The sequence below is a fragment of the Kitasatospora sp. NPDC053308 genome, from assembly GCF_055585785.1.
Window position 1 is genome coordinate 56,423 of the sequence record NZ_JBVJJY010000020.1, and the last position, 55,439, is coordinate 111,861.

A 55,439-nucleotide genomic window follows, 5' to 3' on the forward strand; every position below is an offset into this window, starting at 1 on the left:
CTGGAGAACGGCACCGCGATGCTGGCCCGCCGCATCCCGGGCGGCAAGGAGCCGGTCTCCATCGACGCCCTGGCCGCGCTGCTGCCCGGCGTGTTGGAGGAGGACCAGGCGCTGCTGCTGCGCCAGTCCCGCGAGCGCCGCGAGTCCCGCACGGTCGACGTCAAGACCATCGACGAGGCCGTCGAGGCCGCTGCCACCGGCTGGGGCCGGATCTCCTGGGCCGAGCTCGGCCCGGAGGGCGAGGCCAAGCTGGCCGAGCAGGGCGTCACGGTGCGCTGCATCGTCGCGGCCGACGGCTCGGTGCCGGCCTCGGACGACCAGGACGGCAATATCGCGATCGTCGCCCGCGCGTACTGAGATCCGTGCGCACCGACATCCGTTCGCTGTCCGTTCCGCGTCCGGACGATGTCCGCGCGATGTGCGTTACCTGCGGGTAATGACCGTCGGCGGCGACATTTGCCCGGAATGCGGATGGGTAAGAATCCGGTAACTCTTCCGGAGGAGTGCGGTCAGTGGACATCCCTACTGGCCGGTCAACTCCCGGTATTAACGGAATAGCGGTACGGTGTACGGCCCGTGGCCCTGTCAATCGGCGGGACCACGGGCCGTACGTCCTGGGGGCGACAGCCCGCCCCCCGGGCGGAATTCACCAGGCCCGCCGACTCTGCGACGGGCCGAAACCGGCAGGGGGTTGGTCTTGCGTCAGATCCGGAGCGTGCAATTCGCGCGCAGCCTTGCATTCCTGGGAGTTCCCTGTGAATTCCCGGAGGACGGGAACATGCGGAACATCGGCTCGCACTCCATCGTTGGTCTAGCGTGAGCACGACACAGCCCCTCGTTCTCGCGGCCGAACTGGCCGCCGCCTGGAGTGACATCCAGGCCTATCACCAGGACCTCCCCGACCTGGCCTCGCCCGAGGCCCTGATCGGCGAGTCCTCCTCGGCCTGTGGGACGCGACTCGGTTTCGAGCGGCTCCTCCACGAGGCTGCCCATGGTCTGGCCGCGGCCCGGGACATCCGGGACACCTCGCGGGCCGGCCGCTACCACAACCGGCGCTTCCTGATGCTCGCCTCCGAGCTCGGTCTGGCGCACCCGGTCGAACCGCACGCGAGCAGCGGCTTCTCCCAGGTGACCATGCTCAAGGAGACCCAGGAGCGCTACGCCGGCACCATCGAGCGCCTGGACCGCGCCCTCGGCGCGCACCAGGAGGCGGTGGCCGGTGACGGCGTGACCCGCGCCTTCCGCGGCCCGGCCGCCCGGCACGGCTCCTCCGGGGGCGGCGTCCGGGTCAAGGCGGTCTGCGGCTGCGGGCGCAACGTCCGGGTCGTGCCGTCGGTCCTCGCGCAGGCGTCCATCGTCTGCGGCGCGTGCCAGCAGCCGTTCAAGATCGCGTAAGCGGTCGGCGGTCCGGCGGCCTGCTGTGCGGGCAGCGGCCCGGCCGGAGCGAGCGGCGCGACAGGCGTGAACGGGACGACCTGGACGGAGTGCCCCGGAACAGGGAGCCTCTGCACGGGATGCCCCTGCGCAGGACGCCTCTGAACGGGGCGGCCGTACAACCGAAGAGCAGTACGGCGGTGGGTCCGTGGGCTGGACCGGGAGCGGGGGCTCCCGGTCGAGCCCTGATCGCCGCCCGGCCCGGGTGCAGGCGGTTCTCGCCGGTATGGCAGAATGGACAGCTGAGTACTCGGCAGCCGAGCAGGACCCCTCTCTCCTACGGCTGGCGTGTCCCTTGAACGGTCCGCCCCGCAACCCCACGCGATGGCGACCCGCTCACCCACGTCAACACCAGGAGAATCCACTCCCGTGGCAGTCAAGATCAAGCTCAAGCGTCTCGGCAAGATTCGCTCCCCGCACTACCGCATCGTCGTCGCCGACTCGCGCACCAAGCGTGACGGCCGCGCGATCGAGGAGATCGGCATCTACCAGCCGACCTACAACCCCTCGAAGATCGAGGTCGACAGCGACCGCGCCCAGTACTGGCTGTCCGTCGGCGCCCAGCCGACCGAGCCGGTGCTCGCCATCCTGAAGCTGACCGGCGACTGGCAGAAGTTCAAGGGCCTGCCGGCTCCGGCCCCGCTGAAGGTCGCGGAGCCGAAGGTCGAGGACTTCTCGCACCTGTTCGCCAAGGCCGTCGCCGGCTTCGAGGACGCCACCACCGGCGTCGCCATCACCCCGAAGGCCAAGAAGTCGGACAAGGCCGAGGCTGAGGCCGACGCCGCCGCCGAGGCCTGATCGTGATCGAGGACGCCCTGGACCACTTGGTGAAGGGCATCGTCGAGCACCCCGACGAGGTGCAGGTGCGCTCGCGCAACCTGCGTCGGGGCAACACCATCGAGGTGCGGGTGCACCCCGATGACCTCGGCAAGGTGATCGGCCGGGGCGGCCGGACGGCGCGTGCTCTGCGCACCGTGGTCGGCGCCCTCGGCGGTCGCAACGTCCGGGTCGACCTGGTCGACGTGGACAACGTTCGCTGACGCAGCTGCTCGTTCAGCCGTCAGGGCTCGGGCCGACCGGGACGCCATGCGTCCCGGTCGGCCCTTCTCGTTTCCGCGCGTCCCGCCCGCTCGCCCCTCCGGCGCGTACCGGGCACCAACCATCGCAACCGGCCCTTCGCAGCGCGTCGGGCTTCCCGTTTCGGCTCAGGCTCAGGAACTCCAGGAGAACGATCACCGTGCAGCTCGTCGTCGGCCGGATCGGCCGTGCCCACGGCATCAGGGGGGACGTCAGTGTCGAGGTCCGCACCGACGAGCCGGAGCTCCGGCTCGGGCCGGGTGCGGTCGTGCTCACCGACCCCGCGTCGGCCGGGCCGCTGACCGTCGAGTCCGGTCGGGTGCACAGCGGCCGGCTGCTGCTGCGCTTCGTCGGCGTCAAGGACCGCAACGCGGCGGAGGCGCTGCGGGGCACCCTGCTCATCTCCGAGGTCGACCCGGAGGAGCGCCCGGACGACCCGGAGGAGTACTACGACCACCAGCTGATCGGCCTGGACGTCGTGCTGCTCGACGGCACCCTGGTCGGCGAGCTCACCGAGGTCGTCCACCTGCCGTACCAGGACCTGCTCACGGTGAAGAAGGCCGACGGGACGGAGGTGCTGGTGCCCTTCGTCAGCCAGATCGTGCCGACCATCGACCTGGAGAACCAGCGTGCGGTGATCACCCCGCCGGCCGGGCTGATCGACCCGGAGCAGGCCGAGGTCGCCGGAACGTCGTCGGCGGCCGAGGGCTCCGAGAGCTCCGAGGGCTCCGAGAGCTCCGAGGGCTCCGAGGGTTCGGACGGCTCCGAGGGTCCGGAGGAGTCGGAGTGACCTTCGCGGAGAGCGGCGGCGTGCCGGGCGACGCGGTGCAGAGCGGGATGCGGATCGACGTCGTCACGATCTTCCCCGAGTACCTGGAGCCGCTGGACATCTCGCTGGTCGGCAAGGCCCGCGCGCGCGGGCAGCTGGACGTGCACGTCCACGACCTGCGGGAGTGGACCCACGACGTGCACCGCACGGTGGACGACAGTCCGTACGGCGGCGGTCCCGGCATGGTGATGAAGCCCGAGCCGTGGGGCGAGGCGCTGGACGCGGTGGTCGCCGCCGGGCCCGAGGGCGAGCTGCCTACGCTGGTCGTGCCGACCCCGAGCGGGCGCCCGTTCACCCAGGAACTCGCCCAGGAGCTGGCCGGTCGGCCCTGGCTGGCCTTCACCCCCGCGCGGTACGAGGGCATCGACCGCCGGGTGATCGAGGAGGCGGCCACCCGGATGCCGGTGGTCGAGGCCTCGATCGGCGACTACGTGCTGGCCGGCGGCGAGGTCGCGGTGCTGGTGATGGTCGAGGCGATCGCCCGACTGCTCCCCGGGGTGCTGGGCAACGCCGAGTCCCACCGCGACGACTCCTTCGCGCCGGGCGCGATGGCCGACCTGCTGGAGGGCCCGGTCTACACCAAGCCCGCCGAGTGGCGCGGGCGCACCGTGCCGGACGTGCTGCTCAGCGGCAACCACGGCCGGATCGCCCGCTGGCGTCGGGAGCAGGCCTTCGCCCGCACCCTGGCGAACCGGCCCGACCTGATCGAGCGCTGGCAGTACGGCGCCTTCGACAAGAAGGACCGGGAGGCGCTCGGCGTCCTCGGCCTCGCCTGGGACGAGCGGCTCGGCCGATTTCGGTCCGTGGCCGGTGATGTGGAAGAATAGGCCGCTGCTGTCTGTCGCTGGTCCCTTCTGGTAGGGGGCACGTGGACCGGCGCCCCCGCCACGGGGGGATCGTCGTCAGCCGATGCGGCCCGCAGCAGACCCCATTGTGACGATTTTCCGTGGGCGGCCCGTGGCGCCTGCGATGGAGAGCAACATGAGCAACAAGCTCGCTGCTGTCGACGCGGCCTCGCTGCGTAGCGACATTCCGGCCTTCCGCGCCGGTGACACCCTGAAGGTCCACGTCCGGGTCATCGAGGGCAACCGCTCCCGTGTCCAGGTCTTCCAGGGCGTCGTCATCCGCCGCCACGGCGCCGGTATCGGTGAGACCTTCACCGTCCGCAAGGTCAGCTTCAACGTCGGCGTGGAGCGCACCTTCCCGGTGCACACCCCGGTCGTCGAGAAGATCGAGGTCGTGACCCGCGGTGCGGTTCGCCGCGCCAAGCTGTACTACCTGCGTGACCTCCGCGGCAAGGCCGCGAAGATCAAGGAGAAGCGCGACCGCTGATCCACCGGCCCCCGGCCTCGCCGGGGAACCGGATCGCTCTGGGGGGCCGAACGGCCGCACGGTAAGCTCACCCCCCGATGAGCACGCACGAACCACCCGCGGACCGCGACGGCAGTCCCGCACCCACCGGTGCGGACTCGCTGTCGCGGTCCGCGGTCGTTCCCGGGGGAAGCGCGGGGGCGGATTCCCGGGCCGTGCCCGGGGAAGCGACGAACGGGACGGTGGTTGCCGTCGCCGGAGGAGCCGCTGGCGGAGCCGCCGGCGCCGCTGCCGCCGGAGCCGGCCCGGAAGCCGGCGGGGAAGCCGGCGAGGGCTCGGAGCAGGGCTCGGAGCAGAACTCCGACCGGGGCTCCGACCGGGACGGGAAGCCGGTCGTGGAGCCCGTCACGGAGCCGGTCGCGGAGCCGGTCGCGGAGCAGGAGGAGGAACCGGGCCACTCGCGCTCGCACGACCTGCTGCTCTTGGCGGGGATCTGCCTGGTGGCCCTGCTGCTGGTGAACGCCTTCGTGGCGCGCCCGTTCACGGTGCCCTCCGGTTCGATGGAGGACACCCTGCGCCCCGGTGACCGGCTGCTCGCCAACCAGCTGGCATACGCCTTCGGCGGCCACCCCCAGCGGGGCGACGTCGTGGTCTTCGACGGGACGGGCTCCTTCCTCCCCGAGCCGTCGAAGCCGAAGGGCTTCGGGGACCAGGTGCGTGCGCTCGCCCGGGACCTCGGACTGGCCCCGGCCGGGAACACCGTCTACGTCAAGCGCGTGATCGGCGTCGGCGGGGACCGGGTGACCAGCACCGGCCCGGGCGCGCCGATCACCGTCAACGGCGTTCCGGTGGACGAGACCTCCTACCTGTCCCCGGGGGACGACGCGTCGAGCGTGGCCTTCGACGTGGTGGTGCCGACCGGTGAGCTGTGGGTGATGGGCGACCACCGCAGCGCCTCCCGGGACTCCCGCGACCACCTCGGTGAGCCCGGCGGCGGCTTCGTGCCGGAGGAGAAGGTGATCGGGCGCGCGGACTGGGTGGTCTACCCGTTCTCGCGTTGGACCGGCCTGGACCGGCCCGCGGTCTTCGCCGCGACTGCGGGGACGGGTGGTCATGGGGACCAGAGGTAGGGGCCGGATCGCCGAGCGCCCGGTCGACGGGCCGGCCGGCACCGGTCCGCAGAGCGCCGGGCCCGCCACGGCTGCGCCGGTACGCGGCCGGGCCGAGCGCCGCCGCACCGCCCGACGGGCGGCCCGCCGGCGCAAGCGGTCGCTGGTGCGCGAGATCCCGATGATCATCCTGGTGGCCCTGCTGGTGGCGCTGGTGATGAAGACCTTCCTGATCCAGGTGTTCGTGATCCCCTCGGGCTCGATGGAGGAGACCATCCGGATCGGCGACCGGGTGCTCGTGGACAAGTTGACCCCCTGGTTCGGCAGCGAGCCGCAGCGCGGCGACGTGGTGGTGTTCAAGGACCCGGGCGGCTGGCTGGAGAGCGACCGCAAGCCCTCCGGCGACGGTCCGGTGCTGGCCGGGGCCAAGCACGTGCTGACCTTCGTGGGCCTGCTGCCGTCCGACAACGAGCAGGACCTGATCAAGCGGGTGATCGGCGTCGGCGGGGACACCGTCGAGTGCTGTGACGCGCAGGGGCGGCTCAGCGTCAACGGCCAACCGGTGGACGAGACCTACCTCGCGCCCGGCAACCCGCCGTCCCGCCAGCCCTTCAAGGTGAAGGTGCCGCACGGGCGGCTGTGGGTCATGGGCGACCACCGGGACGTCTCCGCCGACTCCCGCTTCCACATGGGCAATCCGGGCCAGGGCACGATCCCGCTGAGCGGCGTGGTCGGTCGCGCGTTCGTGATCGCCTGGCCGCTGGACCGCTTCCATCAACTCGACGTGCCGAGTTCACTCTCCTCTCCCGCGCGGACCCCGCAGGCCGGTGGAACTGCCGCGGAATCCGTGGGCGTTGGGCCGCTTCCTGAAGAACCTCCGCTCGTTATGGGTGTGTTGGGCATCCTTCCGTTCGTCGTTCGTCGTTCGTCGGCCGCGGCGGCCTCCGGATTGAGCGGCGCGGGCCGCCGACCGGCTGGGCCTCGCGTGTGGGACCGCGAGCCGGATGCCTCGGAGTGATAGAGAAGTGCAGGTGCGGCCGGGAGTGGTCCCGGTCGCGCGCCGAGGCTGTGCTGGTGTCAGGGGAGCCCGCGGTGGGCAGCCCTGAGGCGTTCATGGTCCTGGCGAGCGTGGTGCCCGCTGTGCGGCACTCTGAGCGCGGGCGCGCGGGCGTCCGCACAGCAGGGAGGAGACGTTGTGGGGGATTTGGTGATCGGCGCCCGCTCGGGTGCCGGAGAGCCCGAGGGCCCAGGCCGTCGGGCGGCCCGGTCCGCCGAACCGTCGGCGTCCTCGGCCGCGGTCGACGACGCCGCGGCCCAGACCGCCGACGAGCAGGGCGCCGGGGCCGAGGACTCGCCGGAATCCTCGCGCCCGGACTCCGGGCCGGCGGACGGGTCGGAGTCGCAGGCTCCGGCGAAACCGCCCAAGCAGCGCTCGTTCTGGAAGGAACTGCCGATCCTGGTCGGGATCGCGCTGATCCTCGCGCTCGTGATCAAGACCTTCTTCGTCCAGGCGTTCTCCATTCCGTCGGAGTCGATGCAGAACACGCTGCAGGTCGGCGACCGCGTCCTGGTGGACAAGCTGACCCCCTGGTTCGGGGCCGAGCCCGAGCGCGGCGAGGTCGTGGTCTTCCACGACCCGGGCGGCTGGCTGAACGACGAGCCGACCCCGCAGAGCAGCAACTCCTTCGTCCGCGGACTGCAGGACGTGCTCAGCTTCGTCGGCCTGATGCCCTCCGCCAACGAGAAGGACCTGATCAAGCGGGTCATCGCGGTCGGCGGGGACACCGTCGAGTGCGAGGGCGAGGGACCGGTCAAGGTGAACGGCGTCGCGTTGAACGAGCCGTACGTCTACCAGGGCAACACCCCCTGCGGTGACCACCCCTTCGCACCGGTCAAGGTGCCGAAGGGCCGGATCTGGGTGATGGGCGACCACCGCGCCAACTCGCTGGACTCCCGCTTCCACATGGACCAGCCGGGCGGCGGCACCGTGCCGGTGGACAACGTGATCGGACGCGCCTTCGTGGTGGCCTGGCCGATCGACCACTGGTCGACGCTGCCGGTGCCGGACACCTTCGACCAGAAGGGCCTGGCGGCGGCCGCGCCGATGGCGCCCCCCGTGGCCGGTGCGGTGGGAGCCGTCGCCCTGCTCCCGCTGGTGCGCCGGGTGCGGGGCCGGGAGGAGCGCCGGAAGGAGTCCTGAGCTCCACCGGCTTGCCCCCGACCCTTGCGCGGGCCGTGGTACCGACGAGTAATCTGCTCGGACGTGCCACGGCCCGTCGGCGTTCCCGCCGGTGCCTCCGGCGTGCCAGTGTTCTCCGGTCGGCCAGAGGTGGACGGTGTCGATGAGCAGTGTCGTGGACCAGACGGCCGACCGCCCGGCCGCGCCCGCCCCCGAGCGCCGTCGGCCCGGCGCGGTGCTGCAGGGCGTCGCGCTGGCGCTCGGGCTGGTGCTGATGGTCGGCGGCTTCGCCCTGATCGCGGTCGACTACCGGCCGTACAAGATCCCCACCGCCTCGATGCACCCGACGCTGCAGGTCGGGGACACCGTGCTCGCCCGCAAGGTCGCCGGCGGGGCCGTCGGCCGGGGCGACGTGGTGGTCTTCCGGGACCAGGCCTGGGGCGGCGAGCTCATGGTCAAGCGGGTGGTCGCGGTCGGCGGGGACACCGTCGCCAGCAGCGGGGACAACCACCGGCTGACGGTCAACGGACAGCCGGTGGACGAGCCCTACCTGGCGACGCAGGGGCGGCAGGGCGAGTCGTTCGGCGTGACCGTGCCGGCAGGCCGGCTGTTCCTGCTCGGCGACAACCGGGTCGGCTCGCTCGACTCCCGCACCCACCTGGAGGTCGACGGCGGGACCGTGCCGGCCGACGCCGTCGAGGCCAGGGTCGAGGCCACCCTGCAGCCCTTCGGCCGCGCGGGCCTGCTCGACCGGACCACGGCCTTCGACGGCTTCGCCGGGGCGAAGACCTCGCGGCCCGGCCCGCTGGAGCCCGCCGCCTACGCCAGCGTCGGCGGCGCGGCGCTGATCCTGGTGACCACGGCGGTCGGCGGGGTGGCGGGCCTGGCCCGCCGACTGCGCCGGGGGCGGAACTCCTGAACGCGGCCGTCGCGGAGCGGGCCGCTCTGTCGAACATCGCCCCGGACGGCCGCGCCGGGTGGCAGGATCGGTAGCGCCACCGGTGCGAACGGAAGGAGTGGGGAGGGCTGCCATGACCGCACAGCGCCGCAAGGCGGCGCGGATCCTGCTGCTGGACGGGCTGGACCGCATCCTCCTCTTCCTGGGCGCCGACCCGGCCGTCCCCGGGGAGACGTGGTGGTTCACGCCCGGTGGCGGTTTGGAGGCGGGGGAGGACGTGCGCGAGGCCGCCGCGCGGGAGCTCGCGGAGGAGACCGGCTTGCGGGGCGTGGACCTGGGGCCCGTGGTGGCGTACGGCACGGTGTCGTTCTCCTTTCGGGGACAGCGCTACGAGCAGGAGCAGTGGTTCCACCTGGCCCGGACCGCGGAGACGGGCCTGGACCACTCGGCCATGGGCGCGGACGAACACGCCCAGCTGCTCGCGACGCGCTGGTGGACGCTCGAGGAACTGAGGGGCACCGCCGAGACGGTCTATCCGGTCGGCCTCGCCGACTTCCTGGAACGGCTGCTGGTCGAGGGCCCGCCGGTGGATCCGGTACGGCTCTGACCGTGGGTGCGGTGGTCCACAATGGGTGGACGTGACAAGTTGAGGGGACGCCTGGATGAGTGCCGAAGATCTCGAGAAGTACGAGACCGAGATGGAGCTCAAGCTCTACCGGGAGTACCGGGACGTCGTCGGCCTGTTCAAGTACGTGATCGAGACCGAACGACGGTTCTACCTCACCAATGACTACGAGCTGCAGGTGCACTCGGTCCAGGGCGAGGTGTTCTTCGAGGTGTCGATGGCGGATGCGTGGGTCTGGGACATGTACCGGCCGGCCCGGTTCGTCCGCAAGGTCCGGGTGCTGACCTTCAAGGACGTGAACATCGAGGAACTCGCGAAGAGCGACCTGGAGCTGCCCTCGGACGAGTCCGGCTTCGGGAACTGACGTTGGACGACTCCCTCCCGCGTTGTCCAGCCGAATATCGCGGGGCCGGGGCTTCTCACCCTTGCGGGTGACGGAAAACGTCGGTCGACCCGAGTTATCCACAGGGAAACGGAATTTCCGGACCCCGAGGCACGCGGTCGTGCAGCCTCCTCGGCGGAGGTGGTCACCATGCAGCACACCGTCGTGCAGGACCAGGCCGTACCGGACGCGGCCGTGCCCGGGGGCACAACGCGAGGGAGCCCGGAGCGCAGCACCAACAACGGGCTCGGCCGCTACGGCGAGCGGGTCGCCGCCCGCCACCTCGCGGAAGCCGGGCTCCGCATCCTGGACGCCAACTGGCGCTGTGCCGAGGGCGAGCTGGACATCGTCGCCCTCGACGGCGACACGGTCGCGGTCTGCGAGGTGAAGACCCGCTCCGAGCGGGGCTTCCAGCAGCCCACCGAGGCCATCGACCAGACCAAGGCCGCGCGGCTGCGGCGACTGGCCGAGCGCTGGATGGCCGAGCGCTGGCCCGGGCACTTCGCCCGGCTGGCCGGGGTCGACGACGGCGCGGCGCCGACGGACCCGCACTGGCCCCCCGCCCCGCCGGGCGGGGTGCGGATCGACCTGGTCGCCGTGGTCAACCGGGCGCGGGGTGCGGCCGTGGTCGACCACCTGCGGGGGGTGGTCTGACATGGCCTTCGCCCGAACCTGTTCCGTCGCGCTGGTCGGCGTCGACGGGGTGATCGTCGAGGTCCAGGCCGATCTGGAGCCCGGGGTGGCCGCGTTCACCCTGGTCGGCCTGCCCGACAAGGCGCTCACCGAGGCCCGCGACCGGGTCCGCGCCGCCGTGGTCAACAGCGGCGAGGCGTGGCCGCAGCGCAAGCTCACGGTCGGCCTCAGCCCCGCCTCGGTGCCCAAGAGCGGCAGCGGTTTCGACCTCGCGGTGGCCTGCGCCGTGCTGGCCGCCGCCGAACGGCTCGACCCCTCGTCCATCGCCGAACTGCTGATCATCGGCGAGCTGGGGCTGGACGGCCGGGTGCGGCCGGTGCGCGGGGTGCTGCCGTCGGTGCTGGCGGCCGCCGACGCGGGCTACCAGCGGGTCGTGGTCGCCGAGCAGACCGCGCCCGAGGCCTCGCTCGTCCCCGGGGTGACGGTGATCGGCGTCCGCAGCCTGCGCCAGCTGGTCGCGATCCTGACCGGCGCGCCGCCGCCGGAGGAACCGCCCGATCCGATCGGTGGCCGCCCCGATCCGCTGATGGCCGGGCTGATGCTGCCCAGCGCGAGCGTGCGGGGCCTGTCCGACGACAAGGCGGCCCGCCTCGACATGGCCGACGTGGCCGGCCAGTACGAGGCGCGGCGAGCCCTGGAGATCGCCGCCGCCGGCGGACACCACCTCTACCTGAAGGGCCCGCCCGGCGCGGGGAAGACCATGCTGGCGGAGCGGCTGCCCGCGCTGCTCCCGCCGCTGACCCAGAAGGAGGCGCTGGAGGTCACCGCCGTGCACTCGGTGGCGGGCCTGCTGCCGGCCGGGCGTCCGCTGATCGACACCGCGCCCTACTGCGCCCCGCACCACTCGACCACGATGCCCGCGATCGTGGGCGGCGGCAGCGGTCTGCCGAGACCGGGCGCCGTCTCGCTTGCCCACCGGGGCGTGCTGTTCCTGGACGAGGCTCCGGAGTTCCCGGTCCGGGTTCTCGACGCGCTACGCCAGCCGCTGGAGTCGGGCGAGGTGGTGATCGCCCGCTCGGCCGGGTCGCTCCGGCTCCCGGCCCGTTTCCTCCTGTGCCTCGCGGCCAACCCGTGCCCGTGTGGTCGGCACTCCCGGCGGGGAGAGGGCTGCGAGTGCACCCCGGCGATGGTCAGCCGTTACCAGGGCCGGCTGTCCGGGCCGCTGCTCGACCGGGTCGACCTCCAGGTCCAGGTCGCCCCGGTGACGCGGGCCGAGCTCATGGAGCGGGACGCCTCGGCGGAGAGCACCGAGACCGTCGCGGCCCGGGTGCTGGCCGCACGGGAGCGGGCGGCGGCCCGGCTGGCGAACACCCCGTGGCGGACCAACGCGGAGGTCCCCGGCCATGAGTTGCGCACCCGCTGGCAGCTCGCGTCGGGCGCGCTCAACGACGTCGCGCGCCAGTTGGAGCGGGGGGTGCTGACCGCCCGCGGCCTGGACCGGGTGCTCCGGGTCGCCTGGACGGTCGCCGATCTCGCCGGCCGGGACCGGCCGGACCAGCGGGACGTCCGCACCGCCCTGGTCCTGCGCACCGGGGTGGAGCACGGGTTGCCGCTGAGCGAGCGGATCTTCGGTCGGCTCGGGGGGATTCCGGCCCAGCGCAGCGGCCCGCCCGACGGCGGCCGACCGGGGGCCCAGGGTCAGGCTGCGGAGAACACGGAGGACGAGGCATGAACCGGATGCTGCGGCACCCGCAAACCGGGCACCCCCAACCGGAGCACCCGCAAACCGGGCGCCCCGGACCCGAGCACCCGCACCCAGGGCGCTCCGAAGCGGGACTCTCCCGAACGCCGTGCGCGGCGGGCGCCGAGCCCCAGGGCATCGCCACCGGAGCCACCGCCACCGCCACCGCCACCGCCACCGCCGGCGCCGGTGTCGGCGGCGCCGCCGACACCGTAACGTCGCGTGAATCCGAGCGCGTCGCCCGCGCCCTGCTCAGCCGCCTCAGTGAACCCGGGGACGCGGTGGTCGGCCGGTGGCTCGTCCGGCTCCCCGCCGTCGAGGTGGTCGAGGCGATCCGGGCCGGCACCGTCCCCGACCACCCCGGCCTGGACGCCGCCCGGCTGACCGGCTACCAGGCGAGACTCCCGGGGCTGGACGGGGAGACGGACCTGAAACGGGTACGGCACGTCGGCGGCCGGTTCATCATTCCGGGGGACACCGAATGGCCCAGCCAGCTCGACGACCTGGGCGACGGCCGGCCGGTCGGGCTCTGGACGGTCGGTACCGGCTCGCTCCGGCTGCTCGCGCTCCGCTCGGTCGCGATGGTGGGGTCCCGCGCCTGCACGGCCTACGGCGCCCATGTCGCCGGGGAGCTGTCGGCCCAGCTGGCCGAGCGCGGCTGGGTGGTGGTATCCGGCGCCGCCTACGGGATCGACGCGGCCGCCCACCGCGGCGCACTCGCCGTCGGCGGGATGACGGTCGCCGTGCTCGCCTGCGGAGTCGACGTGGCCTACCCCAAGGGCAACGCCGAACTCATCCGGCGGATCGGTGTCCAGGGTCTGCTGGTCAGTGAACTCCCGCCCGGGGAGCACCCGAACCGCTTCCGCTTCGTCCTCCGGAACCGGGTCATCGCCGCGCTCACCCGCGGCACCGTGGTGGTCGAGGCGGCCGTGCGCAGCGGAGCCCTGAGCACGGCCAGGCGGGCGCGGGACCTCAACCGCCACACCATGGGCGTCGCCGGCCCGGTGACCTCGGAACTCTCGGCCGGGGTGCACGCCCTGATCCGCAGCGGCGCCGCCACGCTGGTGACCGACGCGGCCGAGATCACCGAGTTGATCGGGGCGATCGGGGAGGACCTGGCCCCGCAGCGCAGCGGCCCTGTCCTGCCGCGCGACCTGCTGGAGCCCGCGGTGGCCCGGGTGCTGGAGGCCGTACCGGCGACGGCGGAGGGTGCGCCCATCGAACGACTGGCCCGCCAATCGGGCCTCCCGCCGGACGAAGTGCTCCAGCGGCTCTACGAATTGGGCTCGCTCGGCTACGTCGAGCGACACGGCGCGCACTGGCGCGTCCTGCGGAGGAGGTGAGCGCGGGGGCGGAGAACACGCGTGCGCCCAGGGAGGGCTCGTCCGAACGGCCCGGCTGACCTGCAGATGCGGTTCTGCCGCTGGTGCGCCCGGATCCGGTGAGTGAACGCCACCGGATCGGGGGACGACCGAGTGGCGGTAGCGCTTTGCAGTGAGTCGGTCACGCTACGCTCCACATGCCTTCCCTATCAGCACATGACTCGGCAGAACGGCGCAGACCAACGTATGCCCACACACATTCCCGGACACAGAGTGACCGGCGGCGCTCGGTCCTCGGGAGGGCCGCGGACCGAGCGGCGCCCGGCGACCGAGTTCCCGTCCAAGTCGGCGGGGACGATGGGAGGCCTGTCGCGGCAGGGCGGCCGGCCGACGGTGGTGCCCGGCCAGCCCGCGGACGCGGCCCGCGGCGCCGAGGCGGCCCGGTCCGCCGACCCGTCGGTGGACCCGTCCGCGCACCGGAGCGCCGACACGGCCGCCGACCCGCCCCCGGACACGGGACCGACCGGACGGGAGGCCGCGACCCAGGGGCGCAGCGCGCTCGAAGAGCTCTGGCGCTCCTACAAGGAGACCGGTGACCAGCGGCTGCGCGAGCAGCTGATCCTGCACTACTCACCGCTCGTCAAGTACGTGGCGGGCCGCGTCGGGGTCGGCCTGCCCTCCAACGTCGAACAGGCGGACTTCGTCTCCTCCGGGGTCTTCGGGTTGATCGACGCGATCGAGAAGTTCGACATCGGTCGCGCCATCAAGTTCGAGACCTACGCGATCAGCCGCATCCGCGGCGCGATCATCGACGAGCTGCGCGCCCTGGACTGGATCCCGCGCTCGGTGCGGCAGAAGGCGAAGGCGGTCGAGCGGACGTACGCGACGCTGGAAGCCCGGCTGCGCCGGACGCCGAACGATCCCGAGGTCGCCGCCGAGATGGGCATCGCGATCGAGGACCTGCACGCCATCTTCAGTCAGCTGTCGCTCGCCAACGTGGTGGCGCTGGACGAGCTGCTCCACCCGGTGGGGGAGGGCGGCGACCGGCTGAGCCTGGTGGACACCCTGGAGGACCACGGCGCGGACAACCCCGTCGAGGTGGCCGAGGACCGCGAGCTGCGCAGACTGCTGGCCCAAGCGATCAACACCCTCCCCGAGCGGGAGAAGACCGTGGTGACGCTCTACTACTACGAGGGGCTCACCCTCGCCGAGATCGGGCAGGTGCTGGGGGTGACGGAGAGCCGGGTGAGTCAGATCCACACCAAGTCCGTCCTCCAGCTGCGGGCCAAGCTCTCGGACGTCCGGTAGCGCGCCGGTCCGGCGGTGTGCGGGCCCGGCGGTGTGCGGGCCCGGTCGGCCGGACCGCCCCGGGCGGGGGCCACGGGTCCTCCGGTGCGCGGCGCCGTATCGGCCGTCGGGTGGGGCTCCGTAGAGTGGGAGCGTGCCGAAGATCCGAGCGGCCACGGTGGCCGAGCATCGCCAGCTGCAGCGGGCAGCCCTCCTCGACGCTGCCCGCACCCTGCTCACCGAGGGTGGCAAGGAGGCGTTGACCTTCCCCGCGCTCGCGGCGCGCACCGGCCTGGCACGCTCTTCGGTCTACGAGTACTTCCGCTCGCGCGCCGCGGTGGTCGAGGCGCTCTGCGAGGTGGACTTCCCGCTGTGGGCGGCCGAGATCGAGGCCGGGATGGCGAGCTGCGACACGGCCGCCGAGCGGATCGAGGCGTACGTCCGCGGTCAGCTGGCGCTCGCCGCCGACCCGCGCCACCGCGCGGTCGTGGCGATCTCGGCGCTGGAACTCGACGAGGCCGCGCGCGAGCGCATCCGGGCGGCGCACGGCAAGCTGGCCGGCCTGGTCGTCCAGGCGCTGGAGGACCTGGGCCACGAGCAGCCCCGGCTCGCCGCGGCGCTGTTGCAGGGGGTCGTGGAGGCGGCCGTCCGCCGGGCCGAGCAGGTGGCGGGAGGCCGCGCCGGCTGTCTGACCGAGAGTTCCTGGGAGATCGCGGACACCGCCGTCGCCCTCGCGTTGCACGGCCTCAGCCGGGCGTGACCGGCAGCTCGTCCGCCAACGCCTGCCCGACCACCGTCTGCCCGACCACCGCCCACCCGACCGTCGCCCGCCCCGCCCCTGCAGGCCCGGACCCCGTCCGTACCCGCCCGGACCCCGTCGGCTCCGACCCCGCCGGCTCCACCCCCGTGGGGCCGGCGCCCGCCGGTTCCGGGCCCACCGGCAGCAGCCGTGCGGCGCCCGCGCCGAGCAGCGCCAGCGGGTCTAGGTAGCGGCCTGCGCGCAGCAGTCCCCAGTGCAGGCAGTCGCGTGCGGGGCAGTGCCGCCCGTCCGGGGCGAGCCGCCCGATCGCCTGCCCGGCGGCCACCGGGGTGCCGACCGGGAGGGTGCCGACGACGGGCAGGTAGGTGGTCCGGAGCGGGGGAGACCCCGAACCCGGGTGGGAGACCGTCACCACCGGACGCCCCGCCACCTGCCCGGAGAACACGACCACCCCGGCGGCGGCCGCCCGCACCTCCGCCCCGGGCACGGCGGCGAGGTCCACTCCCCGGTGTCCGGCGGCCCAGGGCTTCGACGGCGGGTCGAATCTCCCCAGGACCCCGCCGGCCCCGCCCACCGGCCAGGCCCTCGCAGCACCCGAGCCGCCGGAGCCACCGGAGCCACCGGAGCCGTCGGAGCCACCCGAGGCACCCGCAGCGCCCGAGGCACCCGCAGCGCCCGAGGCACCCGGGGCACCCGCAGCGCCCGCGGCCCCCGCAGGCACCGAGGCCCCGGTGGCGCCCGGCGCCCCGGGCACCCCCGCCACCGCCATCACCACCCCCACCGCGACCGCCTTCCGGACACCGACGAACCACGCGCGACCACCCATGCGGGAAGGCTCGCCGCTCGGACCGCCCCCGCACCACCCACATCCGGATGCCTGTGGACAAACCGCCCCCGGACCGATAGCTATCCCCCGGACGGGTGTACGGATGCCGCCATCCGGTGTACAAGGGGCATGCCGGCGGCGGCCAGCGGGCAGGCAGCCGACCAGCACCCGAGCGCCGGCCGGGGCCGCCATCGCGCCACGCCGGCCCGCCCGTCCGGGCCCTTCCCGGGTTCTTCCCGGTTCCTCGGCGACCCCGCGGCCGCTCGTGAAGTCGCCCGCCACTCGGCGCTTCCCGTACACTTCACACGCGACCCGGTCCGCCGGGTCGACTTCGCACGCCCCGCCACCGGCGGTCGGACGCGGTTCTCCCGCGGCCCCGCCAGGTGCGAGTGCCGCTCGGTCCGCCGAGCCCGACCGGCCCCCGGGCCGAGCGGGCGGAAGCGGCTCGGCACGTTCGGGGCGTCAGGCGTGGCTGTCACCTGGCCGCCACGGACAAACCGAGACTGACCCGGCCGTGGGCGATCGCTCCGAGGAGCTGCCCCCGCCGGGCCGTAACACCTGAGGAGCACGGCAATGGCCGTCGTCACGATGCGGGAGCTGCTGGAGAGCGGCGTCCACTTCGGTCACCAGACCCGCCGCTGGAACCCGAAGATGAAGCGCTTCATCATCACCGAGCGCAACGGCATCTACATCATCGACCTCCTGCAGTCGCTGAACTACATCGACCGCGCCTTCGAGTTCATCAAGGAGACCGTTGCCCACGGCGGCAGCGTCCTCTTCGTCGGCACGAAGAAGCAGGCCCAGGAGGCCATCGCCGAGCAGGCCACCCGCGTGGGCATGCCCTACGTGAACCAGCGCTGGCTCGGCGGCATGCTGACCAACTTCTCGACCGTCTACAAGCGCCTGCAGCGCCTCAAGGAGCTCGGCGAGCTGGACTTCTCGGACGTGGCCGGCTCCGGCCTCACCAAGAAGGAGCTCCTGGTCCTCCAGCGCGAGCACGACAAGCTGGAGAAGACCCTCGGCGGTATCCGCGACATGCAGCGCGTTCCCAGCGCCGTCTGGATCGTGGACACCAAGAAGGAGCACATCGCGGTCGGCGAGGCCCGGAAGCTCAACATCCCGGTCGTCGCCATCCTCGACACCAACTGTGACCCGGACGAGGTCGACTACAAGATCCCGGGCAACGACGACGCCATCCGCTCCGTCACCCTGCTGACCCGCGTGATCGCCGACGCCGTGGCCGAGGGCCTGAAGGCCCGCGCCGGTGTCGCCAAGGGCGACGCCAAGGCCGAGCCGGGTGCCGACCAGCCGCTGGCCGACTGGGAGAAGGACATCCTCGAGGGCGAGAAGAAGGCCGAGGAGGCCCCCGCCGCCGCCGAGGCCCCGGCCGCCGAGGCTCCGGCCGAGCAGGCCTGACGTACCAAGGGTGAGGGGCACCCGCCGGTACGAAGCCGGCAGGTGCCCCTCTCTCCCGCGCCGGGACCGAACCACCGGTCCCGGCGCAACTCCACGCAGACACGCGAGACGCGAGAAGAGATTCACACCATGGCGAACTTCACCGCCGCGGACGTCAAGAAGCTCCGTGAGCTCACCGGCGCCGGCATGATGGACTGCAAGAAGGCCCTGGACGAGGCCGAGGGCAACGTCGAGAAGGCCGTCGAGCTCCTGCGCATCAAGGGCCAGAAGGGCGTTGCCAAGCGCGAGGGCCGCGACGCCTCCAACGGCGCCGTTGCCGCTCTGATCGCCGAGGACAAGAAGTCCGGCGTCCTGGTCGAGCTGAACTGCGAGACCGACTTCGTCGCCAAGGGTGACAACTTCGTCAAGGTCGCCGACGCGATCGCCGCCCACGTCGCCAAGAGCGCCCCGGCCGACCTGGACGCCGCCCTGGCCTCCGAGATCGAGCCCGGCAAGACCGTCCAGCAGTTCGTGGACGAGGCCAACGCGACCCTGGGCGAGAAGATCGTCTTCCGTCGCTTCGCGCAGTTCGACGGTGACGGCTTCGTCGCGGTCTACCTGCACAAGACCAGCCCCGACCTGCCGCCGGCCGTCGGCGTCCTGGTCGAGCTGGACAAGGAGAACGCCGAGGTCGCCAAGGACGTCGCGCAGCACATCGCCGCGTTCGCTCCGAAGTACCTGTCCCGCGAGGAGATCCCGGCCGAGGAGCTCGACAACGAGCGCCGCGTCGCCGAGGCCACCGCGCGCGAGGAGGGCAAGCCGGAGGCCGCCCTGCCGAAGATCGTCGAGGGCCGCGTCACCGGCTTCGTGAAGGAGAACTCCGTCCTGGAGCAGGCCTTCGCGAAGGACAACAAGAAGACCGTTGCCAAGGTCCTCGAGGAGAACGGCGTCGCCCTCAAGCGCTTCGCCCGCTTCCGCGTCGGCGCCTGAGCGACGTTCCACCTGGTCCCCGGCCCCCTTACGCTGGGAACCGCCCCCGCCCGCTGACCGGGGCGGGAGGAACGCCGAACGGGCTCACCCAGCGCCAACCGTCCACGGGCGGGCTCGCGTCGGCACCATGAACGACGAGGAGGCCATTGCCGTGCAGGACACCGAACCGGTTCCCGCGGCAGTGGCCTCCTCGCGTGTACGCGCAGGCGGGGCATCCGCACACCCGCGCCTGTGACCAGTAGGTGCAAAAAGGAGAAGTCCATGCAGGAGACGCAGGAGACCGCGCAGGACCCCAGGGACGGCTCGCGCCGCCGGGTGCTGCTGAAGCTGTCCGGTGAAGCCTTCGCCGGTGGCGGCGGGCTCGGCGTCGACCCGGACGTCGTGCACGCGATCGCCCGCGAGATCGCCACGGTCGTCCGCGCCGGTACCGAGGTCGCGGTGGTCATCGGCGGCGGCAACTTCTTCCGGGGCGCCGAGCTGCAGGTTCGCGGCATGGACCGGGCCCGCTCCGACTACATGGGCATGCTCGGCACCGTGATGAACTGCCTGGCGCTGCAGGACTTCCTGGTCAAGGAGGGCATCGAGACCCGGGTCCAGACCGCCATCACCATGGGCCAGGTCGCCGAGCCGTACCTGCCGCTGCGGGCCGTCCGGCACCTGGAGAAGGGCCGCGTGGTGATCTTCGGCGCGGGTATGGGCATGCCGTACTTCTCCACCGACACCACGGCCGTCCAGCGCGCGCTGGAGATCCACGCCGACGTCCTGCTCATGGGCAAGAACGGCGTGGACGGCGTCTACGACTCCGACCCGCGCACCAACCCGGACGCGGTGAAGTTCGACGCGCTGGAGTACTCCGAGGTCATCGCGCGCGACCTCAAGGTGGCCGACCTCACCGCGATCACGCTGTGCAAGGACAACAACCTCCCGATGCTGGTGTTCGAACTGCTGGCGGAGGGCAATATCGCGCGTGCGGTGAAGAGTGAGAAGATCGGCACACTCATCAGCCAGGATTCTGTCCGGGCCTGAGCAGCAGCCAGCCGTACGGAACGGCGCGGGCGCCGCGACCGGCCACCGCGCCGACACCGGTCGGAACAACCGCAGATGAACCGGACAGGGAGACCACAGTGATCGAAGAGACCCTCCTCGAGGCCGAGGAGAAGATGGAGAAGGCCGTCAGCGTCGCCAAGGACGACCTCGCGGCGATCCGCACCGGCCGCGCGCACCCGGCGATGTTCGCCAAGATCGTCGCGGAGTACTACGGCGCCATCACGCCGATCAACCAGCTGGCCTCGTTCTCGGTGCCGGAGCCGCGGATGGCGGTCGTCTCGCCGTTCGACAAGACCGCGCTGAAGGCCATCGAGCAGGCGATCCGCGACTCCGACCTGGGCGTCAACCCGTCCAACGACGGTTCGATCATCCGCGTGGTGCTGCCGGAGCTCACCGAGGAGCGCCGCCGGGAGTTCATCAAGATCGCCCGCACCAAGGGCGAGGACGCCAAGGTCTCGATCCGTTCGGTGCGCCGCAAGGCCAAGGACGCCATCGACAAGCTGGTCAAGGACGGCGAGGTCGGCGAGGACGACGGCCGCCGCGCCGAGAAGGAGCTCGACGACACCACGGCCAAGTACGTGGCCCACGTCGACGAGCTGCTGAAGCACAAGGAAGCCGAGCTGCTCGAGGTCTGATGAACGACGCCCCTGACGCCCCTGGCTACTGGGGCCCGTCCGACCAGCAGTTCCAGCCCTACCGCCCGGCGCCGCAGCCTCAGGCACCCCGTACCCCGGCCCACCCGGCGCCGGGGTACGGCGAGCAGGCGCCGGCCCAGGGACACCCCGGCCACCCGGGAGCGCCGGGCGGCGCTCCCGCGGAGCCGGGCCTCCGTTCGGATCACTCGCAGCAGCCTCCGGTGTACTGGGGCGGCGACGCGGAGGAGACTCAGGTCATGCCTCCCGTACCGGCCGACCCCGGCCCGCCTCCCGGTGCGCCGGTCGGCACCGGACCGGCCGATCCCGCTGCGGGCCCCGGCCGCCAGGCCGGCCGGCTGAGCGGCCCGCTGTTCCGGGACGAGCAACCCGAGACCGCACCGCCCGGCGTGACGGAGACGGTCGTGCTGCGCGCGATATCCGACGACGCCTCCCCCGCCCCCGGCCACGGCACCCCGCCGTACCCGGGGGCACCGGTGCATCCCGCGCCGCCGCCCAGCCACCCGGCGGCCGGGCACCCCCACTTCGTGCCGTTGTCCCACCCAGGGCAGGAGACACCCGTGGCCGCCCAGCCCGACCCGCAGCCGCAGCCGCGCAAGCAGCGCGGTGGCCGTAACCTCCAGGCCGCCATAGGCGTGGGGGTCGGTCTCGGCGCGGTGATCGTCGCCTCGCTGTTCGTGGTGAAGGCGCTGTTCCTGGTCGTCGTGATGGCCGCGGTGGCGGTCGGCGTCTGGGAGCTGACCAGCCGGCTCGCCGAGCGCAAGCAGATCAAGGCACCGCTGGTCCCGCTGGTCGTCGGCGGCATCGCCATGGTCGCCACCGGCTACTGGTCCGGGATCCAGTGGGCCGCGGCCTCGCTCGCGCTGACCGGGCTGGCGGTGATGGTCTGGCGGATGGCCGAGCCGCCGGAGAACTACCTGCGGGACATAACGGCGGGGGTGTTCACCGCCTTCTACGTGCCGTTCCTGGCCACCTTCGTGGCGATGATGCTGGCGGCCGACGACGGCCCGCAGCGGATCGTGCTCTTCCTGATCGTCACCATCTGCAGCGACACCGGCGCCTACGCCGTGGGCTACAAGTTCGGCAAGACCAAGCTGGCCCCGACGATCAGCCCCGGCAAGACCCGCGAGGGCCTGGCCGGCGGCATCGCGCTGTCGATGCTGGCGGGCGCGCTGCTGATGCAGCTGATCATCGACGACGGCAGCTGGTGGCAGGGCCTGATCCTGGGCGGCTGCGCGGCGGTCACCGCGACCCTGGGCGACCTGGGCGAGTCGATGATCAAGCGCGACCTCGGGATCAAGGACATGGGCACCCTGCTGCCCGGCCACGGCGGCATCATGGACCGCCTGGACTCGCTGCTGCCGACCGCCCCGGTGGTCTGGCTGCTGCTGGCGGCCTTCGTCGGCAGCTGATCCGCGCGTACGAGCGCAGGGCCCCGGACGCCTGGCGTCCGGGGCCCCGTGCTTCCCGAGGCCGGGAACGACTTCCCGCCCAGCGGAACGACTCCCGCGTGGCCTCGGGCGGACCCGTGTGGCTCCGTGCGCGGGCGGGGCGGACTCCCGGCGTCTGCGACACTGGAACAACCATGCCTAAGCCCGGAGAACATTGACGGGCGTAAAGACGAAAGGCCCCCTACCAGCGGTTTTCCCGCCGGTAGGGGGCCTTTCTGCACGCCTTGGGCCGTCCCTGGGCCGTCAGGCGGTCGAGTCGCCAGGCAGGAACAGCTTGTCGACGGCCTTCCGCGCGCGATCCTGGCTGTTCGGCATGAGGTGGGCATAGACCCGGAGTGTCAGGGCCGGGTCGGCGTGGCCGAGGTAGTCGCTGACGGCCCGGATGCTCTCCCCCGCGTCGAGAAGCACCGACGCGTAGAAGTGCCGCAGGGCGTGCATGCCGTGCTCGCGCGCCGAGGCGTAGGGCTCACCGGGACGCGGGGTCGGGATGAGGCCGGCCGCGGCGATGGCGGGCTTCCACTCCTGGAGGTTGAAGTTGCTCCGCCAGACCGGCCCGTCTGCAGTGTTGCTGAACAACAGCCGGAAGGTGACCTTCGGACCGTCCGGGGTCTTCCACGGGAGCGTGATCGGGACGGGCTTGCACCTGTCCATATGGGCGCGGACGGCGGCAGCCACGGAGCGGGGGAGCGGCACGTCACGCTCCTTGTTGCACTTCGGGGGAGCGAATACGGCCTTCCCCCGAATCTGCTTCACCTGGCGGAGCACCCGTACGGTGCCCGTCTCGAAGTCGAGCGCGTCGTCCTCGGCGAGACCGACAATTTCGCCCTGCCGGAGTCCGCATCCGGCCCCCAGATCGGCCATCGCCTGATATCGCTCCGGCAGGGCGCTGCGTACTGCGAACACCTGCTCCGGGAGCCACGGGACGATGCGGCGGGTCTCGACGGCCGGCGGACGGACCGACGCGGCGCCGCACGGGTTGCGGCTCAGAAGCCCGTCGTCCACGGCGGCAGACAGGACCGCCCGCACGTCGGAGTAGATGTTCCGGGCGTACCCGCCCGAGATCGGGCTCTGCTCCAGCCCCTTCACCAGCTCCTGAATGTGGGACGGCCGGAACGAGTCGAGCGGCCGGCGGCCGATCCTGGGGAACGCGTGCAGTCGCAGCCTGGTCTCCACCAGCACCTGACTGGCCGGGTCTGTGGTTTGTGCCTTGAGCCACCGTTCCGCGAACTGCTGAAACGTCGTCCGCGACGCCTTCGGGTCGATGTACTGGCCGCGCGACATGTCGGCCTCGATTTGGGCCAGCCACTCCTCAGCCTGCCGCTTCTGCCGGTCGGCAAAACTCTTACTCTTCTCGGTCCCGTCGGGCCCGACGTAGCGGGCACGGTAGCGCATACCTGTGCCGTAACGGTCGGTGCGGACGCGCTGCGGCTTGCCGTCGGGGCCGGGCTCAGTCTTGTACCAACGGTCCTGGACGTGTCCAGCCAAGTGTCAGGCCGCCTCTCGGCTCTGGTCCGCCACCCATTGGGCGACGGCGTCGGGGTGGTATCGGAGGTGCCGACCGACCCGGAAGCCGGGCGGCCCGGTGCGCTTGCGGCGCCACTGATAGACGGTCTCCAGGGGGACCTTGAACAGCGCCGCGACGTCCTCAGGTTCGAGGTAGCTGATCGGCAGCGGCCGGATGTTCACGTCGGCACCCGTACTGCGACCCTTCGAGGGCATGGCGAAGCCTCCAGGTGGGGGTGGAAAGGGTGGAAAGGGGTGCTAAGCCCGGTGACCTGGGCTTTTGCGGTGAGGGTGGGGGGTGGAAAGGGGGTGGAAAGGGGGGTGGAAAGGGTCTGGCGTTCAGCCGGAGCGGGAGGGGCGGGGGGGCTTTCCACCCCCTTTCCACCCCCCTTTCCACCCCCTCCGTGTCCCGCGTTTTCGCAGGTGGGAGGGCTTAGCACCCCTTTCCACCCTTTCCACCCCTCAGGTGGCGGGCGGGGCGTAGAGCAGGACGGTGGCGTGGCGGCCGGCGCCGGGGATCTGGGCGCTGCCGTAGCCCTCGATCTGGAGGAGGGCGGCGACCAGGCGGTCCCGTTCGTCCTTGCTGGACTTCTTGAAGAGGCGGTAGACCTCGTCCCCGGTGAGGCCGCGGGCTCCGGCGGCGCGGACGGCGCCAGCGAGCTTGTCGAGCTTGCGGTCGCCGGTGGTGTGCTCGGGCATGCCGAGGACGTGGGCGGCGGAGGCGCGGGAGTAGTTCACGAGGGCGTGGGCGGCCCGCAGGTGGGCCTCCTCGATCTGTCGGCGGCGGTCGAGGAGGGCGTAGACCATGGCCAGGCGCAGGGTGTAGGGGGCGGCGCGGGCGGTGAACTCGGCGAGGGGGCCGTCTCCGTCCTCGTCTCCGCACAGCGCCGGGTAGATCTCGTCGCGCCAGAGCTTGCGGGCAGCCTCGGCGAGGGTGACCTCTCCGGCCTGGGCGGCGTCGGCGAGGGCGGCGCGCCAGGAGGCGCCGAGGCTTTCCACAAGCTGTGGATCGGCGCCCCGGGACTCGGCGAGGATCAGGTTGCGGTGGACGAAGACCGGCAGGTAGCGGTTGTAGGTGCCGCCGGCCATCTCGGAGTCCTGCATCTTGGCGCGCAGTTCGCGGGGGCTGATGTGGCCGATGATCGCGATGTGCGGGGCGGTGGCCTTGAGCGCTTCGCGGTTCATGACGCCGAGGTCTTCGCCGTTCCAGGCCTGGCGCAGGACTCCGCCGAGGGAGGACCCTTCGCGGCGGGCGCGGGCCATGGTGATGCCGTACTCGGACTCCACGATCCAGCGGCGCTTGTCGATGTGGCCGGGGTCGTCCTTCTTGGTCGGGTCGCCGTCGCGCACGGCTTCGATCAGGCCCTCTCCGGAGGACAGGCCGGACAGGCAGTTGTCCTTGGCGAAGCCGGGGGCGGTGGCGGACAGGATGAGGCGGGCGGTGTTGGTGGCGGCTCCCTTGCGGCCGGCGGCGGTCGCGCCGATCGTCAGGGCCCAGATCAGGGCGGGGTGGCGGTCGTTGCCGATGCGCAGGTGCGGGCAGGAGTCGGCCCTGCCCGCGCCGCTGGGGCCGAGCAGGGCCCCGGCGCCGGAGAGCAGGTTGACCAGCACGCCGACCGGGTCGGCCTCCGTGGTCGGGTCCAGTTCCCGAACGGTGTACCCGACAAGGCCCTGGAACACGGCCGGGTCGGGGACCGGCCCGGGCCGGGTGGGCCGCTCCACGCCCTCCGCGTCGTCGTAGAGCGGGTTCCTGGGCGTGGTCTGGCGGGGTTCGGCGGTCATGAGGTCGGGGGCGGTCACTCGGCCTCCTGCCTGTTCCGGTCCCCGCCGGAGAAGCGCTTCTCCTGGCGGGACGAAGGGTGAAGGTTGCTCATGCGGCCCGGCCCACCGATCCGGCGCCGCGGGCCAGGCCCTTGGCGATGGTGCGGCGGCACTCCGCCTCACCCAGCCCGCACGCCTGTCCGGCCGCGAGCAGGGCGTCCGCGGCGTCGTGCTCGGGCAGCGTCCCGGCTCCGACCAGCCGGCCCAGGGCGGCGGCCGAGGCGAACAGGGTGTGGTTCCTGACGCCCTCTCCGGCGGACGAGACCTTCTCCGTCTCGCCGCGGACGGCGGCCTGGAGGTAGGCCTGCAGGCGCCCGATCCGGGCCCTCACCGCCGCCGTGTCGAGCTTGGCGACCGGGGGTGCCTTGGGGGCGAGGCGGGTGGCGAGCCAGGTGGGCAGCGGCATCGGCGGGACATCGAGGGTGACCGTGTAGGGGCGTCCGGCGACGGTGCTGCCGGCGGCGACGACGTAGCCGCCGTGGGCGCGGGTGTCGACCTTCCAGCCGAGCCCGAGTCCCTTCTCGCCGGTGGTGTTGCGCAGGACGAGTCCGGGCGGGGCGGTGAAGTAGAGGTGGGTGCCGCCTCGTCCGGTGCGGACGGTGAACGTGTCGTAGTGGCCGTACGGGTCGTGCTCCTCGCTCAGGGCGGTGAACACGTCGTGCCCGTCGGTGACGCCCTGGTCGGCCCACTGCTTGGGCGGGAGGTCGCCGCGGTGTTTGGGGGTGTCGAGGTCGATCACGACCAGGTTGGAGGGGCCGCAGGCCAGGCCGATGTTGTAGGGGCCGTGGGTCCAGGCGCGGCGGATCGTGTCGGGGTCGGTGGTGGCTCGGCGCTCCCATCCGAGGTGCCCGGAGGTGCAGGGGCCGGTGCGCGGGCACCGTTCCTCGCTGTGCAGGGCGGGGTGCTTGTGGTTCGGGGCGAGCGGGAAGACGTGCCAGCCGCGGGCGGCGGCGGCCAGGGCGGAGGTGAGCGGGTCCGGGGACCGGCGATCGGTCATGCGGGAGTCCTCTCGGTGAGGCGGGCAGGGGCCCGGGAGGACGGGCCCCTGCCCGCGAAGGGTCAGAGGTCGAAGAGGGCGTCCGGCTCGGCGGACGGGACGGCGGCCTGCGCGGCCTTGTCGGCGGCGCGGCGGGTGGCGTCGTGGCAGTGCTGGCACCAGGCGGACAGCTGCCGTTTGGGCAGGGCGGCGGCCTTGTGCGGAGGCAGCAGCAGTGCGGCGGGGTCGGCCGGGGCGGCGAGCAGGTGCACCCAGCTGCGGCCGTGCCGGGTCTGGTAGGCGCCGTGGACGGCGGGGCAGCGCCCGCCGGTCTTGTCGTGCTTGGTGCCGCAGGTTCCCCGGCACTGGCAGCGGCCCGCTGCGGCGGCCATGACGGCCTGCCACAGGGCGGCCCCGGCGAGGGGCGGCACGCGCCCGCTCACGCGGCGGCCCGCCGGGCGTCCTGGCCGAGGTGCCGGGCAGCCTGGCGTCCGATCAGCTCGGTGTAGGCCGGGGGGATGGCTTCGCGCAGGCCGTCGCGGGTGGCCCAGGGCATGCCCATCACGGCTTCGCTGCGGGCGAGGGGGACGTTGGAGAAGTTGCCGACGACGTGCATGAACTCGCCCTCGGCGACGGGGCGGCCCATCTTGGCGTTCGGTGCGGTGTGGATCGGGTGCTCAGGTGGGGCGAGGGCGAGTCCGCCGCCGGGCTCGAAGAGGCGGTGGCGGTAGGTGCGCAGGCCGAACATGGTGCCGCAGAGCAGCACCGGGTCGTGCAGCTCGGCGCGGGCTTCCTCGACGTTCTCGATGACCCACGGGCGGCCGGTGGACTGCAGGGCGGTGCGGGTGGGGGCGATGAGGTCGGGGTGTTCGCGGCGGCGGATCTTCTGGCAGCGGGTGTAGCGCTGGCACGGCGGGGAGGCGTGGACGAAGTCGAAGAGGTGCCCGTACTCCGTGACGAACTGCACGGCGTCGGCCCGGAGGAAGGCGAACGGGTTCCTCGGCTGCGGGGCGTTGTCGAGGCTGAGGACGCGGTATCCGGCGAGGTGGTAGCCCATGCCGGCACCGCCCTGGCACCCGTAGGCGTCCAGGACGGTCAGGCCGTTCCACGGGCGCTCGGGCAGCCAGGCCGCAGGCGGGCGAGCCTCAAGGAACACGCTGGACAGGGCGGGGGCGTTCACTGGCCACCCCCGAGCAGAGCGGCCACGGCCGGGCCGGCGATCCGGTTGACGTGCCCGGCGAGCACGGCGACCGAGGACTTGGCCTGGGCGGTCAGCTCGGGGCCGGGCCGGTTGGTGGTCGGCGCGGCCAGCGTGCCGGTGGGGACGGGCAGGCAGAGGTAGGCGGACAGGAGCATCACGGGCCGGTGGTCGGGGATCGGCTCGACCGTGGGCGACCAGGGGCCGCGGTCGTAGCAGTCGGTCTCCCAGTCCAGCCACCGGCCCGGGCCGGGGCGGGCGGCGAGGGAGTGGTGGGGGACGGGGACGGTGAGGCGCAGGACCAGGGCGGTGGGGTCGTCCTCGGCCAGGTGGGCGGTGACGGCGAGCAGGTCCGGGCGCAGGCGGACGTAGCCGGGGGACATCACCGGGGCGGTGGCGATGCCCCACGCGACGACCGCGAACTGCGCGGCCGTGTAGAGCGGTTCGTCGTCGGCGGGCAGGCCGGCGTAGCGGTCGAGGTAGACGCCGAAGCGGCTGTGGCCGTCGGAGGCGTGGAGCCGGTCGTAGTCGTCGTCGAGGAAGGCGAGCGTGGAGTGGTCGAACTCGGGCATGCTGGTTCCCGTCTCTGATGGGACGCACGGCCCTGCGGCAACCGGTTCTCTGCCAGGAAAACGACGGTTGTCGTGGGGCTTCGTGCTGTTCGGGGCGGTCTGTCCGTCCCCCGCGCGGCCCGGAACCCGTCGCTGGCTGCGACGTGTGCCGGGCGGCACGGCCGACCGGGCAGGGCGCTACTCGGCCTGTTCGGGGAGGGGGAGGCCGTACTCGCCGGCGGCGTTCGGGTTGCGGACGACGGTGCCCTTCTTGGTGAGCCGGCTGAGGGTGTTCTCGACGGTCTTGGGGTTGACGCCGGTCATGTCGATGATCTGGTCGAGGTGCAGGTAGCCGACCTCGATGTTCATGGGGTCGCGGCGCTCGTCCAGGACGGCGAGGATCTTCTCCTCGGCGGTCAGCGCCTTGACCGGGGCCGGGGAGGCGGACGCGGGCGTCCATGCCGCGGCACCGTCGGCGTCCTCGGCGGCGGGGCCGACCGGGGTCGCCGCGATGGCGTCGCGCTCGCCCCAGCCGGGGAAGTCCCCGGGGACGGCGATGTTCGCCGGGTCGAAGTGGCCGGCGGCGGATTCGAGAATCCAAGCGCGCATCATCTCGGCGCGCTCGTCCGGGCCCACGACGTAGCCGACGCCGAACGTCCTGCGCGGGTCGTCCTCGGGGACGTTCGGGTCGTAGACGAGGTTCTCCTCGTCGCCCTTCCAGTAGGCGGGGATCTGGGAGGGGTCGATGCCGTCGAACGCCCGGGGCAGGTCGACCCGGTCGGCCTGCGCGCTGTCGGAGCGCAGGAGGATCAGAGCACCGCCGTAGAAGACGTTGTCCCGGATGGCGGCGGAGGATCCCATCTGGTCGAGGTTCATGATCTGGCCGCACAGCACCACCGGCATGCCCATGGACCGGCCCAGGGAGGCCAGTGCCAGCACGATGAACGTGGCCTCCGCCCGGTGCGGGCTCTTGTCGCCGAGAAGCTGGGACATCTCGTCCAGGATCGTCACGACGTACGGGCGCTCAGACGTGGCGACGAAGTTCTTGGCCCGCAGCTCCCGGGACTCCTCGATCCGGTGGAGGAGCAGGGCATAGGCCACACGCAAGGCGCCGATCGCCCCGTCCAAGCCGCAGCCGGCGTAGGCGGCCATGTCCTCCACGTCCGGGTTGGAGCTGCCCTTGGGGTCGGCGTAGATGATCGCGACCCCGTTGACGTGGTAGCTCAGGCCGAGCAGCTGCAGGACACCGCCCTTTCCGGAGCCCGTGACGCCCACGATCACCACGTGCCGGGCGCCGCCCTCCGGGTCGTAGAGCTGCACGCGGGCCGGCTTGCCACTCACCCCGGTGCCGAGCTGGACGAACCCGCCCTTGTTGGCGACCAGGGTCTCCGCGCCGGGCAGGGGGCGTCCTTCCTCCAGCGGGGAGCGGTCCATCATGCGGAAGATGGCCTTGCGGGGGTTGCCGGTGCGCTCGACCGAGACGAGCAGCGGCGTCGTGCGCAGGGCCCCGGCGATCGTGTAGAGGTCCGGGACGGTGAGGGCGTCGGTGTCCTCGTCCGCCATGATCCACGCCGCGACCCCGCCGGTCGCCGGGTCCGGGGTGATGCCCTCCAGGTGGGTGCCGGGCATGCACCCGCCCCGGCGGGCCACGCGCTGCAGCCACAGGGCCTCCAGGGCGGAGTACCGGGGGCCGTCCGGCTCGGCGGGGGCGGTCAGCCGCACGTGGATGCGCCGGGAGCTGTCGTGGGGGCCGTCGGTGATGTCCACCCACGCGGCCGGGACGCGGTAGACGCCGGAGACCGTCGCGGCGGTGACGGTGACCGGCCGGCCGGGCGCCGCCTCGATCACGCCCTCCCACTCCACGGGGCTGTGGCCCATGAGGAGGAGGTTCTGCCCGGGGCAGGCCCCGTACTCGCCGGAGATGTGCGCGTCCCACAGCAGCAGCACCTTCTCCACGGCGGGATCCGTCGCGGGCCCGGCCGTCCCCGCCGGAGCCGCGGACTCGCCGGGCTTGGCGGTGCCCAGCACTCGGCGCAGGGAGAACGCGACAAGGCCGACCGTGCCCCACCAGGCGGTGGACACCACGCCCGCGAGGGAGGGCATGGTCATCCATCCGGCGAGCAGGGCGTCGATCCCGGGAAGGCCGTTCAGGGTGGCGGTCGCGGCGGCGGTCGCCGTGGCCACGCTCGACATCAGGAACGGGCGGCGGTGGGCGCGCAGGACGTCCCCGCCGGGCAGGTCGTCCAGCAGCCGGTCGGACAGCATCCCGGCGGCGTTCGCGCCCGCGACCAGGACCGGGGCGGCCAGGAACGTGGCCAGGGTCCCGGCGGCCTGCGCGTCGAGGAACGGCGTCACCCCCGCGGCCACCAGCGGCGCCGCGATCTCGGCGACAGCGAACCGCCTCTCGGCGGCGGGGTTCGGGACGTGAGCGGCGTCGTGAGCGGTCTGGTGGATGGTCACGTCTACTCCTGGGTGTACCACGTGCGGTCGGCCATGGGGACGGGGGAGGAGTCGACGGCCTCCTGGATGCCGTCGTGGTCGGCGTGGGCCTGGGCGTCGGCCGCAGCGGCGGCGCGGCCGGTCTCCTCAGCCGCGCTCGCGTAGGCGATCGCCGCCGCCGACAGGCCCTTCATGACCCGGGCGACCTCGGTGGTCTCGGCCACCGTGGCGGCGTCGACCTTGAGCGCGGCGATCTGCTCGGCGATGCGCGCGGTGTCGTCGGCCTCGGCCTGCTGGATCTTGGCGAGCGCGCGGTAGGCGGCAGTGTCCCGGCGCACGTCCCGGGTCAGCTGCCGCACCTGGCGCACGAGGTCGCGGTAGGTCAGATCGGATGCCATGTCAGCCTCCCTGCTGGTCGCGGTAGAACTGCCGCTCGGCCGGGGTGGTGAGCGGGCTGTCGGCGACGGCCCGGTAGATCCCGCCGTGACGGGTCCGCGCGTTGGAGACCAGCGCCTTGACGGCTTCGGCGCCGCGCTTGGCGTGGCTCTCGGTCGCGTACGCGTTCAGACGCAGGCTCTGGGCCTGCTCGGACAGGCGCCGCAGCTTGTTGACCAGGGCGACGCCGCCCCGGACCCGCTTGGCGGCGTCGGCGAGCGTCTGGGCGCGCAACGCGTGGGCAACGGCGTGTTCCCGGGCGGTCTTGCTGTCCTCGGCCACCTTGCCGAGCACATCGACCTTGGCCTCCATGCGCGTCTCGAACTGGAGCAGCGAGCGCACCTCGCCCCGGCTCAGGCGGCGCATGGCACCGCCGAAGTCCACCGAGCCCTCGTCGACTTTGCGGACGGGCACCGGCTCGGCGGCCGGACGGGCGTCCCCTGCGGCGGAGGAACTCGCGGCGCCGGCGGGGGAGCGGGGCGGTACGACCTGGCGGGGCGGGACGCTCGGGCGGCTGGCCGCCGCGTCGGCGGGGGTGGGTTTCTTGGTCAGGTCGGCGGTCGACTTGTTGACCGGCGTCATGGGCGGGGTGTCCGGCTTGCGGGGGCCGGGGGTCTGCGCGGAGGGCACGGGTGTGGGTTCCTTCCTCTCGGCTTGGGGCTTGTCGACCGGGCCGGCCGGGGCCTTGACCGGCGGTGCCGGCGGAGCGGCGGGCTTCGTGGGGGCGGATGCGGGCGGCACCAGCGGCGGGGGCGGGGTCGTCGCCCCGTCCGACGACCCAGGGGGCCGCACCGGCGGCACCGGCGGCACCGGCTGGGCGGGCGGCTCGGGTCGGGCCTTGTCCGGGCCGGCGGCGCGGGTGCGGTCGAACTTGCTGGTCAGGCCGCCCTTGTCCTTCATGCCGCCCGCGCCGAGGAACGGCTGCGGGCCGCCCTTCGGCCCGGGGACGGGCTTCGGTACGGGCTTCTCACCGCCCGCATCCCGCCCGGGGCCCTTGCGGTCCGCCTTGGGCTTACCGGGATCGGCCTTGCCGTCCGGCCCGGCGGCGGGGGCGGTCTTGCCGGGCGGCCCGGCGGCGGGGGCGGTCTTGCCGTCCGGCCCGGCGGCGGGGGCGGTCTTGTCGGGCGGACTGTCCGGGCCGGGACCCTTCGGGGTCTTCGTCCCGCCCGTGGGCGGGCTGTCGGGCTTGGGGCCGCCAGCCGCTCTGTCGTTCTTGGCCGCCTTCGTGTCGGAGGCCTTGGAGGACTTGCTGTCGCGGTGGTTCTTGTCGTCGCTGCTGGTCCTGGCCGTCTTGTCGTTCTTGGCGGCCTTGGTGTCGGAGGTCTTGCGGTCGGCGGTGTCGCGGCTGCCCTTGTCGGTCCGGGACGCGGCGGAGGTGTCGGCCTTCGTGGTCTTCGTGTCCGCGGACTTGGCGTCGGTGTCGGCCTTGGTGCGGTGGTCGCGGTTGGCGTGGTTCTTCGCGTCGGTGGCGTCGTTCTTCTTGACGTCGCGCTGGTCACGGCCCTGGTGCTGGTGCTGGCTGGTCTTGTTGTTCAGGTCGGCGGTCTTGGCGTCGCGCTGGGACCGGTGCTGGGCGGAGTGCTCGTGCCGGGCCTGGCGGTCGGCCTTGTTGGTGTTCGTGGTGGTGGTCGAGTTCCCGGAGACCCGGTTCTCGCTGATGCTGTGCTGGCGCTTGATGTGGGTCGTGGTGCCCGTGCGTCGCAGCCGCTCCGCGAGCGCCCGCACCAGCGCCGAAAGCGGCCCGTCCCGGTCGGCGCCCTGAGCGCCGGCGCCGTCACGTCCGGGGGCGCCGTCCGGGCCGCCCGCGCGGTCGGGGCGGTCGGAGGTCTGGGCGAGGGCCGAGGTGGTGCCCAGCGGTTCGTCGGGGCGGGCCGGCGCGACCGGGGCGAGGATCTGGGCCAGTGCCCCGGGCGGGTTGGGGGCGACGGTGCCGGGCCCCGGCGTGCCCCCCTCCGGAGAAGCCTCGGCGGGCTCCGCGACCGGCGGTGCGGACGGCTTGGGCGGGGGGAGCGGGACGCCGGAAGCGGCGGTGGCGGTCATCGCGATTCCTCACTCTCTGCGACCCCCACCCACCCCCCACCCGACGCGAAACACACCCCCCACCCGCCTATGCGGGCGTGAAGAGCGCTTCTCCGGATGGGGGGTGGGTGGGGGGAGGTCACAATCGGTTACGGACGGGAGAACTTCCGCTTCACCCAGCCGACGGCCACCGCCGACCCGGCGACGCCGAGCACGACCAGACCGACACCGGCGTTCGGACCGTCGCCGCCGCTGTCGGATGCGACGTTGCGGGAGGTGTTGACCATGCCCGGCGCGTCCATGGCGGGGAAGGCCTTGCCGCACTCGGAGACGGCGTTGAACGCGTTGCCGGCCTTGGCGACACACGCCTGGACCGCCTCCCGGCGGGCCTTCTGCGCCGGGGTCTCCTGCTCGCCGGTCTTCGCCAGGTCGGCGGCCTGCTTCTGCTTCTCCAGCTCCAGGCGGGAGTTGTCGAGGGCGATCTGGGCCTTGCGGACGTCCGCGTCGGCCTGCGCCGAGGCGTAGTTGGAGTAGGCGACCATCCCGGCGGCGGCCAGCACGACCGCGCCGGCGCCGATCCCGGCCAGCACGCGCGGGGACAGCTTCGCGTTCGGGGCGTAGGCGCCGTGCAGCGGCGGCGTCTTCCACGACGGGACGGAGGTGATGTCGTAGGCGGGGTCGTTGTAGACCGAGTCGCGGTCGGCCATGGTGACGTGCTCCTCTTCGTGAACCAGGCGGGGAAGGTGGGGGTCGTGCGGGTCAGAGCCGGTAGGGCTCCAGCGAGAAGAAGGCCAGGTGCGCGTTGCTCTCGCTCAGCTCCGGCTCGCACCGCGCCAGCCAGGCCCGGATGGACTGGTAGGCGCGCCGGCGGGAGCTGCCCGGCTCGAAGGACGCGTCGCCGTGCCGGCTGACGACGGCGAAACCGCCGCCGGGGAGCGGGTACTGCAGGGTGATCAGCCAGGTGTGCGTCGGCTCGGCGGTCACCGCCGAGTCCGAGCCGTAGGGCGGGGGCATGACACTTCCCTCCTTGGGCGGGTCGGGCCGGGGAGACGTGGGGCGTCAGATGTCGTCGCAGCGGATCTGGTAGCAGTCGGAGCAGATCGGGATGATCCACTCCCTGTCGCAGACGTCCTCCACGAACGGGTCCATGCAGACCTCGACGTCCGGCTTGTCCTCGCTGCAGAAGTGGCACTCCATCGGGAAACCTCCAGGTCAGCGGGTGCGCTGGGTCAGGGCGCCGATCAGCTCGGGCCGGTTGGTGGAGCCGAGCAGGTGCCCGGTGGAGGTGAAGAGGTGCCACCAGCGGACACTGCCGTCCTCGTTGCTGGTCTGGGCGCACGTGAAGCCGTGGAGCGGGAAGACGTCCACGACGCGGGTCTGCTCGAACTCCGGCGACGGGGCCGGGACGCGGTCGGTGCTCATGGCGGGTTCTCCAGGTTCTACGCGGTGAGGACGTGGGGGGTGTATCCGGCCGCGGTCGGCTCGGCGGTCTCGGCGCGGCGCGCGACGGCAGTGCGGCGGGCGCGGAGCTGGTCCTGTACTCGCTGGGCGCGGGGCTGGCCGATGCCGTACTCGGCGCGCAGGGTACGGATGGACGGCATGGCGCCGGAGGCGAGTACATCGGCGAAGTGCTCGGCCGCCTTCGGGGTCAGCTCGTCCGTGTCGTCGTGCTGTTCCGCCTGCTCAGGGGGCGTGTATTCGGTGTCGTCCGGGGTCTCGGGTGCGTACTCGTCGACCGGGTACATGCGGGTACGCCCGGCCTCCGGGACGGGTACGGGCCGCGGCGGGAGCGGGGAGAACGCCAGCTCTGCCACCGGCTCGGCAGGCGCTTCCGAAGGCTCCTGCGGGCTCGCGGGTTCGAGTTGCGGGTACGTCTCAGACGGCGCGGATACGGCGGGTACGTCCGCCGAGTACGCGCCAACCGGGGCGGGTACGGGCTCGTCCCACAGGGGCGGAAGGTCGTCCTCCGGCGCCCGCTCCGGCTCGTCGCTGGCGGGCTCGGCGTGGGTGTGCAGGACGTGCACCCGCCACAGCACGAGCGGGGCGATCGCGGACACGGCCACGATCAGCCGCCAGTCCGGGGTGATGACGCCGGCGCCGAGCAGGTGCGCGGCGGCGTTGGTGGCGATCATCCCCAGCACCGGCGGGAAGACCTCCCGGCCCGCCCGCAGCGCCCGCAGCGCGTAGGTGTCCAGCGCCAGCGGGAGGCCGGCGGCGACGAGCGGGTGAAACCCGCTCTCGACGGCGAGCGCCCATTCCCCGTGAGCGGACACGGTGACGGCGGCGCCCATCGCCAGCCAGGCCAGGACATCCATGCGGCCCGGCGGCTTCACGCGGCACCCCCGACAGCGCGGCGCTCACGGGCCGCCGCCCTCAGGCGGCGCTGGTGCAGCGCGTCCCGCTCAGCGGCGGTCATCCCGCCGAAGATGCCGTGCTTCTCGTGGCGCTCCAGCGCCAGGTCCAGGCACATGGCGCGGACCGGGCAGCCGGCGCAGATCATCTTGGCGCGCCGCTCGGCCCACCAGGCCGCGGCGGCGACGTCGTCCGTGACCTCGGTGTCCTCGTCGGGCTCCGGGTAGAACAGGTCACAGTCGGCGCCGGTGCAGGCGGCGCCGGGCAGGGCGCCGTCCGGGGCGGGGCGGTACTCGGCGAGCCGGGCGGCCAGCGGGCGCCCGGTCCGGTGCGGGGCGCGGGTGCCCGTGAAGACCAGGATGCGGCGAACGCTCATCAGGCGGCCACCTTCCAAGCCTGCACCCGGCGGCGCTCGGCGGTGCGCATCAGCGAGGACGCGAACCGGGCCGCGGGCCCGTCCAGGTCACGCAGGATCTCCCGCGCGACGTCGAGCCGAGCCCGCCGGTCCTCGGCGCTCTCGTCCTCGGTGCCGGTGAACAGCTCGGCGTCGATGCCGTAGCCGAAGGCGAGTTCCGCGAACTCGGCCGGTGTCAGGGCCTCCTGGCCTGCGACAATCAGTTTCATGGGTTCACCTCGTCTAGTCAGGGGGTGAGCCCGCAGGGCCGCTGCGCACCCGGCCAAGGAAAGCGCGGCGGCCCCACTCATGCGGGCCCAGCTACTCGTGGTGCACGAGCAGCCATGGCCACGGCCCAACCATGCACGGGAGGGCCGGGCCAAAGTCACTCGTTCACAAGCACGGGCCTTGCTCCATCGCGTGGAGCAAGGCCCGTTGTGCCGCCCTTTCGGGATGTGCTCCCAGGCATTGGCGGCGTTGACCTTTCGGTCTCTAGCCATCCGGACTGCCAAGGCGCCGGTTGCCTCGGCCCGATCTATCCCGGGCCCCTTCACCCTGTGCGCGGCAGTCGCCGGCCTTTCGCGGGTGCGTTTGTGCAGGTCAGAGCAGCCCAAAGAAGGGCCAGGGGCTACATTGTCTGCATTGTTCGAACAATGCTGCCCTCGGAGAAGACTGTGGCATCGGTCATGACGCTCCGTCAAGCGCATCGTCCGCATTGACTGGACAATGGGTTCGGCCGGGCGGTTTCATGGATCCATGGCAACCACGCGAGCCGGGCGACCCCCGATGTACCAGCAGATCGCAGACGCCTACCGGCAGCGCATCGCGAGCGGAGCCCTCGTCGCGGGCGACCGCCTTCCGACTGAGGCCGAGCTGAGCGAGGAGTTCGAAGTAGGCCGAGGCACCGCACGGCAGGCCCTCCAGATGCTGGTCAACGAAGGGCTGATCGTCCCTGCACGCCCCCGGGGCTACTTCGTTCGCGAGCGCCGGCCGATGGTCTTCCGGCCGCAAGCTGAGTTCCGGGCCCGGCCGTACTCGGAGGAGATGGACGCCTTTGTCACGGAGCACTCGGCGGAGGGGCGGGAGGCCAGCCAGCGCATCGACGTGAGCATCGTGGAGCCGCCGGCCAGCGTCGCCAAGCGCCTGGACCTGGAACCCGGGGAGCTCACGGCCGTGCGGCAGCGCGTGCGCTGGCTGGACGGGGAGCCGTTCAACCTGAACGACTCCTACTTCCCGCTGGGCATCGTGCAGGACTCCGAGATCATGCGCCCTGCGGACATCGTGCGCGGTGCCAACGTGGTGCTCGCTGAGCTGGGGCACCTCCAGGTCCGCGCCATCGATGAGCTATACGTGAGGATGCCGACCCCGGAGGAGTCCAAGCGCCTAGAGCTGGGCGCGGGGACGCCGGTGGCGGAGCATGTCCGCACCGGATACACGGCCGAGGGCCTACCCGTCCGGGTGGCCATTTCGATCCTGCCGGGTGACCGGCACGTGATCACCTACGAGCAGGAACGAGAGCCGCAGGATGCCGACGCAAACTGACCTGGAGATCCTCCCCGCTCGACGGGATCAGCTTGAAGAGGTGGAGGCACTGCTGATTGAGGCGAGCGAATGGCTCGCTTCGCGGGGGAGTGACCAGTGGCAATTCCCGCCCCGGCGGGACCGTCTCATCAGCGCGATGGAGCGCGGGGAGTGTTTCCTGGTGTACCGCGACGGCGAGCCCGTCGCCACCCTCACTGTGGACGAGCAGGCAGACCCGGAGTTCTGGGAGCCCAGCGACCAACCTCATGCGGCGCTGTACGTTCACCGCATGGCGGTGGCACGCAAAGCCGCGGGTCGGGAGGTGGGTGCGGAACTGCTGGGCTGGGCCGCCCACCGCGCGGCGGCCGCCGGGAAGCGGTTCCTCCGGCTTGATGCCTGGAAGACGAACCCTGGCCTCCACCGCTATTACCTTGGGCAGGGCTTCTCCCTGGTTAGGGTCGTGGACCTCCCTCACCGGCCGTCGGGCGCCCTCTTTGAGCGGGCAGTACACCCCGATCCCGGGGCCTGATGAACAGGGCTGCCTGCAGGCTATTCTCCGGCCCGCTGGAACGGGGAAGTTCCAGCTAGCCGACCGGCCGGGGTCAATGCGACAATTAATGTCGAGAGATTTATTCCAAGTGAGACCCCGCGTAGGTGGCCACCTGGCAGGTCGTCATGAAGGTGTTCATATCCTGGTCCGGAGACCTCAGTAGAGCAATAGCAAGCAGCCTGCGAGACCGGCTAGCGCCAGTCCTTCAATCTGTCGATTTTTGGATATCAAATCACGACATAGATCCCGGTGCGATCTGGTTTGACGAAATAATGACGCAGCTTCGTGATGCTAATTTTGGCCTTATTTGCCTAACGCCAAGCAATCTCAAGTCGCCATGGATTCTGTTCGAGTCTGGGGCGTTGGCTAAGGCCGTAGATGCGGCCCGAGTGGTGCCCATCTACATCAATGTCGAACCCAATGACGTAACTGGCCCCTTGTCGAACTTCCATGGAGTGCATCTCGGTCATGAAGGCTTGCGAGCACTGGTTCTGCGTATGAATGAGAGGGCCGATAGGGTCTCGCCAGTAGATTCACTTCGCGACCTCTTCGATCTTGTCTGGGACAATCGCCTGGAGGGTGAGATAAAGAGTTACCTTGATAAGGTGGCAGATGCAGAGGCCCCTATTCGTCGAGACTCTGACGACATGCTCGATGAGCTTCTCCAGAGAGTTCGCGCCATGGAAACATCGGCGCTCGGTTCGCAAGCATCTAAGAGTGTGCATGATGCGGCGCGCGGAGCAGTCTTCAAGCTGATTGCCTCCGGAACGCCTCGAAGCGAAAAAGAGTGGGCGAGCATCGTGGAGGAGGTCATTGGCCTTTATCAGACTTATGGAATATTTAGGCGTGACGAGGCCGATTCGGCGCGCAGAAGCATCCAGCGGCAGGGCGACTCGCCGTTCTCGCAACCTTCGGCTCAGCCTGGATTCTCGCCTGGCGCTAGGCGAAGTGGAGAAAGAGACTGACCTACGGGGCCGGGGCCGCCCTACTTCCCCAGTCGCTGAGCCATGGCCATTGCGGCCTCACGGCTCACCAGCACGACTCGCCGACGGAAAGTCCCGCTGACGACAAAGAACCGGGCGCCTTCCCGGTCGTCAGTGCGAGCTCTCCACTCGTACAAGCCGAGCGCGTTGAGTCTCCAGCCCCATGGTGGCCCTGAGCGGCTAACGAAGTCCCGTGCGAGTTCGTAGCGGTCGTGAAGGCCGCAGATCCTGGCAAGCATGCCGTTGTTCTCGGAGGAGACGAAGCGCGGAGCTACCGTCACGCCCGGCGCGATCTCTATGGGAGTCACGGCGAAACCCTAGCGTCACTGGTCGATGCTCTGGCCGAAGCGCGGCATGGTCGACTGGGCGCGACCCCGACCAAGGGGTCGTTCGTCCCTCATCCGGAAACGGAGCGTGAGCCAGGGCCGTCTGTGGGCCGTCCGAGGTCAGCCGAGGATGACAGATGGCGACCGCCGCCGAGTAGGGCTCCCCCAGTAGGGAGGGGCTCAGCGTTCGGCGTCTGCGACACTGGAACAACCATGCCTAAGCCCGGAGAACTCACGTTTGTCGCGCCGCGCGGCGCCAAGCCCCCGCGACACCTCGCCGACCTGAGCCCCGCCGAGCGCAAGGAGGCCGTCGCCGAGCTGGGCGAGCAGCCGTTCCGCGCCAAGCAGCTCTCCCACCACTACTTCGGCCGGATGTCGAACGACCCGGCGAGCTGGACGGACATCCCCGCCGCCAGCCGGGAGAAGCTCACGGAGAGCCTGCTGCCCGAGCTGATGTCGGTGGTGCGGCACGTCTCCTGCGACGACGACGCCACCCGCAAGACGCTGTGGAAGCTCTTCGACGGCACGCTCGTGGAGTCCGTGCTGATGCGCTACCCGGACCGGGTCACCATGTGCATCAGTTCGCAGGCCGGCTGCGGCATGAACTGCCCGTTCTGCGCCACCGGCCAGGCCGGGCTGACCCGCAACCTCTCCACCGCCGAGATCGTCGAGCAGATCGCCGCGGGAATGCGCGCGCTCAAGGCCGGCGAGATCCCGGGCGGCGAGGCGCGGCTTTCCAACGTGGTCTTCATGGGCATGGGCGAGCCGCTGGCCAACTACAACCGGGTGCTGGCCGCGATCCGCCGGCTGACCGACCCGGCGCCGGACGGCTTCGGCCTGTCGCAGCGCGGCATCACCGTCTCCACCGTCGGGCTCGTCCCGGCGATGCACCGCTTCGCCGACGAGGGCCTGAGCTGCCGGCTGGCGCTGTCCCTGCACGCCCCGGACGACGAGCTGCGCGACGAGCTGGTGCCGGTGAACACCCGGTGGAAGGTCGCCGAGGTGCTGGACGCGGCCTGGAACTACGCGGAGAAGTCCGGGCGCCGGATCTCCATCGAGTACGCGCTGATCAAGGACATCAACGACCAGGCCTGGCGCGCGGACCTGCTCGGCCGGCTGATCAAGAACCACCGGGTGCACGTCAACCTGATCCCGCTGAACCCGACCCCCGGTTCCAAGTGGACCGCCTCCCGGCCCGAGGACGAGCGCGAGTTCGTCCGCCGGCTGCAGTCGCACGGCGTGCCGACGACTGTCCGCGACACCCGCGGGCAGGAGATCGACGGCGCCTGCGGCCAGCTCGCCGCGGCGGGCTGATCCCGACCGCTACCGGAGCCCGGCGGCCGCCAGTGCGGCGGTCGCCCCGCCGGTCAGCAGCAGCGTGGTGCCGGCGGCCAGCGTGCGCAGCGCGACCGCGCCGAACAGCAGCCGGGGCGCGGCGCCGAGGCGCAGCAGCGCGTCGGTGACGTCCCGGCGGTCGGTGCGGACCTCGGCCAGCCGGGCGATCACCGCGGCCGCCGCGCAGCCCAGCACCAGGCAGGCCTCGACGGCGGGCAGCGCGTCCGCGCTGTCGGGGGTGCCGATCCAGTAGCGGATGGTGGTGAGCACCAGCGCGACGGTGAGGGTGAGGACGGCCAGGGGCGCGCCGAGGCGCGGGGCCTGGGCGGTGAGGCCGCGGCCGGCGAGCAGTCGCAGCGGGGTGGGCCGGCCGAGTGCGAGCAGTCGTCCGGCGCAGGCCAGCAGCGGGCCGGTGAGCAGGGCGAGGCCCAGGGCGCTCGCGGCCCAGCCGCCGAGCGCGGCGGTGCTGGTGGTGCCGAGTCCGGCGGGCAGGTGGATCGGCCGGCCGTCGACGGCGGCGCCGGGGCGCAGGGCGATCAGTTCGAGTGCGGCGCCGATGACGACCAGCCCCACCGGCAGGGCGATCCGCCAGGCGCCGAAGGCGGTGCGGCGGCGGTCGCGGCCGCCGGTGAGCTGCTCGACGACGGGCACCGCGCCGGCGGCGGCGAGGCCGGCGGTGAGCGGCACCAGGGCGAGCAGGGTGATCGGCGCGGCGGGTGGCAGCGGCACGCCCATGCCGAGGTCGGGGGCGAGCGAGGGCCCGGCGATGTCGTTGCGCAGCACCAGGAAGAGCAGCAGGGTGAGCACGCTGCCGAGGGTGCAGGCGAGGGCGACCTCGCCGGCGATCAGCGCCCGGATCCGGCGGGAGCCGGCGCCGGCGGCGGTGAGGCCGGCGATCCGCTCGGGGCGCCGGGCGGGCACCGAGCGGGCGGCGACGGCGGCGAACCAGGCGACGGCGGCGAGCGGCGGCAGGCACCAGAGCAGCCGGGCCAGGGACGCGGCGCCGCCCGGAGGCTCGCTCATCGCCCGGCCGAGGGAGCGCAGCAGGAAGGCGGCGACGACGGCGGCGGCCAGCGCGGTGAGCAGCCAGCGGCCGAGGTCGGACACCCGGTAGCCCCGGGCCAGACGGAGATAGAACACGTCGTCTCTTTCAGCGGCTGGGCGTCGTCAGCGTCGGGTGGCCGTGACGGCGGACGCTCCGTGGGCCCCGGTGGCGGCGCCGCCGCGCGGGACGGGGGCGGCGGGGGCGGTGAGCCGTCCGTCGACGAGGGCGACGGACCGGTCGGCGAACCGGACGAGCTCGGGGTCGTGGGTGGCCAGGACGAGGGTGAGCTGGTGCGAGCGGGAGGCGCTGGTCAGTATCCGCAGGACCTGGTCGGCGGCCTCGCGGTGCAGCGGTGCGGTGGGGTCGTCGGCGAAGACGACGGGCGGCAGCGGCGCCAGGGCGCGGGCGACGGCCACCCGCTGGCGCTGGCTCTGGACCAGGCGGTCCGGGCGCTGCCGGGCGAAGTCGCCGACATCGAGGCGCTCCAGCCATTCGTCGGCCGCGGTGTAGGCGGCCTTGTTGCCGGCCCCGGCGAGCAGCAGCGGCAGGGCGACGTTCTCCCGGGCGGTCAGTTCGGGCACCAGGTGCGGCTCGGAGCCGACGAAGCCGAAGCGGTCGCGGCGCAGCCGCTCGCGGCCGGCCCGGGTGAGGGTGTGCACGGGGGCGCTGTTGAACCAGACCTCGCCCTCGTCGACCGGGAGCTGGGCGGAGAGGCAGTCCAGCAGGGTGCTCTTGCCGGAGCCGCGCGGGCCGGTGACGGCGAGCACCTCGCCCTCGCGGACGCCGAGCGAGATGCCGCGCAGGGCGGGGGTGCCGTGATGGGACTTGACGATCCCTCGGGCCCACAGCACGTCGTTGTCGGGCGGTGCCGCAGACATGAGCTTCCATCCTGGGTGGCCGCAGGGATATGACAGTCGTCAGATTAGAACGACCGGGGCGGGTCGCGGTTGCGGCGCACTGGTCCATCACGGGCAAATCACCCGCATTCAGGCATGTTTGGTCGTGCGACCGTGATGTTGCCGTGGCCGACCGGCGCGGGCGGGGGACGCCGAAGGGCGGCCCCGCGGGGAGCGGGACCGCCCTTCGGCGGAGGGTGGGGAAGAGGGCTCAGGGGATCAGAGCTTCGCCCACGCGTCGGTGAGGCTGGTCCGCAGGATCTGCTCGATCTCGTCGAAGGTCGACTGGTCGGAGATCAGCGGCGGGGCCAGCTGGACGACCGGGTCGCCGCGGTCGTCGGCGCGGCAGTACAGGCCGTTGTCGAAGAGCGCCTTCGAGAGGAAGCCGTAGAGCACGCGCTCGGTCTCCTCCTCGTTGAAGGTCTCCTTGGTGGCCTTGTCCTTCACGAGCTCGATGCCGTAGAAGTAGCCGTTGCCGCGGACGTCGCCGACGATCGGCAGGTCGCGCAGCTTGCCGAGGGTGCCCAGGAAGCGCGACTCGTTGTCGAGCACGTGCTGGTTCAGGCCCTCGCGCTCGAAGATGTCGAGGTTGGCGAGCGCCACGGCGGAGGAGACCGGGTGGCCGGCGAAGGTGTAGCCGTGCAGGAAGGTGTTGTCACCCTTGTAGAACGGCTCGGCGATGCGGTCCGAGATGATCGTGGCGCCGATCGGGGAGTAGCCCGAGGTCATGCCCTTGGCGCAGGTGATCATGTCCGGCACGTAGCCGAACTTGTCGGCGCCGAACATGGTGCCGAGGCGGCCGAAGGCGCAGATGACCTCGTCCGAGACCAGCAGCACGTCGTGGCGGTCGCAGATCTCGCGCAGGCGCTGGAAGTAGCCGGGCGGCGGCGGGAAGCAGCCACCGGCGTTCTGCACCGGCTCGACGAAGACGGCGGCGACGGTCTCGGGGCCCTCGAAGAGGATGGCCTCCTCGACCTGGTCGGCGCACCAGCGGCCGTAGGCCTCGGGGTCGACGGTGCCGTCGGGGCCCTCGAGGTAGTGCGGGGCGCGGTAGATGTTGGTGTTCGGGGCCTTGTGGGTGCCCGGCACCAGCGGCTCGAACGGGGCCTTCAGGCCCGGCAGGCCGGTGATGGACAGCGCGCCCTGCGGGGTGCCGTGGTAGGCGATGGCGCGGGAGATGACCTTGTACTTGGTCGGCTTGCCGGTCAGCTTGAAGTACTGCTTGGCGAGCTTCCAGGCGGTCTCGACGGCCTCGCCGCCGCCGGTGGAGAAGAAGACCTTGTTCAGGTCGCCCGGGGCGTAGTGGGCCAGGCGCTCGGCCAGCTCGACGGCCTTGGGGTGCGCGTAGCTCCAGATCGGGAAGAACGCGAGTTCCTTGGCCTGCTTGGCGGCGACCTCGGCGAGCTCGGTGCGGCCGTGACCGGCCTGCACGACGAACAGGCCGGCCAGGCCGTCGATGTACTTCCGGCCCTTGTCGTCCCAGATGTAGGTGCCTTCGCCCTTGACGATCGTCGGCACGGGGGAGTTCTCGTACGACGACATGCGGGTGAAGTGCATCCACAGGTGGTCGTAGGCGGTCTTGGAAAGGTCCTTCTGCGCCGGGTCGGCTGTCATCGGGTGCCCCAGGTGTAGGTCTGTTTCCGGAGCTTCAGGTAAACGAAGCTCTCGGTGCTCCGCACGCCGGGAAGCGCGCGGATGCGCTTGTTGATCAGTTCGAGCAGGTGCTCGTCGTCCTCGCAGACCAGTTCGGCCAGGAGGTCGAACGAGCCTGCGGTGCAGACGACGTAGTCGACCTCGTCGAGGGCGGCCAGCGCGTCGGCGACGGGCTCGATGTCACCCTCGACCCGGATCCCGACCATCGCCTGGCGGGTGAAGCCGACGGTGAGCGGGTCCGTGACGGCGACGATCTGCATCACGCCCTGGTCGAGCAGCTTCTGGACGCGCTGCCGCACGGCCGCCTCGGACAGGCCCACGGCCTTGCCGATGGCGGCGTACGGGCGACGCCCGTCCTCCTGGAGCTGCTCGATGATCGCCTTGGAGGCGGCGTCGAGGGGAACGCTGGCGTTCCGGTCACGGTTGGCCACGCGGCCACTGTGCCTGATCGTTCCCGTGTTCGCAAGCGAGGAAACTGCTGATTTCGTCGCGATCTTGGAAATCAAATACGGATTTCATCGCCTCCGGACACTCCGCCTGTCGATAACGACAGTCGTGCGGCTACCCTGGCACGGTACGCGCGCGGCCCCGCCGGGCGCCGCGCGTACCGCCACCAGTGGACCGCGCCGATTCGGGCCCGGCCACTCGGCACCCTTCGTGCGTCGGATCCGCCGACGTACCATGGCGCCGGAATCTGCAATGCCGCAGGCCCAGACCGAGGAGAGATCCGTGAGCGACCTTCGCACGCTGCGCAACTACATCAACGGTGAGTTCGTCGACGCGGCTGACGGCCGCACCCTCGACATCGTCGACCCGACCACCGGTGAGGTGTACGCGACGTCGCCGCTGTCCGGTGCCGCGGACGTGGACGCCGCCATGGCCTCCGCCGCCGCCGCGTTCCCGATCTGGCGCGACGCCACCCCGAGCACCCGGCAGAAGCTGCTGCTCAAGATCGCCGACGCGGTCGAGGCCCGGGCCGACGAGATCGTCGACGCCGAGGTGCGCAACACCGGCAAGCCCCGTGCGCTGACCCTCTCCGAGGAGATCGGCCCGATGGTGGACCAGATCCGCTTCTTCGCCGGCGCCGCCCGCCTGCTGGAGGGCAAGGCGGCCGGTGAGTACATGGACGGCATGACCTCGATCATCCGCCGCGAGCCGGTCGGCGTCTGCGCCCAGGTCGCGCCGTGGAACTACCCGATGATGATGGCCGTCTGGAAGTTCGCCCCGGCTCTCGCCGCCGGCAACGCCGTGGTCCTGAAGCCCTCGGACACCACCCCGGCCTCCACCGTGCTGCTGGCCGAGATCATCGGCGGCATCCTCAAGGAGCTGGACCTGCCGGTCGGCGTCTTCAACGTCATCTGCGGCGACCGCGAGACCGGCAAGCTGATGGTCGAGCACAAGACCCCGGCGATGGCCTCCATCACCGGTTCGGTCCGGGCCGGCATCCAGGTCGCCGAGTCGGCCTCCAAGGACGTCAAGCGCGTCCACCTGGAGCTGGGCGGCAAGGCCCCGGTCGTGGTCTTCGAGGACGCCGACATCGCCGAGGCGGTCGAGGGCATCTCGGTGGCGGGCTACTTCAACGCCGGCCAGGACTGTACCGCCGCCACCCGCGTGCTGGTGCACGAGTCGATCCACGACGCCTTCGTCGAGGCCCTGGCCAAGGCCGCCGCCGAGACCAAGACCGGCGGGGTGGACGACGAGGACGTGCTGTACGGCCCGCTGAACAACGCCAACCAGCTGCAGCAGGTGGCCGGCTTCATCGAGCGGCTGCCCGCCCACGCCAAGGTCGAGGCCGGTGGCCACCGGGTAGGCGACAAGGGCTACTTCTACGCCCCGACCGTCGTCTCCGGCCTGAACCAGGACGACGAGATCGTCCAGAACGAGGTCTTCGGCCCGGTCATCACCGTGCAGAAGTTCACCGACGAGGACCAGGCCGTCGAGTACGCCAACGGCGTCGAGTACGCGCTGGCCTCCTCGGTGTGGACCAAGGACCACGCCCGCGCCATGCGGATGTCCCGCCGCCTGGACTTCGGCTGCGTCTGGATCAACACCCACATCCCGCTGGTCGCCGAGATGCCGCACGGTGGCTTCAAGAAGTCGGGCTACGGCAAGGACCTGTCGTCCTACGGCTTCGAGGACTACACCCGCGTGAAGCACGTCATGACCGCGATCTAGCGGGTCATGGCCGTCGGGCGCAGGATGACCGCGATCTAGCGGGTCATGGCCGTCGGGCGCAGGATGACCGCGATCTAGCGGGTCATGGCCGTCGGGCGCAGTTGACGGCCATCCGAGACAGTTCGGTCGTACGGTCGTATGAACCGACCATGGGCCCGGGTCTTTTCGACCCGGGCCCTGTGCCTTTGCATCCTGTCGACGGATCGCGCGACCGACTGACAAGATGAAACTGCCCTTCGCCGACGCCCGGCCCTAGCCTTACCGGCATGAGCATCCCCACCGCTGACTCAGCCGCCGGCCAGGCCGTCAAGGCCGCCGACCGCGCGCACGTCTTCCACTCGTGGTCCGCCCAGGCGCTGATCGACCCCCTCGCGGTGGCCGGCGCCGAGGGCTCGTACTTCTGGGACTACGACGGCAACCGCTACCTCGACTTCTCCTCGCAGCTGGTGAACACCAACATCGGCCATCAGCACCCGAAGGTGGTCGCCGCGATCCAGGAGCAGGCGGCGAAGCTCTGCACCCTCGCGCCCGGCTTCGCGGTCGAGCCGCGCAGCGAGGCGGCCCGGCTGATCGCCGAGCGCACCCCGGGCGACCTGGACAAGATCTTCTTCACCAACGGCGGCGCCGAGGCCAACGAGAACGCCATCCGGCTGGCCCGGCTGCACACCGGTCGGCAGAAGGTGCTCTCCACCTACCGCTCGTACCACGGCGCCACCGCCAACGCGATCGCCCTCACCGGCGACCCCCGGCGCTGGGCCAACGAGACCGGCGTCTCCGGAGTGGTGCACTTCTGGGGCCCCTACGCCTACCGCTCCAACTTCCACGCCGAGAACGAGGCGCAGGAGTGCGAGCGCGCGCTGCGGCACCTGGAGGAGGTGATCGCGTTCGAGGGGCCCGGCACCGTCGCGGCGGTCATCCTGGAGACCGTCGTCGGCACCGCGGGCATCCTGGTCCCGCCGCCGGGCTACCTCGCCGGGGTGCGGGAGATCTGCGACCGCTACGGCATCGTGTTCATCCTCGACGAGGTGATGGCGGGCTTCGGCCGTACCGGCGCGTGGTTCGCCGCCGACCACTGGGGCGTCACCCCGGACCTGCTCACCTTCGCCAAGGGCGTCAACTCGGGCTACGTGCCGCTGGGCGGCGTGGCGATCAGCGCCGAGATCGCGGCCACCTTCGCCGAGCGGCCGTTCCCGGGCGGGCTCACCTACTCCGGCCACCCGCTGGCCTGCGCCTCGGCGGTGGCGACCATCAACGCGATGGCGGAGGAGGGCATCGTCGAGAACGCCAAGCACATCGGCGAGACCGTGATCGGCCCCGGCCTGCGCGAGCTGGCCGAGCGGCACCCGTCGATCGGCGAGGTCCGCGGCCTGGGCGTGTTCTGGGCGCTCGACCTGGTGAAGGACCGGAAGACCCGCGAGCCGCTGGTGCCGTACAACGCCGCCGGCGCCGCCAACGCGCCGATGGCCGAGCTGGCCGCCGCCTGCAAGCAGCGCGGGCTCTGGCCGTTCGTCAACATGAACCGCTTCCACGTCGTCCCGCCGTGCACCGTCACCGAGGAGGAGGCCAAGACCGGCCTCGCGGTGCTGGACGAGGTGCTGTCGCTCACCGACGCGCACACTGTCTGACGTACCGACCGGACGGCCCCGGGCACCCCGTGTGCCCGGGGCCGTCCCACGCCCCGGAAGGCCGCCCATGCCCAGCAGCTCCACCCTGACCCGCCGCACGTCCCGCTCCTCGCTCATCCGCCGGCGTTCCGTGCTCGGCGGGGCCGCGCTGCTCGGCGCGGGCACGCTGTCCGGCTGCGGGATCCCGTCCGCCTACGTCGCCGAGGACCGGCGCTCGGCACCGGACCGCTCGGAGAGCGACAAGCGGCTCGCCTTCTCCAACTGGACGCAGTACATCGACACCGACGACCAGGGCCGGCGCCCGACCCTGGACGGCTTCACCGCGAAGACCGGGATCGAGGTCACCTACACCGAGGACATCAACGACAACGACGAGTTCTTCGGCAAGGTCAGCCCGGTGCTCACCCAGGGGGCCGACCCCGGCCGGGACCTCATGGTGGTCAGCGACTGGATGGCCGGACGGTACGTCTCGCTGGGCTGGGTGCAGGCCATGGACCGGGCCAACCTGCCCAACGTCACCGCCAACCTGGACCCGCAGCTCGCCGATCCGGCCTTCGACCCCGGGCGCCGGCGCAGCGTGCCCTGGCAGTCCGGGATCACCGGCATCGCGTACAACCGCAAGGCGCTCGGCCGGGAGATCAAGTCCACCGCCGACCTGTGGGCGCCCGACCTCAAGGGCCGGGTCACGCTGTTCGCCGGGCTGGACGAGGCGCTCGGGCTGCTGATGCTCTCCCAGGGCGCCGACATCGCGGCCTTCGACGACGACGACGCGCACAAGGCGATGGACCTGGTGCAGAAGATGGTCGACACCGGCCACGTCCGCCGTTTCACCGGCAACGACTACACCAGCGACCTGGCCTCCGGCGCGGCGCTCGCCTGCCAGGCCTACTCCGGCGACGCCGTCCAGCTCACCGCCGAGAACCCGGACATCGCGTTCGTGGTGCCGGAGGAGGGCGGCGAGCTGTGGGCGGAGAGCCTGATGATCCCCAACCGGGCCGCCCACAAGCGCAACGCCGAGCTGCTGATCGACTACTACTACCAGCCCGAGGTGGCCGCCGAACTGGCCGCGTTCGTCCAGTACATCTGCCCGGTGCCGGCCGCCCGCGAGGTGCTCGCGGCCGGCGGCGACAAGGAGAAGGCCGAACTCGCCGAGAACCCGCTGGTCTTCCCGACCGAGGAGATGCGCGCCCGGCTGCACTCCATGCGCGACGTCACCTCGGCCGAGCGGCCCCGGCTGCACAAGGTCTGGGGCCGGATCACCGGGGTCTGAGCCCCCGGCCCGCGGGGGCCTCAGCGCCGTACGGCGTCCAGCGCGAGCAGGGCGACGTGCAGGGACAGGCAGGACTCGACCTGGTCGAGGTCGACGCCCAGGATCCGCTCGACCTTGTGCAGCCGGTCGTAGAAGGACGGCCGGGACAGGTGCGCCGCGTCCGCCGCGGCCGACTTGTTCCGGCCCTGCTCCAGGTAGATCCGCAGCATCTGCACCAACTGGCCGTTGTGCTCGGCGTCGTGGGCCAGCAGCGGGCCCAGCTCGCGCTCCACGTAGGTCTGCAGCCGGGCGTCGTCGCGCAGCAGGTGGAGCAGGCCGCGCAGCCGGACGTCCGGCAGCCGGTAGTAGGAGGCGGTGCGGCCGCCGGGCGAGTCGTGCAGCGCGGCGTCGGCGACCTGGGTCGCCTCCAGCAGGGTGCGCCGGGCGTCGCGCACCGAGCCGACCGAGGAACCGACCGCGACCACCGGGCCCGCCGGGTCGGCGCCCTCCCGGGCGGCCTCGGCGGCCATCCGGCGCAGGGCGGCCGAGAAGGCGTCCAGGGCGGCGTGCTCGTCCTGCTGGGTGCCGAGCGCGATCAGCAGGCCGACGGCCTCGTCGTCCAGCGCGCCGACCAGGGCGGAGAGCCGGGCGGCCCGGACCGCCCCGGCCGCCAGTTCGGTGAAGTCGCGCAGCCGGGCCTGGGCCTCCAGCGCGGCCGGGATCGGCCCGCGCCGCTGCCGCAGCACCACGCCGACCAGCCGCCGGCCCTCCAGCGGGACGCCGAGCGCCTGCGCGCGCAGCGTCGCCTCGGAGACGGTCAGCGCGTGGGTGAGGATGCCGGAGAGCAGGGTGCGGTGGGTCTGCCGCTCCAGGCTCTCCCGGTCGCGCACCACCAGCCGGTTGAGCGCCAGCGCGGAGGCGCCGCGCTCCAGCAGCATGGTGTGCGGGTGGGCCTCGCCGGCGGGCAGCGGTCCGGGCTCCTGGACCAGCACCAGCCGGCCCCAGTCCTGGCCGCGGGCACCGACGGTGGTGACCAGCCAGCCGCTGCGCGGGTCGTGGCCGGTGCGGCCGGCCGGACGGACCCCGCGCGAGCGGCGCTCCCAGTCCTCCAGCACCTCGGCCTCCGGACGCCCGGCGGTGTCGTGGGCGAGCACCTGGTGGGCCAGGTTCTCCAGGACGACCGGCGCGCCCGCCATCCGGGCCACCTGCCGGATCACCTCGGGCGGCTCGGCACCCTCCACCACCAGCTCGTTGAACACCTGGTGGACGGACTCGGAGACGCGCAGCTGCTCCAGTTGGGCGTTGACCACCAGTGCGTGCACCGCCTCGGTGACGGCGACGAAGCGCAGCTCGCGGCGGAGCGTGATCAGCGGCAGTCCGCGCTGCTCGGCGGCGTTCACCAGCGCGCGGGGGAGCGCGTCGAAGTAGCGCCGCCCGTACTCGACGACCAGGCCGGCCACCCCGACCTCGTCCAGCTCGCGGACGTAGCGGGCCAGGCCCTCGCGGTCCTCGGGCAGCGCGATGCCGGTGGTCAGCACCAGCTCGCCGCCCTGGAGCACGCCGGCCACGTCGGGCAGCTCGCTGACGTGGACCCAGCGGACCGGCCGCTCCAGGTGGTCGGCGCCGGCCACGACCTGGGGCAGGCCGCGCCGCATCACCTCCAGGTCGAGTACTCGGGCGACGGTGGGGAGCATCGCGGGGCCTCCAGGGCCGTGCGGGCCGGCGTGGCGCAATCGGGCTGGTCAGAGTGTCAGGTAAATCATCCATCCCCCCGACGACCTGTCGCCCTGGCATGACCCTTGCACCCTGTAAGGCCCTTCGCGCCGAGGTTGCCGCAGTGACCCTTGTCACGCCCGGGCGGCACCGGGCATGGTCAGCGGGTCGGCCGTGGCGGAACACCGGCTCCCACGCCGGAATCCGTCGCGTTGACCAGAACGCAACGTGGAATCCCTTGTTCGGAAACAACCGGACTGTCAGGATCGCGCAACCCCGATGATCGGCAGGACGGATTCCCGCACCTCCGCGGACCCCCACCCGCGGAGCGGCGCCCGTCGCGCAGTCGTACCACCGGCACATGGAGGAACCAGATGCACCTGACCGACTTCGGCGCGGGCGCGCAGTACATCGCGGGCCGCCCGACCCGGGGCGGCGGCGAGCCCTTCCAGGTCGTCAACCCCGCCGACGGCAGCGTGGTCGAGCAGGTCGCCCTGGCCGGCACCGGGGACGTGGACGCCGCCGTCGCCGCCGCGAGGGCCGCGCTGCCCGGCTGGTCCTCGGCCACCCCCGGCGCGCGCTCCGAGGCGCTCACCCGGCTGGCCGCCGTGCTGACCGAGGCCTCCGCGGACCTCGCCCGGGTGGAGACCGCGCAGACCGGCAAGCCGGTCAAGCTGGCCACCGAGTTCGACGTCCCCGGCACCGTCGACAACACCGCGTTCTTCGCGGGCGCGGCCCGCAACCTGGAGGGCAAGGCGGCCGGCGAGTACTCCGGAGACCACACCTCCTACGTGCGGCGCGAGGCGATCGGCGTGGTCGGCTCGATCTCGCCGTGGAACTACCCGCTGCAGATGGCCGCCTGGAAGATCCTCCCGGCGATCGCGGCGGGCAACACCATCGTGCTCAAGCCGGCCGAGCTGACCCCGCTCACCTCGCTGATGTTCGCCGCCGCCTGCACGGCGGCGGGGATCCCGGACGGCGTGGTCAACGTGGTCACCGGCGCCGGGCGCACCGCCGGCGAGCACCTGGTCGGGCACCCGGACGTCGCGATGGTTTCCTTCACCGGCTCCACCGCCGTCGGGAAGCGGGTCGCCGAGATCGCCACCGCGAGCGTCAAGCGCACCCACCTGGAGCTCGGCGGCAAGGCCCCGTTCGTGGTCTTCGACGACGCCGACCTGGACGCCGCCGTGCACGGCGCGGTCGCCGCCTCGCTGATCAACGGCGGCCAGGACTGCACCGCCGCCACCCGCGCGTACGTCCAGCGCCCGCTGTACGACGCCTTCGTGGCCGGGGTGGCCGAGCTGTTCGCGGCGATCCGGATCGGCGACCCGCTCAACCCGCACACCGACCTCGGCCCGCTGGTCTCGTACACCCACCGGGACCGGGTGGCCGGCTTCGTGGAGCGCGCCCGCGGCTACGCGACCGTCGTCACCGGCGGCCGCGTGCCGCAGAAGGGCCACGACGGCCACGACCTCACCCGGGGCGCCTACTACCCGCCGACCCTGATCACCGGCGCGGCCCAGTACAGCGAGGTCGTCCAGGGCGAGGTCTTCGGCCCGGTGCTGGTCGTGCTGCCCTTCGACGGCGACGACGAGGGACTGCGGCTGGCCAACGACACCCCCTACGGCCTGGCCGCCTCGGCCTGGACCACGAACGTGCACCGCTCGCTGCGCGCCACCCGGGAGATCGCGGCCGGGTGCGTCTGGGTCAACGACCACATCCCGATCATCAGCGAGATGCCGCACGGCGGCTACAAGGCGTCCGGCTACGGCAAGGACATGTCCCAGTACTCGCTGGACGAGTACACGCAGGTCAAGCACGTCATGTTCGACACCACCGCGGTGGCCCGCAAGGACTGGCACCGCACCGTCTTCGGAGACAGATAACCCCCCCAGGACCAGGGGCGCTTCCCCCACGCCCCCTTCTCCCCCCAGGAGGCCCGTTCCATGGCGTTCAACGAGCTCACCGACGGTCTGCCCGAACCGGTCCGCAGGGCCTGGGAGCGCAGCCTGACCGGCGGCCGGGCCGCACTCGGCCGCCGCACCCTGCTGCGCGCCGCCGCCCTCACCGCCGGAGCCGGCACCCTGACCGCCTGCGGCATCCCGGCGGCTCCCCGGGCGACCGGTGACTCCACCGCGAACGCCGCCAAGGACCTCTCGGACACGGAGAAGGAGGTCAACTTCTCCAACTGGCCGCTGTACGTGGACACCGACGAGCAGGACAAGGAGAAGCACGGCACCCTGGACGCCTTCACCCAGGCCACCGGGATCAAGGTCAAGTACACCGAGGACGTCAACGACAACGTCGAGTTCTTCGGCAAGATCAAGCCGCAGCTCGCCTCCGGCCAGGACACCGGCCGCGACCTGGTGGTGCTCACCGACTGGATGGCCGCCCGGCTGATCCGGCTCGGCTGGGTGCAGAAGCTGAACCCGGCGAACGTCACCACCGCGATCACCAACGTCGAGCCGCGCTTCCGCGCCCCCGACTGGGACCCGGGGCGGCTCTACTCCTACCCGTGGGCCGGCATCCAGGTCGTCGTCGCGTACAACAAGAAGGCGACCAAGGGGAAGGAGGTCACCAGCGTCTCCCAGCTGTTGGACGACCCCGAGCTCAAGGGCCGGGTCACCTTCCTCTCCGAGATGCGCGACAGCATCGGAATGGTCCTGCTGGACATGGGCAAGGACCCGGCGAAGTTCACCGCCGACGACTTCGGCGCCGCGATCGCCCGGGTGCAGAAGGCCGTCGACAGCAAGCAGATCCGCCGCTTCACCGGCAACGACTACGGCCAGGAGCTGTCCTCCGGCGACATCGCGGCCTGCGTCGCCTGGGGCGGCGACCTGATCCAACTGCGCGCCGACAACCCGGACATCGAGTTCGTCGTCCCCGACGCGGGCTTCATCTCCTCGACCGACAACCTGCTGGTCCCGGCCAAGGCGCAGCACAAGGCGAACGCGGAAAAGCTGATCGACTTCTACTATCAGCCGAAGATCGCGGCGCAGCTGGTCGCGGGCATCGGCTACGTCTCCGCCGTCACGGGGATGAAGGACGAGCTCGCCGCCCTCGCGCCGGACAGCGCGGCCAACCCGCTGGTCGTACCCACCCCCGAGATGGCGGCCAAGGCGCACGTGTTCCGCACGCTCACCGAGGGCGAGGAGAGCGACTTCGAGGAGAAGTTCTCCAAGCTCATCGGCGCCTGACCCCCGTCCACGGCAGAGAGACCCAGGAAGACACCACCCCATGACAGACCAGCAGCGTGACGCGGCCGCCGGCGGCGACGTCCGGCTCACCGGCATCGGCAAGACCTACGGCTCCTTCACCGCCGTCCACCCCCTCGACCTCACCGTGCCCCAGGGCTCCTTCTTCGCCCTGCTCGGCGCCTCCGGCTGCGGCAAGACCACCACCCTGCGGATGATCGCCGGCCTGGAGGAGCCCACCAGCGGCGCCGTCCTGATCGGCGGCCAGGACGTCACCGCCCTGCCCCCGTACAAGCGGCCGGTGAACACCGTCTTCCAGAGCTACGCGCTCTTCCCGCACCTGGACATCTTCGAGAACGTGGCCTTCGGCCTGCGCCGGCGGGGCAAGAAGGACGTCAAGAAGCAGGTCGACGAGATGCTGGAGCTGGTCGAACTCGGCCAGTACGCCCGGCGCAAGCCGCACCAGCTCTCCGGCGGTCAGCAGCAGCGCGTCGCCGTCGCCCGCGCCCTGATCAACCATCCGCAGGTGCTGCTCCTGGACGAGCCGCTCGGCGCCCTCGACCTCAAGCTGCGCCGCCAGATGCAGCTGGAGCTCAAGCGGATCCAGACCGAGGTCGGCATCACCTTCGTCCACGTCACCCACGACCAGGAGGAGGCCATGACCATGGCCGACACCATCGCGGTGATGAACGGCGGCCGGGTCGAGCAACTGGGCGCGCCCGCCGAGCTGTACGAGAACCCCGCCACCACCTTCGTGGCCAACTTCCTCGGCCAGTCCAACCTGCTGCCCGCCGAGGTCACCGGCACCGAGGGCGGCGACCTGCTGCTGAGCGCGGCCGGCGCCCGCCTCAGCGTGCCGAAGGTGCGCTGCGCCACCGAGGCCAAGAACGTCCACCTCGGCGTGCGCCCGGAGAAGATCACCATCACGCACGCGTCCGAGCAGGTCGCCGAGGGCCGCAACGAACTGGTCGGCACGGTACTGGACTCCAGCTTCATCGGCGTCTCCACCCAGTACGTGGTGCGCACCGAGGGCGGCCAGGAGGTCACCGTCTTCGAGCAGAACATGGAGCGCGACGCCCGGATCGTCCCCGGCGCCGCCGTCCGGCTGCACTGGAACCCGGCCCACTCCTTCGCCCTGGACGCCGCGCAGGCGATCGACGCGGGCACCGCGGAGGAGGCCGCATGACCGCCACCACCCCGGCCGCGCCGCCGCAGGTCATCCCCCTGGCGCCGGCGGAGCCCAAGCCCCGGCGCAGGCTCACCCCGTACTGGCTGCTGCTGCCCGGCATCGCCTGGCTGGTGGTCTTCTTCGCCGTCCCGATGGTCTACCAGGCGTCCACCTCGCTGCAGACCGGCTCGCTCGAAGAGGGCTTCAAGGTCACCTGGCACGTCTCGACCTACTGGGACGCCCTGGTCGAGTACAAGTGGCACTTCGTCCGCTCGTTCTCCTACGCGGGCGTCGCCACCGTGCTCTGCCTGGCCATCGGCTACCCGCTCGCGTACACGATCGCCTTCAAGGCGAACAAGCGCTGGCGCA

Annotated in this window: 57 protein-coding genes (2 of these 57 running past the window's edge); 34 read left to right on the forward strand and 23 right to left on the reverse strand. The window is 72.1% G+C overall.

The features are described from left to right. The 18 genes from proS to ACZ6Y7_RS31715 form a co-directional block, all read left to right on the forward strand. Positions 1-357 carry the final stretch of a proline--tRNA ligase gene (proS, locus tag ACZ6Y7_RS31630; RefSeq protein ID WP_465761364.1) on the forward strand. Its footprint begins 1,056 nt before the window's first position, so only the last 357 of its 1,413 coding nucleotides appear in the window; its start codon lies beyond the left edge, outside the window; it ends in the stop codon at positions 355-357. Between the two features lie 459 nt (positions 358-816). Beyond that, on the forward strand, positions 817-1,395 hold the full coding sequence (locus ACZ6Y7_RS31635) for a hypothetical protein (RefSeq protein ID WP_402224707.1): 579 nt from the start codon (positions 817-819) through the stop codon (positions 1,393-1,395). A 408-nt stretch (positions 1,396-1,803) separates the two neighbouring features. Continuing rightward, the gene (gene rpsP, locus ACZ6Y7_RS31640; RefSeq protein WP_097236094.1) at positions 1,804-2,232 is read left to right on the forward strand and encodes a 30S ribosomal protein S16; all 429 of its coding nucleotides are present in this window, start codon (positions 1,804-1,806) and stop codon (positions 2,230-2,232) included. A 2-nt stretch (positions 2,233-2,234) separates the two neighbouring features. After that, positions 2,235-2,474: an RNA-binding protein gene (locus ACZ6Y7_RS31645; protein ID WP_402224709.1), complete on the forward strand. Its 240-nt coding sequence runs from the start codon at positions 2,235-2,237 to the stop codon at positions 2,472-2,474. 197 nt (positions 2,475-2,671) lie between these two features. Continuing rightward, entirely contained in the window at positions 2,672-3,301 is a 630-nt protein-coding gene (gene rimM, locus ACZ6Y7_RS31650; protein WP_465761365.1) for a ribosome maturation factor RimM, read from the forward strand. Positions 3,302-3,348: 47 nt separating this feature from the next. Beyond that, on the forward strand, positions 3,349-4,167 hold the full coding sequence (gene trmD, locus ACZ6Y7_RS31655; RefSeq protein WP_465761415.1) for a tRNA (guanosine(37)-N1)-methyltransferase TrmD: 819 nt from the start codon (positions 3,349-3,351) through the stop codon (positions 4,165-4,167). 154 nt (positions 4,168-4,321) lie between these two features. Next, positions 4,322-4,672 carry a 50S ribosomal protein L19 gene (gene rplS / locus ACZ6Y7_RS31660; RefSeq protein ID WP_030306736.1) on the forward strand — a complete coding sequence of 117 codons (351 nt, stop codon included), beginning with the start codon at positions 4,322-4,324 and terminating at the stop codon, positions 4,670-4,672. A 374-nt stretch (positions 4,673-5,046) separates the two neighbouring features. After that, the gene (gene lepB / locus ACZ6Y7_RS31665; RefSeq protein ID WP_465761366.1) at positions 5,047-5,781 is read left to right on the forward strand and encodes a signal peptidase I; all 735 of its coding nucleotides are present in this window, start codon (positions 5,047-5,049) and stop codon (positions 5,779-5,781) included. Beyond that, positions 5,765-6,778 (forward strand): signal peptidase I, encoded by a 1,014-nt coding sequence (gene lepB, locus ACZ6Y7_RS31670; RefSeq protein ID WP_465761367.1) that lies wholly within the window; start codon positions 5,765-5,767, stop codon positions 6,776-6,778. The genes lepB (ACZ6Y7_RS31665) and lepB (ACZ6Y7_RS31670) overlap by 17 nt, the downstream gene beginning before the upstream one ends. Before the next feature lie 177 nt (positions 6,779-6,955). Then, a complete protein-coding gene (gene lepB, locus ACZ6Y7_RS31675; RefSeq protein WP_465761368.1) occupies positions 6,956-7,960 on the forward strand; it encodes a signal peptidase I in 1,005 nt (334 codons plus the stop codon). 142 nt (positions 7,961-8,102) lie between these two features. Beyond that, complete coding sequence (gene lepB / locus ACZ6Y7_RS31680) at positions 8,103-8,858, forward strand: signal peptidase I (RefSeq protein WP_465761369.1); 756 nt, start codon at positions 8,103-8,105, stop codon at positions 8,856-8,858. Between the two features lie 112 nt (positions 8,859-8,970). After that, complete coding sequence (locus ACZ6Y7_RS31685; RefSeq protein WP_465761370.1) at positions 8,971-9,444, forward strand: NUDIX hydrolase; 474 nt, start codon at positions 8,971-8,973, stop codon at positions 9,442-9,444. A 55-nt stretch (positions 9,445-9,499) separates the two neighbouring features. Then, complete coding sequence (locus ACZ6Y7_RS31690) at positions 9,500-9,826, forward strand: DUF2469 domain-containing protein (RefSeq protein WP_030056781.1); 327 nt, start codon at positions 9,500-9,502, stop codon at positions 9,824-9,826. 168 nt (positions 9,827-9,994) lie between these two features. After that, positions 9,995-10,498, forward strand: a complete 504-nt coding sequence (locus ACZ6Y7_RS31695) for a YraN family protein (RefSeq protein ID WP_465761371.1) — start codon at positions 9,995-9,997, stop codon at positions 10,496-10,498. A 1-nt stretch (position 10,499) separates the two neighbouring features. Beyond that, on the forward strand, positions 10,500-12,209 hold the full coding sequence (locus tag ACZ6Y7_RS31700; RefSeq protein WP_465761372.1) for a YifB family Mg chelatase-like AAA ATPase: 1,710 nt from the start codon (positions 10,500-10,502) through the stop codon (positions 12,207-12,209). Between the two features lie 5 nt (positions 12,210-12,214). Further along, positions 12,215-13,561, forward strand: a complete 1,347-nt coding sequence (gene dprA / locus ACZ6Y7_RS31705) for a DNA-processing protein DprA (protein WP_465761416.1) — start codon at positions 12,215-12,217, stop codon at positions 13,559-13,561. Between the two features lie 336 nt (positions 13,562-13,897). Next, a complete protein-coding gene (gene whiG, locus ACZ6Y7_RS31710) occupies positions 13,898-14,848 on the forward strand; it encodes an RNA polymerase sigma factor WhiG (RefSeq protein WP_465761373.1) in 951 nt (316 codons plus the stop codon). Positions 14,849-15,005: 157 nt separating this feature from the next. Beyond that, positions 15,006-15,587 (forward strand): TetR/AcrR family transcriptional regulator, encoded by a 582-nt coding sequence (locus ACZ6Y7_RS31715; RefSeq protein WP_465761417.1) that lies wholly within the window; start codon positions 15,006-15,008, stop codon positions 15,585-15,587. Here the strand turns inward: ACZ6Y7_RS31715 and ACZ6Y7_RS31720 are convergent. Continuing rightward, positions 15,574-16,089 (reverse strand): peptidoglycan DD-metalloendopeptidase family protein, encoded by a 516-nt coding sequence (locus ACZ6Y7_RS31720; protein WP_465761374.1) that lies wholly within the window; start codon positions 16,087-16,089, stop codon positions 15,574-15,576. The genes ACZ6Y7_RS31715 and ACZ6Y7_RS31720 overlap by 14 nt on opposite strands. 897 nt (positions 16,090-16,986) lie before the next feature. Between ACZ6Y7_RS31720 and rpsB the strand changes: the two genes are divergently transcribed. The 5 genes from rpsB (at position 16,987) to ACZ6Y7_RS31745 (ending at position 21,910) form a co-directional block, all read left to right on the forward strand. Next, positions 16,987-17,829, forward strand: coding sequence for a 30S ribosomal protein S2 (rpsB, locus tag ACZ6Y7_RS31725; RefSeq protein WP_402224735.1), 843 nt, complete (start codon positions 16,987-16,989; stop codon positions 17,827-17,829). 129 nt (positions 17,830-17,958) lie between these two features. After that, positions 17,959-18,798 (forward strand): translation elongation factor Ts, encoded by an 840-nt coding sequence (gene tsf, locus ACZ6Y7_RS31730; RefSeq protein ID WP_402224737.1) that lies wholly within the window; start codon positions 17,959-17,961, stop codon positions 18,796-18,798. A 261-nt stretch (positions 18,799-19,059) separates the two neighbouring features. Continuing rightward, positions 19,060-19,824, forward strand: coding sequence for a UMP kinase (pyrH, locus tag ACZ6Y7_RS31735; protein WP_329929692.1), 765 nt, complete (start codon positions 19,060-19,062; stop codon positions 19,822-19,824). Between the two features lie 98 nt (positions 19,825-19,922). Further along, positions 19,923-20,480 (forward strand): ribosome recycling factor, encoded by a 558-nt coding sequence (gene frr, locus ACZ6Y7_RS31740; protein ID WP_465761375.1) that lies wholly within the window; start codon positions 19,923-19,925, stop codon positions 20,478-20,480. A gap of 257 nt (positions 20,481-20,737) precedes the next feature. Continuing rightward, the gene (locus ACZ6Y7_RS31745; protein WP_465761376.1) at positions 20,738-21,910 is read left to right on the forward strand and encodes a phosphatidate cytidylyltransferase; all 1,173 of its coding nucleotides are present in this window, start codon (positions 20,738-20,740) and stop codon (positions 21,908-21,910) included. Positions 21,911-22,192: 282 nt separating this feature from the next. Here the strand turns inward: ACZ6Y7_RS31745 and ACZ6Y7_RS31750 are convergent, their stop codons facing one another. The 17 genes from ACZ6Y7_RS31750 to ACZ6Y7_RS31830 form a co-directional block, all read right to left on the reverse strand. Continuing rightward, the gene (locus ACZ6Y7_RS31750; RefSeq protein WP_465761377.1) at positions 22,193-23,434 is read right to left on the reverse strand and encodes a tyrosine-type recombinase/integrase; all 1,242 of its coding nucleotides are present in this window, start codon (positions 23,432-23,434) and stop codon (positions 22,193-22,195) included. A gap of 3 nt (positions 23,435-23,437) precedes the next feature. Beyond that, positions 23,438-23,668 carry a helix-turn-helix domain-containing protein gene (locus ACZ6Y7_RS31755; protein WP_465761378.1) on the reverse strand — a complete coding sequence of 77 codons (231 nt, stop codon included), beginning with the start codon at positions 23,666-23,668 and terminating at the stop codon, positions 23,438-23,440. A 246-nt stretch (positions 23,669-23,914) separates the two neighbouring features. Further along, on the reverse strand, positions 23,915-25,252 hold the full coding sequence (locus ACZ6Y7_RS31760) for a DUF3987 domain-containing protein (RefSeq protein ID WP_465761379.1): 1,338 nt from the start codon (positions 25,250-25,252) through the stop codon (positions 23,915-23,917). A 70-nt stretch (positions 25,253-25,322) separates the two neighbouring features. Further along, complete coding sequence (locus tag ACZ6Y7_RS31765) at positions 25,323-26,270, reverse strand: bifunctional DNA primase/polymerase (protein ID WP_465761380.1); 948 nt, start codon at positions 26,268-26,270, stop codon at positions 25,323-25,325. Positions 26,271-26,332: 62 nt separating this feature from the next. Further along, the gene (locus ACZ6Y7_RS31770) at positions 26,333-26,680 is read right to left on the reverse strand and encodes a hypothetical protein (protein ID WP_465761381.1); all 348 of its coding nucleotides are present in this window, start codon (positions 26,678-26,680) and stop codon (positions 26,333-26,335) included. 8 nt (positions 26,681-26,688) lie between these two features. Next, positions 26,689-27,306 (reverse strand): SAM-dependent methyltransferase, encoded by a 618-nt coding sequence (locus ACZ6Y7_RS31775; RefSeq protein ID WP_465761418.1) that lies wholly within the window; start codon positions 27,304-27,306, stop codon positions 26,689-26,691. Positions 27,307-27,425: 119 nt separating this feature from the next. Next, positions 27,426-28,019, reverse strand: coding sequence for a hypothetical protein (locus ACZ6Y7_RS31780; protein WP_465761382.1), 594 nt, complete (start codon positions 28,017-28,019; stop codon positions 27,426-27,428). Positions 28,020-28,196: 177 nt separating this feature from the next. Continuing rightward, the gene (locus tag ACZ6Y7_RS31785) at positions 28,197-30,458 is read right to left on the reverse strand and encodes a P-loop NTPase family protein (RefSeq protein WP_465761383.1); all 2,262 of its coding nucleotides are present in this window, start codon (positions 30,456-30,458) and stop codon (positions 28,197-28,199) included. A gap of 2 nt (positions 30,459-30,460) precedes the next feature. Then, positions 30,461-30,835, reverse strand: a complete 375-nt coding sequence (locus ACZ6Y7_RS31790; RefSeq protein ID WP_465761384.1) for a hypothetical protein — start codon at positions 30,833-30,835, stop codon at positions 30,461-30,463. Between the two features lies 1 nt (position 30,836). Further along, positions 30,837-32,912, reverse strand: coding sequence for a hypothetical protein (locus ACZ6Y7_RS31795; protein WP_465761385.1), 2,076 nt, complete (start codon positions 32,910-32,912; stop codon positions 30,837-30,839). A 128-nt stretch (positions 32,913-33,040) separates the two neighbouring features. After that, entirely contained in the window at positions 33,041-33,598 is a 558-nt protein-coding gene (locus ACZ6Y7_RS31800; RefSeq protein ID WP_465761386.1) for a hypothetical protein, read from the reverse strand. Between the two features lie 52 nt (positions 33,599-33,650). Then, on the reverse strand, positions 33,651-33,905 hold the full coding sequence (locus tag ACZ6Y7_RS31805) for a hypothetical protein (RefSeq protein WP_465761387.1): 255 nt from the start codon (positions 33,903-33,905) through the stop codon (positions 33,651-33,653). A 45-nt stretch (positions 33,906-33,950) separates the two neighbouring features. After that, positions 33,951-34,088, reverse strand: a complete 138-nt coding sequence (locus ACZ6Y7_RS31810; RefSeq protein WP_465761388.1) for a hypothetical protein — start codon at positions 34,086-34,088, stop codon at positions 33,951-33,953. 15 nt (positions 34,089-34,103) lie between these two features. Continuing rightward, entirely contained in the window at positions 34,104-34,313 is a 210-nt protein-coding gene (locus tag ACZ6Y7_RS31815; protein WP_465761389.1) for a hypothetical protein, read from the reverse strand. Positions 34,314-34,330: 17 nt separating this feature from the next. Next, positions 34,331-35,206, reverse strand: coding sequence for a hypothetical protein (locus ACZ6Y7_RS31820; RefSeq protein WP_465761390.1), 876 nt, complete (start codon positions 35,204-35,206; stop codon positions 34,331-34,333). Between the two features lie 14 nt (positions 35,207-35,220). Further along, on the reverse strand, positions 35,221-35,619 hold the full coding sequence (locus ACZ6Y7_RS31825; RefSeq protein ID WP_465761391.1) for a WhiB family transcriptional regulator: 399 nt from the start codon (positions 35,617-35,619) through the stop codon (positions 35,221-35,223). Continuing rightward, positions 35,619-35,867 (reverse strand): hypothetical protein, encoded by a 249-nt coding sequence (locus ACZ6Y7_RS31830; protein ID WP_465761392.1) that lies wholly within the window; start codon positions 35,865-35,867, stop codon positions 35,619-35,621. Before ACZ6Y7_RS31830 ends, ACZ6Y7_RS31825 begins: the two co-directional genes overlap by 1 nt. A gap of 556 nt (positions 35,868-36,423) precedes the next feature. Here ACZ6Y7_RS31830 and ACZ6Y7_RS31835 point away from each other — a divergent pair. The 4 genes from ACZ6Y7_RS31835 (at position 36,424) to rlmN (ending at position 40,331) form a co-directional block, all read left to right on the forward strand. Further along, complete coding sequence (locus ACZ6Y7_RS31835) at positions 36,424-37,179, forward strand: GntR family transcriptional regulator (RefSeq protein WP_465761393.1); 756 nt, start codon at positions 36,424-36,426, stop codon at positions 37,177-37,179. Next, a complete protein-coding gene (locus ACZ6Y7_RS31840; protein ID WP_465761394.1) occupies positions 37,163-37,687 on the forward strand; it encodes a GNAT family N-acetyltransferase in 525 nt (174 codons plus the stop codon). Before ACZ6Y7_RS31835 ends, ACZ6Y7_RS31840 begins: the two co-directional genes overlap by 17 nt. Positions 37,688-37,812: 125 nt before the next feature. Then, the gene (locus ACZ6Y7_RS31845; RefSeq protein WP_465761395.1) at positions 37,813-38,673 is read left to right on the forward strand and encodes a toll/interleukin-1 receptor domain-containing protein; all 861 of its coding nucleotides are present in this window, start codon (positions 37,813-37,815) and stop codon (positions 38,671-38,673) included. A gap of 557 nt (positions 38,674-39,230) precedes the next feature. After that, entirely contained in the window at positions 39,231-40,331 is a 1,101-nt protein-coding gene (gene rlmN / locus ACZ6Y7_RS31850; protein ID WP_465761396.1) for a dual-specificity RNA methyltransferase RlmN, read from the forward strand. A gap of 9 nt (positions 40,332-40,340) precedes the next feature. Here the strand turns inward: rlmN and ACZ6Y7_RS31855 are convergent, their stop codons facing one another. The 4 genes from ACZ6Y7_RS31855 to ACZ6Y7_RS31870 form a co-directional block, all read right to left on the reverse strand. After that, complete coding sequence (locus ACZ6Y7_RS31855) at positions 40,341-41,492, reverse strand: hypothetical protein (protein ID WP_465761397.1); 1,152 nt, start codon at positions 41,490-41,492, stop codon at positions 40,341-40,343. A gap of 27 nt (positions 41,493-41,519) precedes the next feature. Beyond that, positions 41,520-42,275: an ABC transporter ATP-binding protein gene (locus tag ACZ6Y7_RS31860; protein WP_465761398.1), complete on the reverse strand. Its 756-nt coding sequence runs from the start codon at positions 42,273-42,275 to the stop codon at positions 41,520-41,522. Between the two features lie 237 nt (positions 42,276-42,512). Further along, the gene (locus ACZ6Y7_RS31865; RefSeq protein ID WP_465761399.1) at positions 42,513-43,907 is read right to left on the reverse strand and encodes an aspartate aminotransferase family protein; all 1,395 of its coding nucleotides are present in this window, start codon (positions 43,905-43,907) and stop codon (positions 42,513-42,515) included. After that, positions 43,904-44,377, reverse strand: a complete 474-nt coding sequence (locus ACZ6Y7_RS31870; protein ID WP_030243538.1) for an Lrp/AsnC family transcriptional regulator — start codon at positions 44,375-44,377, stop codon at positions 43,904-43,906. Before ACZ6Y7_RS31870 ends, ACZ6Y7_RS31865 begins: the two co-directional genes overlap by 4 nt. A 268-nt stretch (positions 44,378-44,645) precedes the next feature. Here ACZ6Y7_RS31870 and ACZ6Y7_RS31875 point away from each other — a divergent pair, with 268 nt between their 5' ends. From ACZ6Y7_RS31875 to ACZ6Y7_RS31885, 3 genes are all read left to right on the forward strand, one after another. Then, complete coding sequence (locus ACZ6Y7_RS31875; RefSeq protein WP_465761400.1) at positions 44,646-46,121, forward strand: gamma-aminobutyraldehyde dehydrogenase; 1,476 nt, start codon at positions 44,646-44,648, stop codon at positions 46,119-46,121. 266 nt (positions 46,122-46,387) lie between these two features. Beyond that, on the forward strand, positions 46,388-47,746 hold the full coding sequence (locus ACZ6Y7_RS31880; protein ID WP_465761401.1) for an aminotransferase class III-fold pyridoxal phosphate-dependent enzyme: 1,359 nt from the start codon (positions 46,388-46,390) through the stop codon (positions 47,744-47,746). A 67-nt stretch (positions 47,747-47,813) separates the two neighbouring features. After that, positions 47,814-49,016, forward strand: a complete 1,203-nt coding sequence (locus tag ACZ6Y7_RS31885) for a polyamine ABC transporter substrate-binding protein (RefSeq protein WP_465761402.1) — start codon at positions 47,814-47,816, stop codon at positions 49,014-49,016. Between the two features lie 20 nt (positions 49,017-49,036). Here ACZ6Y7_RS31885 and ACZ6Y7_RS31890 read toward each other — a convergent pair whose 3' ends face one another. Next, a complete protein-coding gene (locus ACZ6Y7_RS31890; protein ID WP_465761403.1) occupies positions 49,037-50,689 on the reverse strand; it encodes a PucR family transcriptional regulator in 1,653 nt (550 codons plus the stop codon). 393 nt (positions 50,690-51,082) lie between these two features. Between ACZ6Y7_RS31890 and ACZ6Y7_RS31895 the strand changes: the two genes are divergently transcribed. The 4 genes in view from ACZ6Y7_RS31895 to ACZ6Y7_RS31910 are tightly spaced (at most 60 nt apart) and all read left to right on the forward strand, a layout consistent with a single transcriptional unit that may run on beyond the window. After that, the gene (locus ACZ6Y7_RS31895) at positions 51,083-52,594 is read left to right on the forward strand and encodes a gamma-aminobutyraldehyde dehydrogenase (RefSeq protein WP_465761404.1); all 1,512 of its coding nucleotides are present in this window, start codon (positions 51,083-51,085) and stop codon (positions 52,592-52,594) included. Between the two features lie 60 nt (positions 52,595-52,654). Further along, complete coding sequence (locus tag ACZ6Y7_RS31900) at positions 52,655-53,905, forward strand: polyamine ABC transporter substrate-binding protein (RefSeq protein ID WP_465761405.1); 1,251 nt, start codon at positions 52,655-52,657, stop codon at positions 53,903-53,905. Positions 53,906-53,945: 40 nt separating this feature from the next. Beyond that, positions 53,946-55,088 (forward strand): ABC transporter ATP-binding protein, encoded by a 1,143-nt coding sequence (locus ACZ6Y7_RS31905; protein ID WP_465761406.1) that lies wholly within the window; start codon positions 53,946-53,948, stop codon positions 55,086-55,088. Beyond that, positions 55,085-55,439, forward strand: the beginning of a protein-coding gene (locus ACZ6Y7_RS31910; RefSeq protein ID WP_465761407.1) for an ABC transporter permease. The gene runs 575 nt beyond the window's last position; 355 of the gene's 930 nt are visible here — the first part of the coding sequence; the start codon lies at positions 55,085-55,087; the stop codon falls past the right edge of the window. Before ACZ6Y7_RS31905 ends, ACZ6Y7_RS31910 begins: the two co-directional genes overlap by 4 nt.

Coding starts and splice junctions, on each gene's coding strand:
- ACZ6Y7_RS31895 (WP_465761404.1), top strand. CDS start 51,083: ATGCACCTGACCGACTTCGGCGCGGGCGCGCAGTACATCGCGGGCCGC.
- ACZ6Y7_RS31890 (WP_465761403.1), bottom strand. CDS start 50,689: ATGCTCCCCACCGTCGCCCGAGTACTCGACCTGGAGGTGATGCGGCGC.
- ACZ6Y7_RS31690 (WP_030056781.1), top strand. CDS start 9,500: ATGAGTGCCGAAGATCTCGAGAAGTACGAGACCGAGATGGAGCTCAAG.
- ACZ6Y7_RS31810 (WP_465761388.1), bottom strand. CDS start 34,088: ATGGAGTGCCACTTCTGCAGCGAGGACAAGCCGGACGTCGAGGTCTGC.
- ACZ6Y7_RS31805 (WP_465761387.1), bottom strand. CDS start 33,905: ATGCCCCCGCCCTACGGCTCGGACTCGGCGGTGACCGCCGAGCCGACG.
- ACZ6Y7_RS31755 (WP_465761378.1), bottom strand. CDS start 23,668: ATGCCCTCGAAGGGTCGCAGTACGGGTGCCGACGTGAACATCCGGCCG.
- rlmN (WP_465761396.1), top strand. CDS start 39,231: ATGCCTAAGCCCGGAGAACTCACGTTTGTCGCGCCGCGCGGCGCCAAG.
- ACZ6Y7_RS31775 (WP_465761418.1), bottom strand. CDS start 27,306: ATGGGCTACCACCTCGCCGGATACCGCGTCCTCAGCCTCGACAACGCC.
- lepB (WP_465761367.1), top strand. CDS start 5,765: ATGGGGACCAGAGGTAGGGGCCGGATCGCCGAGCGCCCGGTCGACGGG.
- ACZ6Y7_RS31880 (WP_465761401.1), top strand. CDS start 46,388: ATGAGCATCCCCACCGCTGACTCAGCCGCCGGCCAGGCCGTCAAGGCC.
- ACZ6Y7_RS31700 (WP_465761372.1), top strand. CDS start 10,500: ATGGCCTTCGCCCGAACCTGTTCCGTCGCGCTGGTCGGCGTCGACGGG.
- ACZ6Y7_RS31905 (WP_465761406.1), top strand. CDS start 53,946: ATGACAGACCAGCAGCGTGACGCGGCCGCCGGCGGCGACGTCCGGCTC.
- whiG (WP_465761373.1), top strand. CDS start 13,898: ATGGGAGGCCTGTCGCGGCAGGGCGGCCGGCCGACGGTGGTGCCCGGC.
- ACZ6Y7_RS31840 (WP_465761394.1), top strand. CDS start 37,163: ATGCCGACGCAAACTGACCTGGAGATCCTCCCCGCTCGACGGGATCAG.
- ACZ6Y7_RS31830 (WP_465761392.1), bottom strand. CDS start 35,867: ATGAAACTGATTGTCGCAGGCCAGGAGGCCCTGACACCGGCCGAGTTC.
- ACZ6Y7_RS31765 (WP_465761380.1), bottom strand. CDS start 26,270: ATGACCGATCGCCGGTCCCCGGACCCGCTCACCTCCGCCCTGGCCGCC.
- dprA (WP_465761416.1), top strand. CDS start 12,215: ATGCTGCGGCACCCGCAAACCGGGCACCCCCAACCGGAGCACCCGCAA.
- ACZ6Y7_RS31790 (WP_465761384.1), bottom strand. CDS start 30,835: ATGGCATCCGATCTGACCTACCGCGACCTCGTGCGCCAGGTGCGGCAG.
- ACZ6Y7_RS31825 (WP_465761391.1), bottom strand. CDS start 35,619: ATGAGCGTTCGCCGCATCCTGGTCTTCACGGGCACCCGCGCCCCGCAC.
- ACZ6Y7_RS31795 (WP_465761385.1), bottom strand. CDS start 32,912: ATGACCGCCACCGCCGCTTCCGGCGTCCCGCTCCCCCCGCCCAAGCCG.
- ACZ6Y7_RS31815 (WP_465761389.1), bottom strand. CDS start 34,313: ATGAGCACCGACCGCGTCCCGGCCCCGTCGCCGGAGTTCGAGCAGACC.
- ACZ6Y7_RS31865 (WP_465761399.1), bottom strand. CDS start 43,907: ATGACAGCCGACCCGGCGCAGAAGGACCTTTCCAAGACCGCCTACGAC.
- ACZ6Y7_RS31885 (WP_465761402.1), top strand. CDS start 47,814: ATGCCCAGCAGCTCCACCCTGACCCGCCGCACGTCCCGCTCCTCGCTC.
- trmD (WP_465761415.1), top strand. CDS start 3,349: ATGCGGATCGACGTCGTCACGATCTTCCCCGAGTACCTGGAGCCGCTG.
- ACZ6Y7_RS31900 (WP_465761405.1), top strand. CDS start 52,655: ATGGCGTTCAACGAGCTCACCGACGGTCTGCCCGAACCGGTCCGCAGG.
- rpsB (WP_402224735.1), top strand. CDS start 16,987: ATGGCCGTCGTCACGATGCGGGAGCTGCTGGAGAGCGGCGTCCACTTC.
- rplS (WP_030306736.1), top strand. CDS start 4,322: ATGAGCAACAAGCTCGCTGCTGTCGACGCGGCCTCGCTGCGTAGCGAC.
- ACZ6Y7_RS31800 (WP_465761386.1), bottom strand. CDS start 33,598: ATGGCCGACCGCGACTCGGTCTACAACGACCCCGCCTACGACATCACC.
- ACZ6Y7_RS31745 (WP_465761376.1), top strand. CDS start 20,738: ATGCCTCCCGTACCGGCCGACCCCGGCCCGCCTCCCGGTGCGCCGGTC.
- lepB (WP_465761369.1), top strand. CDS start 8,103: ATGAGCAGTGTCGTGGACCAGACGGCCGACCGCCCGGCCGCGCCCGCC.
- ACZ6Y7_RS31860 (WP_465761398.1), bottom strand. CDS start 42,275: ATGTCTGCGGCACCGCCCGACAACGACGTGCTGTGGGCCCGAGGGATC.
- ACZ6Y7_RS31685 (WP_465761370.1), top strand. CDS start 8,971: ATGACCGCACAGCGCCGCAAGGCGGCGCGGATCCTGCTGCTGGACGGG.
- ACZ6Y7_RS31875 (WP_465761400.1), top strand. CDS start 44,646: ATGCCGCAGGCCCAGACCGAGGAGAGATCCGTGAGCGACCTTCGCACG.
- ACZ6Y7_RS31820 (WP_465761390.1), bottom strand. CDS start 35,206: ATGGATGTCCTGGCCTGGCTGGCGATGGGCGCCGCCGTCACCGTGTCC.
- pyrH (WP_329929692.1), top strand. CDS start 19,060: ATGCAGGAGACGCAGGAGACCGCGCAGGACCCCAGGGACGGCTCGCGC.
- tsf (WP_402224737.1), top strand. CDS start 17,959: ATGGCGAACTTCACCGCCGCGGACGTCAAGAAGCTCCGTGAGCTCACC.
- ACZ6Y7_RS31835 (WP_465761393.1), top strand. CDS start 36,424: ATGTACCAGCAGATCGCAGACGCCTACCGGCAGCGCATCGCGAGCGGA.
- ACZ6Y7_RS31695 (WP_465761371.1), top strand. CDS start 9,995: ATGCAGCACACCGTCGTGCAGGACCAGGCCGTACCGGACGCGGCCGTG.
- ACZ6Y7_RS31780 (WP_465761382.1), bottom strand. CDS start 28,019: ATGCCCGAGTTCGACCACTCCACGCTCGCCTTCCTCGACGACGACTAC.